Consider the following 57,671-nt stretch of genomic DNA (forward strand, 5'->3'; position numbering starts at 1 on the left):
CATGTTTAGTATTCAAATGCAATGGCAAGGAGCGACGAGTCAGCATTTTTATGGGGAATATATGAGATCAATGAGACTCATGGAATCTTACATACGTAACTTACAAGTTACAGAAAAAGAATTACGGCGTATTGCTCAAAAGTTTCGTCAAGCAGATGAAGAATATCAAAAGAAACAAAATGAAAAATTGAAAGAAACCCATAAAAAAGAAAAGAAACATGAAAAATCATGGTGGGAAAAGGGAATAGAAGGAGCAGCTGAATTCATCGGAGTGAATGATGCAATTCGTGCAGTTACTGGTAAAGACCCTATTACAGGAAAAGAATTATCAACAAAAGAAAGACTCATCGCTGCAGGATGGACACTCCTAAACTTTGTTCCTGTTGGAAAAGTTGCGAGTCTTGCTGGAAAAGGAATAAAGTATGTCGCCTCTAGCTTCGGGAAGACAATTGTAAAAGCAGGAAAAGGACTAGGCGAAGGCATAACGATGGTGGCTGGAAAAGCTGGAAAAGCAGCGGTCGATGGAATAAAAACAGCCACCCACAAAGTAAAAGAGGGTGTAAATTTTGTAGCCTCCACAGCAAAAGGCTTTGCCGACAAAATCGGAAGCTTATGGAACAAAGGTGCCACAACCGTAAAAACAACTTTCTTGCAGGGGAATGAAAAGATTCAGTACGCAGTAAAAACATTACTGGAGTACAAATGGATCCCAGGTTTAGGAAAAGCCTACGTCATGCCTGGAGTAGGAATGGTCCGAGAGATGGGACAGCATTCTCTGAAAGATGCTTATCAGTATATGAAAAGTGTTGGAGAGAAGGGTGTTAAGGGTACGGGTGAAGGTAGTAAGATAGAGAATATATCTAAATTAACTACAGAAGATATCCCGACTGCAAAAAGTGGCAAATTTAATGATTTCTTTAATTCTCTTTCTAGTGCAGAATTGGATGGATTATGGAAAGATAAAAAGATTAGAAAGAAAATTGAACGTCAGCTTAGAGAACCTGGTGGTTTACATGAATGGCATTTAGTATCGAGGGCTCCACAATTCAAGTTTTGGGATATAAGTGCTGAAAAAATTAAAGATTTAAGAACAGCAATATCTGATGTTAAATTTGTAAATCCTAAAGGCGTTCATGGAGGATTAGGTTCTACAAAAGCACATAATGAATTATTGGCAATTATTGATACATCAAATGACTATAACACATTTATTAGAAGACTTAATAATTGGGCTTACTATAGATTAGAGGGTGGAATTTCATCATTGCCAGAAGGATTAAGATTAAAATAGGGGTGTGTTATTTATGGAAAAGCAAGGAATGGTTTCAATATGGTTAGGTAATATTAAAACACAAAACCAGTTAGAGAAATACGTCAATTTAACATACGATGAAGACGGAGAGTCTGTACCTTCTAAATTTTTTGTAGATTTCAATATTGATATGGATGAAACAGATGAGGATTTTATTGAAAAAGCGGTATTAGAAGAAAAGAGTGATAATATCTCTGCTTTATTAGAGGGGTGTTCATATGAGGAAATTATACTACCTAAAATTAGAGGATATGTTAACGTAAATAAGTTATATAACGCTGTTATTTTAATTTACAATTTTGAGTACGAGAACCTAGTTAACTCTTTTGAGGATTTTGATTATATTACTTCTACTAGTTACTTACAATAGTAATTTTTTGATTGAAATTTGAATAAACTGCTGAATAGTGAAGAGCGTTAATCTTATATTAATTTGAAACCTTGATGGGCTATATGCCTCTCAAGGTTTTTATAATTTTATGTTAAAATTAAAAGCTTATAGTAAAAAGAAAAGTGCATGGGATTGGTTACAATGACTTTATAAGTATTGCAACTACACTTACTACTCGATATATACTTTACATAAGAAAATGAAAAAGCTCGTGGTGTTAAAGTTTAAATATACATTAGCACATATACGAATGGAAAATAAAGTACATGTGAAGTGGATAGAAAAAATAATAGGGTGTTTGAGAATACGTACTCCATGATGGTTGTACCATCATGGAGTACTATGTGCAATGATAGAATAGAAAAGGAAGTATGAGCTTAGGCGAGATGACATTTTACATGGCGATGAATATAAACACATGGAATGTATATTAAACTAACGAGCTCGTACAAACTCGTAAGTTTTAACGTAGTAGTTGTCATGACATATAAAAGGTGTCATACTGTTACTACAAAACTTACAAATTTATGCTACTTAAAAACATATGAACTTAAAGTACTTGATTGTCAATTAAAGGCAACAAGTGCTTTTTTGCGTTTTAGCGTAGAAATTTAAAAGAGCACTATAATTTTATAAGTGCATTAAGTGTTAAATTTTTATTGTTGTTTTATAGACTGTAGTGGCTATGTACAGTGTACGACGATAGTAGAGGAAAAAATAAAGGGTTGTGTTATTTTTTGAAGTCATCGTAAAGTACGTTTTAACGGATGGACGTTATGCATACGTTATCCGCAAAAAACGGGTAAACGTTACAGGGACTTTAATTGCTGTAACGGGAAGGTGCTCAATATGGGAGAGAAAGTAGTTGGTTATGTACGAGTTTCAACGGAAGGACAAGTGCGTGAAGGGTATAGCCTAACGTATCAAGTAGAAGAAATTGAACGGTACTGCATCGAAAATAAACTACAACTGCTTCACATATACGAAGATAAAGGAATCAGCGGAGCGACAGTAGATGAAGATGGATTAACAGTTGAACGTGAAGGTCTACAAGAGCTATTGTCGGATATGGCATATCATCAAGTGCGCAAAGTTATTGTACTAAATACATCTCGGTTATGGCGCTCTGATATGGCAAAAGTGTTAATACAACGAGAGCTAAAGAAACACAAGGTAGATGTGAAAGCAATTGAACAACCAAATTATAGTATATACACGCATGACCCAAATGACTTTTTAGTAAATGGTATGTTAGAGCTATTAGATCAATATCAACGTCTTGAGATTGCATTAAAGCTAAGTAGAGGCAGAAAGAAAAAAGCAGAACAAGGTGGATATGCGGGGGGCGGTGTGATGTTTGGTTATAGAGTAAAGAAAGGACAAAAAGTGTTAGAGGTAGATGCGGAGAAAGCGATAGTTGTACGTAGACTATTTGAATTAAGACACTTTTTTAAACATTGGTCGCTAACTCAATTGGCAGAACGACTAAATAGGGAAGGGTATTGTACTGAGAAAGGAAAGTTGTTTACGAAAGTGCAAGTGAAACGTATGTTAGACCGAGAGAACTTTTATCGAGGGGTATATACATACGGGCAAATACAAACAATTGGGAAACATCCGGCAATTATATAATAGTCGTACTTAAAAAAATCACTCATTTTACTATATGTACTTATGAAATTATGAAAATGGATAGGCTTGCGTACCTATGCGCATCGGAAGATGAACGCTCGAACTAAGGTTGCCGACATTTTTATATATGACTAAATCATTGAATAGAGGGATGAGTTATGCATAATAGACAGAACTATTTGTATGTAGGAGTAGATTTACATAAGGAGCATCATACGGCTGTTATTATTAATTGTTGGCAAGAGAAATTAGGAGAAATACAATTTGAGAATAAACCATCTGCATTTTCGAAGTTTTTATTAGAAGTAGAGACATATGTGAGTGATGGTTTATCAGTTGTATTTGGTTTAGAGGATGTTGGCGGTTATGGAAGAGCATTAGCGAAATATTTAGTAGATCATGAACAAGTAGTGAAAGAAGTAAATCCAGCTTTATCATTTTTAGAACGAAAGAGCCAAGTGATGATACAAAAAAATGATAGTTGGGATGCGGAATGCGTAGCCCGTATACTAATAAATAAGTTAAATCAATTACCAGATGTAAAGCCAAACGATTTATTTTGGTCGATACAACAACTAGTGTCAAGAAGGAATGCATTAGTAAAAGCACAAAGTGCGTTAAAGAACCAATTACATATTCAATTAAACCACCATTATCCAAGTTATAAAAAGTTTTTCTCAGAGTTAGATGGAAAAACAGCATTAGCATTTTGGGAGCAATATCCGTCACCCTCTTGTTTAGAGGGGACGAATATAAAGCAATTAACAGCTTTTTTATTAGATGTTAGCAACAATACATGTTCAGTAAAGAAAGCAAGCGACATATTAAAACTTGTAAAAGAAGATGGACATACAATGAAGGAATATCAAGACACACGAGACTTTTTAGTAAGAAGTATTGTACGGGAGATTGAGTTTAAAAAGAAAGAAATGAAATACATCGAAAGAGAATTAAAACAGCTAGTAAATCTACTAGATTATCAATTAGAGACGATGCCGGGAATAGAACTTGTGACGGCATCAGCATTAATAGCTGAGATAGGAGATATAAGACGAGTTCTAAATGCCAATAAATTAGCACGATTTGCGGGGATTGCGCCTGTTTACTTTGGTTCTGGTGGGAAAGGTAAGACACATAAAAGCAAACAAGGAAAAAGGGCGCTACATGCTTTATTTTATAATTTAGCAGTACAGCAAGTGCAAGTAGCAAAAGGAAGTAAGAAGCCACGGAATCCAGTGTTTCATGCGTACTACCAAAAGAAATTAAAAGAAGGAAAAACAAAAGGACAAGCATTGGTATGTATTATGAGAAGGCTTGTAAACATTGTATATGGCATGATGAAATATAAAACAGCTTATGAGTTGCCGGTAGTGGAAGAAAAAGAAGTAGTTTAATAAGGTATACGTGGTTTGTTTTTTTATTGTGAGGGTTTAAGATTACAACATAGGGTACGGGTGAAGCTCTGGGGAATAAAAAAGTAGCAGTAGGAGAAGAGATTATTGCCCAAAGGGTACTGAAAGCAGAACTTGATTTAACACCAAAACTTACACCATACAAATCTTTAAGTAGGGGTCAGCAGAAAAAAATAAAAGAAAAGATTGAAAATCGTACAGTAACAAAAGAAGAATATAAAAGATATCAATGGGATAAAAGATTTTCAAAAAGAAGAGCTGCAGGGGTTAATGAATTTTGGAAGCAAGAAAAGAAAAGAATTTTAGATGGAGAACCTACAACAAGGGATTGGACTAATGAACAGATACAAGAGATTTTAAAAGGAAAAAACCCTCAATACAATGGGAAATCAATAATTGGTCATCATACTTACAATGCTATGAATTATCCACATATATGTAATAGAGGAGAATTAATTTATCCTGTAACTGGCAGGGAACATTTAAAGGGTTGGCATGGCGGAAGCTATAGTAAAAATGCACCTGGTAGACCTGTTAATCCAAACTATTTAGAAGAATTTTAATGGAAAGGAGAATAATAGATGAGTAAAATGGCAATTAAAATAAGCTCTAATGGTTTATTTAGTAAATGTGTAGTACCATTAAGAAAGTACACTGGTTTAGGAATTACAGAGATAAAAAATAAAATTGAAAACAAAGATTTTTTTGCCGAAACAGATGCAAATGATATTGATGATATGGAAAATTTAAAAGGATTAGTTGATAACTTATTGAAGTTAGGTGCGGAAGTGAAAATATTTGATAGCGATGAATACGGTGAAGGAATTTTCGATTACCAAGAAATTTCTTACGACGAATTTATAAATAATATTGACCGGTTAAAAGAAATTATGGAAGAATTACAGGATTACGATGATGCTTTGTCTGACGAAGTTTAATTGGTCTTAATAATTATTATTTTGAAAATATATGTTAAGAGCTTGTGTTAGTAAAGCAACATAAGCGAGTGATAAAGCTCATGGTTCTAAAACCATAAATACAAAAGCACATAAGAAAAATGGATGAAAAAGAATGTATTTTTGAAGTGGATAGAAAAATATATTGTGTTTGAAAATATATACTCCATGATGGTTATACCGTCATGGAGTACTGTGTGCAACGATAGAATAGAAAACGAAGTACGAGCTTAGGCGAGATGACATTTTATATGGCGATGAATATAAACACATGGAATGTATATGAAACTAATGAACTCGTACAAGCTCGTAAGTTTTAATGTAATACTTGTTACGATATATAAAAGGTGTCATACTGTTACAATAAAACTTACAAATTTTATGTTACTTAAATACATATGAACTTAAAGCGCTTGATTGTCTACGAAAGGCAACAAGTGCTTTTTTGTGTTTTAACGTGAAAAATTAAAAGAGCACTATAATTTTATAAGTGCGCTAAGTGTTAAATTTTTATAGATTGTAATGGCTGTGAACAGTGTATGACGATAGTAGAGGAAAAAATAAAGGGTTGTATTATTTTTTGAAGTCATCTTAAATTATGTTTTAATGGATAGACGTTATAGGGATTGTAATCATGTCTACTACATCGATAGATAAAAGCTATTCAGCAAAAAGAAGCAGCGTAACAAAAAGAAGATAAAGACGATTTAGATGATTAATATACAATTGGGTATTGCTGTTAATGTTTTGTCATAAATCTTTTCTTAAACGAAAAAAGAAGGTTTCTTTTTTCGTTTTTTTCTTTAGCCAAAACACTTAATAAAAGCGAGTTATCTATATAATTTACATCTTTGTCTAGTGTGCTTTGCATTCCAGATAACATTATGTATACAGCTAAAATAACTATAGTGAAAAATAAAACAGGTCCGAATGCTACCCAAGGTAATACATTTAAAAATTGATGATTGTGACCAAGTAAAACAAGTGTACCAGCAATGTTAAATGAAATGGTTCGAAATAATGCTAAATGCAGCAATAAAACTAAGGTTTGCAGCATTTGCTGATTAATCCAAATAAAAACCTTTGGCATAAGAAAGGGTTTAAAATGAATCTTACAAATGTGAAAAAAACTACCTCCTAATGTTTTAGAACTTATCACAAATTCATTTTGTAGTAATAAACGAATTTCATTACTGAAAAGTTGTACTAAATTTGGTACGCTAATAAAAATTAAAACCGAAATCATATAAGTAAGCCAGAGACGTTCTTCATCAGGAGATACGAACATTACAGGTGATAGTAAAAATATCGCTAGTAAGGTAGTCGGAACGTATTGGAATGTTTCAAATAAAATATCTAAAAAGCGTACATATCGATAAAAGTATGCATGAAGAACACCGAATATAAGTGAAAAAACAATCCGAAAAAAGCTAATAATTACTGCATAAAATATTGGTGTTTTTGCCTCGTAGAGAGTCCAAATTAATACATCACCCCCATGCTGATCTACTCCGAGGGGATGAGAGAAAGATGGGGGTGCTGGGGCAGTACTAGTTATTTTACCATCGACATATTGATAAGCAGGAACAGGTGTGATTTTTCCTGCGTCTACTTTCTCTTTCGTAATATAACTTGAAATTATGATAGTTACTAAAATTAAATTGTAAAGTAGGTGTTGGTTGTATAGCTAGCGATGTTGATGAACTTGGAGATGTACCAAAAAACAATTGTGGTAAAGAACAAATCCCAATAATACCAAGGATAATGAACAGTGAGCGGATAATAAAAAAACATCCACCCTTTAAAAGTGACGTAACGTATTTTTTCCTTATATTTTTATTTGTAAATATTTTCTATGTGATTTTATAAAAATCCTTTTCGACAAAAAAAAAAATATATCCCTTGACAGTTATAAATATAACCGATATACTTCATATTAATTTCAAAAGAAAATATATTCTAAATATTAAAATGTGTTGAATAGGAGTAGTAAGGTCATGTATTTGTGCAGAGAGCTATGGGTTGGTGCGACATAGTCAAATGACATCCTGAACTCGCCTAGGAGCAGTAAGGTGGAACGGAATCACATTCTTAGTAAATCTTAACGGTTAACCTTCGATATTAGGTTTGTAATCAAACGATTACTACTAAGGTGGATTCATAATGGAATCAATAAGGGTGGTACCGCGTTAAGTAAATGGCTTAGCGTCTCTTTATATAGAGACGTTGGGCCATTTTTTTATTTTATAGAAAAAGAAATGGAGGTTTTATTCAGATTGATCAATAACATTTATTTATTAATATAAAATGATTTTAGCAGGAGGAAAATAGGATGAAACAGACGGAGCAATGGACTTCGAAATTAGGTTTTATAATGGCAGCAGCAGGATCAGCAATTGGACTTGGCGCAATATGGAAGTTCCCTTATATTGCTGGAAAGAGCGGGGGAGGAGCATTCTTTTTAATCTTTATATTATTTACTGTATTAATTGGATTACCGCTACTTATAGCTGAATTTATGATTGGACGCAGTACACAGAAACAAGCAGTTGGAGCATTTAAAAGTATCGCACCAAATACAGGATGGCACTGGATTGGGCGTCTTGGGGTTGGGACTTGTTTTATATTACTTTCATTTTATAGTGTTGTAGGTGGCTGGGTACTAATTTATTTATTCAGAGGAGTAACTGGACAACTTATTACTCCGGGACAAAATTACGGTTCGTTATTTACTGAAACAATTGGAAATCCGGTTTGGGCTATTACTGGACATTTCGCTTTTATGTTCATTACGATATGGGTTGTATCAAAAGGTGTACAAAACGGAATTGAAAAAGCAAGTAAATATATGCTACCAGCATTGTTCGTTTTATTTGTCGCCCTTATTATTCGTTCATTAACACTGGATAATGCAATGCAAGGTGTGAAGTTTTTCTTACAACCAGATTTCTCAAAGATTACTTCAGAAAGTATTTTGTTCGCAATGGGCCAATCATTCTTTGCGATTAGCATAGGGATTTCGATTATGGTTACGTATAGCTCGTATTTAAATAAAAAAGAAAGTTTACCAAAATCAGCAGTTACGATTGTCGGATTGAATTTATTCGTTTCTTTATTTGCAGGTCTTGCTATATTTCCAGCAGTATTTTCATTAGGAATGGAGCCGACAGAGGGGCCGGGCTTACTATTTATTGTATTGCCATCTGTATTTAGCCAAATTCCATTCGGAGGATTGTTCTTGACTGTATTTCTTGCGCTATTTACATTTGCCACATTAACCTCGGCATTTTCTCTACTAGAGACGGTTGTTTCAGCATTAGCAAATGGTGAACAAGAAAGAAGAGCTAAACTATCATGGATCATCGGGTTCTGCATTTTCCTAGCAGGTATACCATCTGCCTTATCATTTGGAGTATGGAGTGATATTACGATTTTTGGGAAGAATATTTTTGATGCAGTAGACTTCTTATCTAGTAATATATTAATGCCGCTGGGAGCATTATTTATTAGTATTTTCGTATCATTCAAGATGGAAAAGAAAGTGTTAGAAGCTGAATTTTTTGTAGGTGGAAATTACGGAAAGATAGTATTTACTATCTGGGCATTTTTACTTCGATTTGTAGCACCACTTGCGATAGTTATCGTATTTTTAAATGTAATAGGGATTATTTAAGTTTAAATGTTATAATATTCAGTAAAAAAGAAGGTAATGATAATAAAAACAAATTTGATTGAAGTTGGGAAATATATGAACATTAGAGGGAAAAAGCTATACGTTGAAACACATGGAAGTCCTAAAAATAAACCAGTATTATTTTTACACGGTGGTCCAGGTGAAAGCTGTTATGATTTTTCATTTCATCAAGCGGAACGATTAAAAGATTCCTTATATGTAATTATGATAGATCAAAGAGGGGTTTGTCGGTCAGAAGTAATTACCGAAGAAGAAACTTTTGGACTATGTGATTTAATTGAAGACTGTGAAGAACTAAGAAAAGTATTACAAATTGAGAAATGGTCTGTAATTGGACATTCTTTCGGTGGATATTTAGCGTTGTTATATGCGTCGATGTATCCAAATTCAATAGAGAAAATAATATTTGAAGGTCCGACTTTCGATTTTGCATTAACAAGTAGGGCCTTACTACAAAAGACAGGAACTTTATTAAAAAAGTATGGAAAAGAATTAGTGGCAGAAGACTGCTTTGCTTATTCATCTAATAATGCTAGTTCAGAAGAGTTGTTAGAAGCTTATATAAGATTAAGTGCTGAATTAGAAGAAAAAAGAATGGAGATTTACAATTATAAAAAAGATGAGACAGACGATAGTTTATATAGTGATGAAGAGTGGGAAGTATTTTCAAATCGCTCCAAAATCCATTTTGATAGATTAAAATCAGAGGGAGCATGTCATACGTCATTATTATCTAAAATAAAAGATATACAAAATCCAATGTTATTAATTGTAGGAAAACATGATGTAGTAACGTGTGAAAAACAAATTGAAACATTTAATAAAGATGCTCAAAATGGGAAGCATATCATATTCGAAGAGAGTGGCCATACACCACATTATGAGGAAGCTGATCGATTTGCTGAAACAGTCATTCATTTTTTGAACTAAAAAAGAAAGAGCGCTTCGTATAATGCGAAGCGCTCTATTTTAAATTTCTGGATAAGTGATTGTAATATTAGGCCATTTACTTTGCCATTTCTTTTGATTAACTCTTTTGTTGTACATATGTATTCGTTCTTTCGTTTCAAGAAAATGAGGTGTAGGTTTCACTTGTAATGAAAGTACATCTTCTATTCCGCATGGGGATGTTAATATGACTTTGTTTTGTTCGTCCAAAGAAACACCAAGAGCGGTTGCTGTTTCAGGAAATTTAGAAATAGCATCAACAGAAGAAGAGTATGGCGGCATTCCATTCACTACATGCATGCGAGTTTGATTTTTTACTGACCAAGGGATAGAGGCATCCATATTCGTCAGCTTCTGTTCTAATGATTGTTCGTACACCTCATCTTTATGTAATGCATCATAATAAATGACATCAACGTCTGGTGTAGCTGTTCTTACTTTGTAGTTATGTAATGCATCCCAAATTTTAGAACGGACAAACCCGGCACAAATCCACCAATCAGGTAGCTCTAGTGATTTTGCCATTTGTAATACATTCATCATCCATTCGTCATTTTCTATTAAGTGAATTAAATCTTGCTCTGTTTTTATATTCATCGATAAATACACCTTCCTAGTAGATTAATGCATCAGCTCAATAATCCATAAAATCCAGTGAGCACCTGGTACAAATAAAAGTTGTGCTAATAAGGTGCCGAGAAGTCTAGAAATCATTAGCCAACCATACATTTTACTCATAGATTCAGCGCCATTTTCTGATTGTAAAGCACGTTCTGTCAAAAGTGCTATACGTGGATCGAGTAACACTGTTAATAAAATTGTAGCAAAACCATTCACAAGGCCAGAAGCTGTACTTGCATTTGTTGCGTAATCTGGATTTAGAAAAGAAGCATAAAGGGCAGAAAGAACACCTGCTGTATAAATTGCAGTAGCAAACATGTTAATAAGCATAATACGCTTTGGGATACCACCGATACGCAATCTATGAATCATTTCAAATCTTGGAAAGCGCACATATTTTTTTGTGTACTTTAATTTTTGAATGTTATTTGTTTTCATCATTCGAATGAAAGAACCATCTGTTTCAAAGTTTTGAATGACATATCCAAATAGTTTTGTCAAAGTTGGATAAAGAATAATCGCAAGTAATGTACCGATGGAAGCAGATAATAGTACAAGTCGTATAGTATGCTCTAAATTAATAGAAGCATCTCGTTTTGCGTCATCGACAATCCCGCCAATTAAAAAGGCTTGTAGTAAATTTGACGTTCTTGAAATAAGTAATACCATTCCTACGACAGATAAGGCAACGACAATCTTTTTTAAACGAACACCAGCTAATCGAATACTATAAGAACTAGTTTCGACTGCGTGGATGACAATTGTGAAAGCCATTATAAAAATTAACGTAATTGACATGTGATTCACCAGTTTCTATTAAATTAAGTATAACTTTTTCACTTTATCATATCTTTTGTGATTTTGTAACTGAAAGTATAAGGGTTAGAAAAAGTAATTTTCTGAAAAGTTAGATGGTGATAGTATAGTAAAGGGATAAGGAGGAGAATGGCCTTAATGGGGTACATATAAAATCAGTGGGGGAATTAAATATGTATACAACATTTCTATTTGATTTAGATGGAACATTAACTGATCCGAAAGAAGGGATAATCAATGCTGTTCTATACGTGTTAGAAAAAATGGGGATTGAAGAAGTGAATATAAGTGAGTTAGATTCATTTATCGGCCCACCAATACAACAATCTTTTGCAGATAGATATAATATGAATGAAATAGAAGTAGAACGAGCGGTGTTTTACTTTCGGGAATATTTAAAGCAAAGTGGTTTATTAGAGAATAAAGTATACGATGGAATTGGAGCCCTATTGCAAGAATTAAAGGATGCTGGCAATCGTTTGTTTGTAGCAACTTCAAAGCCTACTGTATTTGCGAAACAAGTAATAGAGCACTTTCAGTTAACAACTTTTTTTGAAGAGATTGTGGGGAGTAATTTAGATGGGACAAGAATACAAAAGGAAGAAATAATTGCTCATATTTTACAAACAAATGAAGAACTTAAAAAAGAAGAAATGGTGATGATTGGTGATAGAAAGCATGACGTAATCGGTGCGAACAGTAACGGAATTGCTTCAATAGGTGTATTGTATGGATATGGTAATGAGAATGAATTGAGCGATGCTGGGGCGATTCATATAGTGAAAGATGTCGAAGAGTTACAAAGATTTTGTATAGAGAATAGTACGATAAACTATAGAAATAGAACCTAGAAATCCCTTTATAACATATGACGATGAAATCGTTTTTGTTTAAAGGGATTTTACATATGTAATCGAATACTATAATTAGACAATTTTAGCATGAAAAATTTGTAATAAAGTAAAACTTTAATTAGTGGAAGTTTTGTCCATCCGGCACTGATTAACAGCCCCACCAATCGGGCTGTTACGAGCAGTTGAAATCCCGCCTAGCTTCTGCACATTTGCTGAATTTTAAGGTGGGAGTCTTACTGCCCGCAAATAGCGGGATAAAAAGAGGAGGAATGTCATGAAATAAAAGGGTTCGAAATACGAGTAAAAGTTCGTCGTTAAAAGATTGAATTTTCAGTTTAAAAGGAGGGTTATAATTGGAGCTAGTTATTATTTTATTAGCACTTAGTTTACTCATGTTTGTAGCATATAAAGGATTTTCTGTAATATTATTCGCACCGATTTTTGCATTATTTGCGGTATTTTTGACAGAGCCTAGTTTTGTATTACCTTTCTTTTCAAATATTTTCATGGAGAAAATGGTAGGATTTATTAAATTATATTTCCCTGTGTTTTTACTTGGAGCAATATTTGGGAAAGTAGTAGAAATGTCAGGAATCGCTGATTCCATCGCAAAGACCATTGTAGAGTTAGTTGGAGAAAAACGTACAATTTTAGCGATTGTTCTAATGGGAGCTATTTTAACGTATAGCGGTGTTAGCGTATATGTAGTGGTGTTCGCTATATTTCCGTTTGCGGCTAAGTTGTTTCGACAAGCGGATATTCCGAAGCGTCTAATCCCTGGAACGATTGTTCTTGGAGCAGTAACGTTTACAATGGATGCGCTACCTGGATCACCACAAATTCAAAACGTAATACCTACAACCTTTTTTAAAACGGACATTTATGCTGCGCCGATACTTGGTATTGTAGGGGCAATTTTTGTTCTTACATTAGGTTTACTATATTTAGAGAGTAGACGTAAGAAGGCAAAAGAAGCAGGTGAAGGATATTTTGGTTTTAACGATGGGAATTCTGAAATGGCAGCATCTTTGCAATTAGAACAAAAAGATATGCCGATATTAAGCAGTATTGAAATTACAAGAGTACAGCAAGTAATTGCGTTTGTACCACTTATTTTAGTAGGTGTAATGAATAAAGTTTTCACAATCATGATACCAAAGTGGTATCCAGATGGTTTTGATTTCTCAGCTATTGGTATGAAAGCATTTGGAAAAGTTGAATTAAGTGCGGTAGTTGGGATTTGGTCTGTAGAATTGGCACTTATTATAGGGATTTTATCAACGCTTTTATTATATTGGAAACGAGTAGTAACTGGATTTCAAGCTGGATTGAATACAAGTATTGGTGGAGCGCTACTTGCAACAATGAATACAGGCGCGGAGTTTGGATTTGGTGGTGTTATTGCAGCACTTCCAGGCTTTGCAATTATGAGAGATAGCATCTCTGCAACTTTCACGAATCCATTAGTAAATGGGGCAGTAACGACGAATATTTTAGCTGGAATTACAGGTTCAGCATCAGGCGGAATGGGAATTGTGTTAAGTGCGATGGGGGATAAATTTATTGCAGCGGCCAATCAATATGATATTCCATTAGAAGTTATGCACCGCATTGTATCAATGGCATCAGGCGGAATGGATACATTACCACATAATGGTGCAATTATTACTATTCTAACGGTAACAGGATTAACACATAAACAGTCGTATAAAGATATATTCGCTATTACAATTTTGAAAACGATTGCTGTATTTGCAGTCATCGCATTCTATACTTTAACAGGGATCTATTAATACTAGTTAATATACGAAAAGAAAATATTTATTAGATTGATATTTTACATAATAAAATATTTATTGTAACTACTCAGTCACTCTATGAAAAATCGGCAGAAAAGTTTTTTAAGTTGGTCGAGAGGGGACTTGGCTATTTATAGGAGCGGTCAGGGTCTTTCCTGCCACGCGCAAAGTTTTAAAACAAAGAAAGGTAGTAAGGTGTAGGTCCATTTTTATCTTCATGGCAACAATCTATATACTGAAAAATGAAAACAACTTTCTATAGTTAATAAGGGGGCTTATTTTAATTGGAATAATAGACTTTATCAAACTTCTGAATGAAATGCATGGCTGAGTAGTTGCAAATATTTATTATAGATAGAAGGGGTGGAGTACTTGCAAGAAGTTGCTGAGTTTCGTATGCCGAAGTCTGTATTATATGGAAGAAATTCGTTTGAAAAACTAGGGGATCAATCAAGAAAGTTAGGGAAAAGGGCTTTTATTGTCAGTGATACAATTATGGAGAGTTTCGGTTATGTTGAAAGATGTGTGGATCACTTAAATACGAAAGGGATTACTGTTATTACGTACAATGAAGTAAACACTGAGCCTACAAATTTACACGTATTGGAAGCGTTATCTATTTGTAAAGGAGGAAAATGCGATTTTATCATAGGTATTGGAGGAGGAAGCTGTATTGATGCTGCGAAAGCAGTAGCAGTGTTATATACAAATGGTGGAGAAATTGAGGATTACGTCCAAAAGGATATAGAAATAGAATACAATCCACTACCGCTAATCGCAATCCCGACGACTTCTGGTACTGGATCGGAAGTAACAAGTGTAGCAGTAATTACAAATAAAAAAACAGATGTGAAAATGATGATAAAACATCCAAGCTTTATCCCTCATATTGCTATAATAGACCCGATTTTTACAAGTTCGGTACCACCTCATATTACAGCAGCAACGGGAGTAGATGCATTATGCCATGCAATTGAAGCTTATATTTCTAAAGTTTCACAACCTCTTACAGATGTTCTTGCTCTTTCAGCTATTGAAAGCATTATGAAATATTTACGTATCGCATATGAAGATGGAGATAATATGGAAGCAAGGGAAGCAATGATGATTGCTTCATTACAAGCTGGGATTGCTTTTTCAAATGCATCTGTTACATTAGTGCATGGTATGTCCCGTCCAGTGGGAGCATTATTCCATGTACCACATGGAATATCGAATGCAATACTATTACCTACAGTTTTAGAGTTTACAAAAATGAGTGCAATAAAAAGGTTAGCAGAAGTAGGACGTAGCTTAAACAAAGATTTGTATTCTCATTCTGATGAAGAAGTAGCGAACTACACGATTGCTGAAATTAAGAAACTTTGTTTTGATCTTCGTATTCCTAATTTAAGAGAATACGGAATTGACGAAGTTGAATTTGAAAATGCTATTTCTAAAATGGCGAAAGATGCAATTGCAAGTGGTAGCCCAGGAAATAATCCACGAGTTCCTTCTTATGATGAAATCAAACAGTTGTATCGAGATTGTTTTAATTATCAATATGAAGATTCTATAAAAATATCAGGGCTTTAATTTCGGAATATTATAATAAAATTTCCTTGGAAATAGTTAAAACAAGACTTTATATTATAAATTTAAAGTCTTGTTTTATTGTGTATAATATACATAATAAAATATTGTTATTAGTTTTATAAAAATAGTTTAGGTAGGTGTTTTACTATGAAAACGATAGGTCTTATAGGTGGTATGAGTTGGGAATCAACTTCTGAATACTATCGAATTTTAAATGAAGAAATAAAAAGTAGATTAGGTGGATTACATTCAGCAAAATGTCTGATTAATAGTGTGAATTTTGAAGAGATTGAACGATTCCAGTCTAGCGGAGATTGGGAGGGAGCAGGAGAAGTATTAGGGAATACGGCGTATTCATTGCAGAAAGGAGGAGCAGACTTTATAATCATTTGCACAAATACAATGCATAAAGTAGTTGAGAAAATAAAGGAGAATATTAACATTCCAGTATTACATATTGCGGATGCAACTGCAAAAGAAATAAATAGAAAAGGTATTCAATCGGTTGGTCTGCTTGGAACAAAATATACGATGGAGCAAGATTTCTATAAATCACGTATAGAAGAGAATGATATAAAAGTAATAGTACCATTAGGAAAAGATAGAGAAAAAATAAATGAAGTAATATACAAAGAATTATGTTTAGGAAAGATAACATCTCAATCTAGAGAGTATTATAAAAGAGTTATAGAAGAGTTAGTGCAAAAAGGGGCGCAAGGAATAATATTAGGGTGTACAGAAATAGGGTTATTAATAAAGCAGGAAGACATATCAGTTCCGATATTTGATACAACGCATATACATGCGATTGAAGCAGTCAATTTCGCTTTAGATAATAGATTGTAATTATGTTATGTAAACTTAACTCATTTGTCTGGAAAACATTCAGAAAATATTTTATAATGTAAGTGGTTACATTCAAGGGGGAATGCGGATGTTTTCAGTTCAGCCAATCGCATTTGTACATAATGAAAGAAAGGAAATAAAAGATGATGAGTGGGGAGAAGTAAGATCTTATATTACTTTAACTGATATGTATACAGAGGAAAGTATACAAGGGATTGAAGATTTTTCTCATGTTGAAGTTGTCTTTTATTTTCATAAAGTAACTGATGAACAAATTCAATATTTTGCTAGACATCCTAGAAATAATAATGATTATCCTAAAGTAGGCATTTTTGCACAGCGCGGGAAAAATCGTCCGAATCGCATAGGAGCTACAATTGTAAAGGTGATCAAAAGAGAAGGTAAATCAATTATTGTTGAGGGGTTAGATGCTATTGATGGCACCCCTATATTGGATATAAAGCCGATAATGAAAGAGTTTATGCCGAAAGAAGAAATTCTACAGCCTAAATGGGTAACGGATATTATGAAACAATATTGGAAGGGGAATAAAACAAAATGAGAATATATGAGGCAACAATTGCAGATTTAGATGGACTAGCATCTGTTTTTAATAACTATCGCGTATTTTATCGACAAGATTCCGATATTGAAGGAGCAAAAGTGTTTTTACGAAATCGAATCGAGAGAAAAGAATCCATTATTTTCGTGGCAGTTGAAGATGGAGAATATATCGGATTCACGCAACTATATCCATCATTTTCTTCTATTTCGATGAAAGAGTTATGGATTTTAAATGATCTGTTTGTACAAAAGGCGAAGCGCGGAGCCGGAACAGGTAAAAAATTGTTAGAAGCTGCAAAAGAATTTGCCTTAGAAAATGGCGCAAAAGGTGTGAAATTACAAACAGAGATTGATAATTTATCAGCTCAGCGATTATACGCTGAAAATGGATACTTGAGAGATAATCGTTATTTCCATTATGAATTAACTTTTTGAAATATATATAGTTAAATGAGACGTTTTCAATGTGAAGACGTCTCATTTAATTTTTTTATTGATGATTTAAAATCCAATTTGTAGCATCTTCAAAGTTTTCTGCGATGTAGTTTGGTTCAATATGTGCCCATTTATCTCGGAATGTATGTAAAGCATCATATCCAGCGCCAGTTTGAACTAATATAGTCGTTGCATTTACTTTTGCCCCAGCAACAATATCCGTCCAGCGATCACCGATTACAGCGCATTTTGTTAAATCAAGCCCATGTTTTTCCGCTGCTTGCAGGAGCATACCTGTGCTCGGTTTGCGGCATTCACATCCGCCACCATGTTTATGAGGACATAGATAAATATCATCAAAACCAAACCTTTTTAATTCTTGCACAAAATCATTCACAGTTGCTTTTCCATCCGCGATACCTGGTTGATTCGTAAAAGAGAATAGTTTAATATTTTGAGCTTTTAACTTTTGTAAAGATTCCTTTGTAAAAGGAAATAACGTGAAAGAACCTGGATAATGTATTGTAGTATCACCGCCAATTGTTCCGTCACGATCAATGAATATTGCTTCAATGTTTGTCATAGTTATAGTCCTTTCAATTTAAATTAAAATCCACAAACATTAAGTATTCTCTTGAAATATGCTTTTTCCTGCTACTGAAATAAATATGTCGGAAAATGGTATAATAATATATTAAGAGGAATATTTTACTATTTTATTTGGTTGTAATGTAAATGGAAAGAAGGTAAGTATTATGTTAGAGGTGAATATCCGCTCAGCCGGATATGAAATTGGTGAAAAGACAGTTCATGATATTGCATTTGCAATTGAAAAAGGAGAGTTAGTGGCTCTTATTGGTGCAAATGGCGCAGGAAAGAGTACGACAATTAAATCGATACTCGGTTTGCTTGTCAATATGGATGGTGAAATCTCGTTTGGTGAAAAGAAAAATCCATATGCATATGTACCGGAGCATCCCACTTATTATGATTATTTAACTTTATGGGAGCATATTGAATTGTTAATGGCTGCCCGTGGAAATGAAGAGGGACATTGGGAGGACAAAGCAAAGGAATTATTACATACGTTTCGAATGGAAAAACATATACACGAATACATATCAAAATTTTCAAAAGGTATGAAACAAAAATCGATGCTAATATTAGCATTTTTAACAGAGCCAGATTTCTATATTATTGATGAGCCTTTTATCGGTTTAGATCCAGTAGCCACGAAAGACTTTTTGAATTATTTATATAAAGAAAAAGAGCGAGGAGCAGGTATATTACTTTGTACGCACGTGCTGGATACAGCTGAAAGAATTTGTGAAAGATTTTTACTCATTTCGCAAGGTACATTAGTAGCAGATGGGCATTTAGAGGCGATCCAATCGTTAGCAAAAATGCCAGGACGTACACTGTTAGATTGTTTCGATGCAATTGTAAGGCGGGAACAAAATGATTAAACAACAGTTTAATAAAAGGTTACGCCATGAATTGCAAAGAAAATGGAAAGCGATTCGTTCTGTAACAGATTGGACAGTAGCATTATATATTATTATTCCAGCACTTATATTTGCGGGGATCTATTATCGTTCACTATGGATGAAAGAATTATCGATGGAAGAGAACATTTATTTTGGGTTAGGTTTACTTGCGTTTTATTTTGTCACATTTTCAAGAGGAGTTCGCTCATTTTTTGAACAAGCAGATAGTTTATTTTTAATTTCGTACCCAAATCATATGCGAAAATTAATGAAGCTTGGCATTATATATACGTTAATTCGGATTGCAATAACGAACGCAATTGTAGTATTCATTATGCTGCCTATATTGATGAAAAGTATGGGAGCGACAATTATACAAATCGTACTGTTCTGGATGTTCTTTACTGTTTTTCGATTTATGCTATCGTTGTTGACGAGATTCATAAATGTACGTGTGGGGAAACGATGGGTTTTATTGATTATAAAAGATGTTATATTTTCTTTAAGTTTAGTCTATTTTGGAATCAGTGTATTTTTCATTTTTAAAAATCCATTGTATTTCATATTATTTACCGGCCTAGTAGCTGTACTTACTGTAGTCTTAGTAAAAGAAAAGATGAATTATAAAAATTTCTTTTTTAAAGAAGTTGAGAAAGAAAAAGAAGAAAGTATGCGCTGGACTGTAGGGATTATGCAAGTTGGTGGTCATGCAGCTAAACCAAGTAGTTCGAATAAAAAACCGTGGATGTTCCCTCGGTCTAAAAAGATATTAGGAAAAAATTCTGATTCGCGTATTGTAGAAGCTTTTTTAAAAGAATTTTTGCGTACAAGTAGTGCTTTAATATTTTATGTTCAAATTGTATGTATAAGTACTGTAAGTATTATCGTGACTCCGCAGTGGATAACAGCTATTATTCTTGTATTTGCTATAGTTGCTATTTCTCGCTATGCGCGTGATTATTGGAATGAATTTACGAAGAAAATGTTTCTACATTTATATTGTGATGAAGGAGAATTACTATTATTAAGGTGGAAGGCGGATCGTTATTTGCTCCTTCCAGTCGTATTCATATACGGGATGGTCATCCTTTCTCAGTTTTATTTATTACCAGCAGTAATTATTGGAGTTATTTTTATAGTATTCATTGGTTGGATTGTATTTTTACCATAGAAAAAGAGCCGGAAGCGGCTCTTTTTCTAGTCTGTAACACACTGGTAAATAAAATATACTAAAAGGAGTATGCTTGCGGCGGAGTACACGACATCTAAAGTCATCTGATTGCCCCCTCATTGTTGTTGTATTTATAGTGTATGAAATCTTACAATTTCATATTCAAGTGAAAAATATGTGAACGTTAACAAAATTGTAAAGTGCAAAAATTACAATCATTTTGTATAATAGAAGAAACAACCGTTATATAAAATATAATGAGTGAAAGGGGAGGGAACATAAATGCCAAATTGGTTTAGAAAAACCTTAGTCGCATTAATTACCGTATTTACGTTTGGTTTAGTGACGCCTCCTTCCATATTACTTGATAATGCCAAAGCTGCGGACAAGCCTACGAGCACAGCTGGGCAACAAAATTTGGAGAGTACGTCCTATACATATGAAGAAACAAATGATAGGTTAACCACCGATACTTTTGTTAACTATGCGATGCAAGAAGCAGAGAAGCAATCTATGCAAAAATTCGGCTCTAAAATTGGGCCTGTAATTGAAGATGAATTTAAAGATGTTGTATTACCTAAAATTGAAGAGGCAATTGCGGAACTTGCAAATGATGTGCCAGAAGAATCTTTGCAATCATTAGCGATTTCTCAAAGACCGGCTGGTGGAAATAATGAAAAGATTTTTCATGTTTATGACACGAAATCAGGAAATGACTTACTGCGATTTCATGTGAGGAGAGATCATCCACCGCAAGATGGATATTATTTTAATTTCCACTATCATCGTTTTGATGATGGATATTCAGGACACCATGAGTTAGGAAATATTTATTGGAATACGAATGTACCGCCGAAATGGTTGTCTTAAAAAGAACGAGAGAAAATCTTGTTCTTTTTTTATGTGTATGAAAGGGTAAGACATTTATGTTGTTGAATAACATAGGTTTAGGAAAAAAGAAAAGGGAGTATGGGGATGCAAAAATATATCGTTTTTGACTTTGATGGCACATTAGTAGATTCACAAAATATATTTGTACCAATTTATAATCAACTTGCTGAAAAGCATGGATATAAGACAGTTAGTGAGGAAGAAATTGAGCCTTTACGAAAATTGACTATTTCTGAAAGATGTAAAAAACTCGATGTACCACTTTATAAACTTCCTATATTGGCGTTAGAGTTTTATAAATTATATCAACCTGCCATAAAAGATCTCGTTTTATTCCATGGGATGAAGGATGTATTAGATGAATTACATAAAAAAGGCTACGGGATTGCGGTTATATCTTCGAACTCAGAAGAGCATATTAGGGCATTTTTACATAGTAATGGCATAGAAAATATTCAAGAAGTGTATTGTTCTAAAAATTTATTTGGTAAAGATAAAATGATTAAAAGATTTTTAAAGTCGAAAAAGCTAACAGAACAAGATATGTTGTATGTCGGTGATGAACAACGTGATATTGTAGCTTGTAAAAAAGCTGGTGTGAATGTCATTTGGGTTTCTTGGGGGTATGATGTAATTGAGACAGTAAAAGGAGACGCGCCAGATTATATGGTTAATACGCCAGGGGAAATTGTGCAAGTAGTACAGGCGGCACATTCTCAATATAAATAAACTTCGAGCAGTTATTTATCATATTGAATTTTGGGTAGCAAAGTTTCTTACTGGCAATAAGGTGAAGGTTATACATGGTCCAATTGAAATGAATTATTATTCGGATGTTACTATACAATAGACTTTTATGAACCGAAGGGCTTTATTGTAGAGGTTGCGTATACAGCGAATACAGAAATGTAAGGAGAATAGACATGAAGATAATTACAACGTGGAAAAACGATATACAAATAGTAAAAGATGCTGCAAATATTGAAGAAATCTCTAAAGGTTTCTCTCCTGATAAAAAATATATTATTACGACTACTGATGATGAAAAATATTTATTACGGACAGGTGATATAAAAGAGTATGATAGGAAAAAAATAGAGTTTCAAATTTTAAATGAAATGGTAAAACGTAACGTGCAGGCTCAAAGACCAATTGAACTCGGTATATTGGAGGAAGAAGATTTATGTTATAGTATTTTTTCATATTTAGAAGGAGAAGATGCTAAGAAGCTATTGCCTACATATACGCCAAGAGAACAATATGATATTGGTATAGCAGCAGGAAAAGACTTAGCAAAAATGCATACACATGAAGCTCCTAAGGATATACTCCCATGGTATGAAAGAGCAATGAAAAAACATCGAAAATATGTAGAGGCATATAAAACATGCGGAATACAAATTAAAAATGATGATAAAATCATAAAGTTTATAGATGAAAATGAAAAATATTTAAAGAACCGCCCAAATCGATTTCAACACGATGATTTTCATTTAGAAAATATAATTGTACGTGATGCGAAATATGTAGGTGTTGTTGATTTTAATGGCTACGACTGGGGCGACCCACTTCATGATTTCGTAAAAATAGCATTATTTGCAAGAGACATTAGTATCCCGTATTCAATCGGACAAATAGAAGGATACTTTAATGGGAGAATACCAGAGGAGTTTTGGAAATTATATGCGGTTTACGTTGGCATGACGGTTTTTTCTTCAGTTGTCTGGAGTTTACGAGCAGCACCGCATATGTTAGATGATACGTTAGAACGTCTTACTATAGTTTTAGAGGATCATAAAAACTTTGAATTATCAAGGCCAATCTGGTTTGATAGTGAAATGATGAATAAAAAATAAGGATAGCAGGTGGGAAATCTCACACCTGCTATTTGTAAATAACTCATGAGACGGTCTCTTTACATACTATGTATGTAGTTTTTTTATGAAGGAATGAAAACCTTGACGTCTACTTTATAATATAAAAAGGGGGTGGGAAATTGAAAATCAGGCAAGGAAAATATGAAGAAATAAAAGTACGCGATAGAATTCCAGGAATGGTTGAATATATAGAGGATACGATGTTACCTACTGGTTTTCACTATTATATTCCTCCTCACTGGCATAGAAGTATTGAAATTAGCCTAGTCGTATATGGAGAGGTTTTCTTGTATGTGAATGGGCAAAAAAAGAAAGTATCCGCTGGCGAATTTATTTTTGTGAATAGTGGCGATGTTCATGAATTCGAAAAAGTTGAAAATACAAGTTGTGCAGTAATGATGTTAATTATTTCTTATGAATTTCTTAAAGAGGTAAATGGAGATTTTGATAAATATAGATTTAATATAAAAGAATCAGTTGTTCAGAAAACTAACCTCCAGCAAATATTTTATGAATTAAAGGAGTTAGTCACAAATTCTGATGATTTAAGTTACATAAAAATTAATAGTTTAATTTATGAAATTGTTTATATTCTATTGCGATATTGCAAAGAAGGAGAGAGTATAGACAATAATTATCAACTTGGAAATAAACAGAAAGAAATGATTACGTATATTTATAAAAATTATGATGAAGAACTTAAACTGAAAGATGTAGCTAAACATTTTTTTGTAAGTGAAGAACATTTTTCCCGTATGTTCAAAAAATCGTTCGGATCAAATTTTACCACTTTTTTAACGAGATACAGGCTCTATAAAGCGTATGAAGATATTATTAATAGTACAAATTCTATACAAGATATAGCAGTGAAACACGGATTTCCAAATGTAAAATCATTTATTTCACAGTTTAAAGAAAAATACGGATATACACCATTACAGTATAGGAAAAATATCATATCAAAAAATGACAATAATCGAATCAAATATGAACAACAATAAAAAAACGTTTCATGTTACATTTTGTACATGGAACGTTTTTTATTTAGTAATAGTAAATGAAGTGAGATTCAATAGAGATTTATCTAATCTGAAGAAATGAAAGCGTTTAAAACAAGGGAGGATGAATACTAGATGACTAGAAAATATGACTTAGACTTATTAGAAAAAATGCAAGAAAAACAAGAAACCATCAATGTACAGGGGGCGAAAGTTTTAGTAAAAAACATACCAGATTGTGATGAAAAAGGAGCGATGGATCCACGTCTTTACAAGGACACGAAGGTTCAAATGAATGTAATGAGGTTTATGCCTAAAAATATGATGAAAATGGACGCTTCTGAAAAATCAGTAAGGAATATGCGAAAACAATTTAATGGAATTAAGAGTGTTCCAATTGTCACTAAAGACGTTAATATTACGCATAAAACAGTGAAAGCGGAAGATGGATATGATATTCCGATAAGAATTTATAACAGTGTTTCTAAGCGAGAGAATGCGCCAGTTTTATACTTTATTCATGGTGGTGGATTTATGGCAGGATCACCAGATGTAGTAGAAGAACTTGTGAAATTGATCGTAGAAAAAACAGATATACTAGCCGTTTCTGTGGATTATCGATTAGCTCCGGAAAATCCTTTTCCAACTGGGCATACAGATTGCTACACTACTTTAAAGTGGATTTATGAAAATGCTGAAATACTAGGCGGTGATAAGAATAATATCTTTGTGGCAGGTGATAGTGCAGGAGGGAACTTAACACAGTATTGTACAACTAAAGATATGGAAGATGGTAGGAAGTACGTGAAGGGACAGTTGCTTCTGTATCCTACACTTAATATGTGTGACTATGAAGATGAATTTTATTCTTGGAGTATAGATAAATATGAAATTGCTCCTAAGTATAAAAAAGGATTAGAAAAAATGCTTAATATAATGCATTCAATGGTTGGAGGTATGTCAGAAGTACTTGGTACGAAAGAAATTCATTCGAAGTATTTAAGTCCATATGTTGATGTATCCCCAGACTATCCAAGTACATTTATTACGGTAGGAGAGCATGATTTTTTAATGATTGAATGTTTAGCGTATGCAGCTAAATTGACTAAAAAAGGAGTGGATACTGAAACGGTCCTTTATCGTGGTTTAGGGCACGCTTATGGAGATAATGTAGGGGTTTATCCTCAAAGTGAAGATTTAGCAATTGAGATGGGGAATTTTATATTAAAGCATAGTGGAAAGTAGGAGAAATGATGGGAAATAGAAAAGTGATATTAATTTCCAGCTTCGCTATTTTACTATGTATCTTTGCATTTACAGACTTACAAATATCCAATAGTTTATATGAACCAACTAATAAGATACTAGTACCAATGAGTCGTATTGTGGTAGGAGCCCATTTTGCTTCAGATGTTACAGTTGGAGTCGCTATTTCAGTTACTGTTTTTATGTGTTTGAAAAAATTTATATGGAAAGATAAGAAAAATAAACGCACAAATAATAATGATGTTCTTCCACATTCATTGAATCGGTAATAAGAAAGTCTTTTCCTTTGAGGGAATATAATAATTAATGCATGGCTTGTTCATTAAGCTGTTTTGTTGAACTACTCACCACTTAACATTCTCACGGACTGTTTGAAGTGGGAGTTTCCGAAGTACAGAAACCTAACGGTTTCTAATTCATTAGTAGGCTATCCCCGTAGTTCCTACGGTTAAGAGACGAATTGCTTCATTTCTAAGATTGAGTGCTGCATTTCGATCTCTATCGTGATGTGCGCCACAAGAAGGGCAATCCCACTCACGAATGGTTAGATTTTTAACGTCTTTGTTTTTGTATTCACAATTGGAGCATAATTGACTAGAAGCAAATGTTTTAGATACTATAACAACTTGTTTGCCATACCATTTTGCTTTATATTCCAACATAGTCCGAAATTGTGACCAAGATACTTCACTAATCGCTTTTGCAAGCTTTCTATTTTTGAGCATGTTACTGACTTGTAAGTCTTCCATACCGATAACATCGTGGTTTTTGATGATTTCAGTAGAAAGTTTATGTAAGTAATCAGCTCTTGCATTTGCAATATGTTCATGGATTCGTGCAACGTTCACACGTTGTTTATTCCAGTTCGAAGAACCTTTTGTTCTTCTAGAAAGGATACGTTGTGCTTTCGCTAACTTCTCTTCTAATGTACGGAAGAATTTAGGGTTCTTGTATGTTGTGCCATCAGAAAGAATGGCAAAATCTTTTAATCCAACATCAATTCCACAAGTGGAATCAGTTTTAGGCATTTCTTGTACGCTTGTTTGAACAAAGATAGATACAAAGTATTTACCACTTGGGTTACGACGAATCGTTGCATGCAAGATACGCCCTTCTACTTCACGACTTTTAGCAAAGCGAACAAGGCCAAGTTTCGGTAATTTTATTGTGTTGCCTACAATTCCAATATTTCCGTTTGTTTGCTTAGTTGTGTAGGATTGAACTGTATTCTTTTTAGACTTGAATCGAGGCATATCATTCTGTTTCTTGAAAAAACGTGAAAAAGCATCTGCGAGGTTTTTTAATGTGGATTGAAGAGCGATACTATCTACTTCTTTTAACCAAATCGTATCCTGTTGCTTCTTTAATTGAGTAAGCTTGGCAGAGCAAGAAAAGTAGGTTAACCCTTTTCTTGCTTCTTTATACGTATCATTCCAAAGAGCAAGGAAATAGTTAAATACAAAGCGACTGCAACCGATTGTTTTAGCAATTAATATTTCTTGTTTCTTATTCGGGTAGATACGAAATTTATATGCTTTATTTACTAACATAGGTTGCACCTCACTTTTTCATCGTATATCTACAGTATACAAAAAACGTAGGCTTACGCCTACTGACATTCATCTCCCACCTAAAATTGGTGTTTCACACCTTCACATTTTTGAGGAAGGAGTCTTCTGTCAGAAAACGATAAATAATTTAGCATTTGGGTTATCCTCATTTCATTTATTAAATTCAATAATAGGATTGGTTGCAAGGTGAATTTCTAATTCCGAAATAATAGAGGGAAGAGTAATCTTCCCTCTATTTAATTTGTTATTTAATTTTCGTAAATGTAAGAGGCTGAGTACTTAAAGTTGCAGGTACGTGTAATTGAAGAGTCGGGAATTCACCATTTACATTCATATCATAAGCGAATAAAAGCCCCATTTTCATTTGGAACAAACTAATTGATGCTGAGAAGATGTTGTAATGATGATGTTTTAGCTGAAATTCCATATCCATAAATTGTACATGTAGGAAATCATCTTGTTTGTATACTTTCAGTGTTCCATAAGCGGGATGCTCAAAAGTTCCAGTGTAGTCATCTAATGCATGAGAAGGGGTAGTCCCTTTTATTGGTTCGGGAAGTGATGTAGTTGCCTCTTTCATCATTTCTTTCATTTTTTCACTATCTTCTACAGCGCGTTCATGCCAGTCGATATATTCTAGTCCGAGAAGTTCGTCGTAAATATGTTTTGTAATATAAGTAGGGAGTACAGTTTGCCCTGAATTTGTTAATACGATAATACCGATATTTTCGTTGGGCATAAATGACGCAAGTGCAGAAAATCCATCAATATTACCACCATGATGAATAAGTTTATAACCGCGGTAAGCACTAATAAACCAACCTAGTCCATAGCTATTTAATGGTGATTCACTCGTTGATAACATTGGCTGATCCGGGATTGGAGTGTGTGGTGTATACATTTCTTGGAGTAGTTCAGTAGAAATCAAATCATGATTTTCTGTTTTTCCTTCGTTTAAATGAAGCAAAACCCATTTTGCCATATCTTCAATGGTAGAATTAATACATCCAGCCGCTCCAACTGTATCAATATTTCGGAATGGAATTTCTTTCATTTCACCATTATCTTCAGTGTAAGGTAATGCGTAATCATCTGTATTTTGTGAGTCTGTAACAGATAAGTTTGTATGCCTCATATTTAAAGGTTCTAAAATATGTTCTGCAACGTATTGCTCCCACGTTTGATTCGTAACGTTTTCTACAATATAACTAATTGTCGCATACATTAAGTTGTTATAAAGAAATGCTGTGCGGAACGGTGCATCAAGTGATAAATGTTTTATTTTTTCAACAAGATCTTTTCGAGTTAAGGAAGAACTGTACCAAAGAGCATCGTGACGACTTACCCCAGTACGATGAGAAGCTAAATCTCGTCCTGTAACTTGCGAGTTAGCGAGCATATCGGATAGAGAGAAGTTAGGTACGTAAGTTTGGACAGGAGTATCCCAATTAAACTTTTTTTGCTGTGCTAATAAGCTTAATGAAAGCGTACCGAATGCTTTCGTCGCAGAACCGATTGCGAATCGTGTCCGCGGAGTAACAGCCTCTTTTTTCTCTATGTTACGATAGCCGAAACCTTCTGAAATAATGACCTCACCATCTTTTATAACAGCTACAGCCGCTCCAGGAACGTGTAAATCCTTCATCATCTTCTCAACCTTATGTTGTAACGTACTTAAAACAGGAGTTTTGATTTTAGACATGCTTCCAACCTCCAAATATAATTTTTATGTTCCGCACTATACTTTCTGTAATAGAAAAGTGAAAACCTTTTTTAATATTGAAAGTTAATAATTTTGTAAGAAATATTGAAAGAATTTTTATTAATTTGGATTATTAAATTCGCTGTTTTTCATGTTATGATAAATCTCATATACGATTGAAAGAAGGTTTTTCTACATATGAAACATGCTGAATATGAATACTTAAATTTATGCCGTCATGTAATGGAGCACGGTACGAAGAAAGAAGATCGTACAGGGACAGGTACTGTATCTGTATTTGGATATCAAATGCGTTTCGATCTAAGTAAAGGATTTCCTTTATTAACGACAAAGAGAGTGCCATTTCGCCTAGTAGCAAGTGAACTGCTTTGGTTTATGAAAGGTGATACAAACATTCGCTATTTATTGCAACAACATAATAATATTTGGAATGAATGGGCGTTTAAGAGCTGGGTAGAAAGCGATGAGTATACTGGCCCTGATATGACAGATTTCGGTCTTCGCTCACAACAAGATGAGGAATTTAAAGTGCAGTACGATGAGCAAATGGAATTGTTTAAAAAGAACGTTTTAGAAGATGATGATTTCTCGAATAAATATGGTTATTTAGGAGATGTATACGGAAAGCAGTGGCGTGCCTGGAAAACGACAGCTGGTGAGACGCTTGATCAATTAAAAGATGTAATTGAAATGATTAAAAAAACGCCAGACTCCCGTCGCTTAATTGTTTCTGCCTGGAATCCTGAAGATGTACCAAGTATGGCATTACCACCTTGTCATACGCTATTCCAGTTTTATGTAGCGGATGGCAAACTTTCTTGTCAGTTATATCAAAGAAGTGGTGACATATTCCTTGGAATTCCATTTAACATTGCAAGTTACTCATTACTAACACATTTAATCGCACATGAATGTGGTCTTGAAGTGGGAGAATTTGTTCATACAATTGGAGATGCACACATTTATACGAATCATTTTGAACAAGTAGAAAAGCAATTGGCACGTGAACCACGTCCATTCCCGAAACTTACATTAAATCCAGATGTGAAATCTGTGTTTGATTTTGAAATGGAAGATTTAACGATTGAAGGATATGATCCACACCCAGCAATTAAAGCACCGGTTGCAGTATAATTGTAGAGGAGATGAAAAAATGATTGTTTCATTTATGGTCGCAATGGACGAGAATAGAGTAATTGGCAAAGATAATAATTTACCTTGGCGTTTACCAAGTGAATTGCAGTATGTAAAGAAAACAACGATGGGCCATTCACTTATTATGGGGAGAAAGAACTACGAAGCGATTGGTAGACCACTGCCTGGAAGACGTAATATTATTGTAACACGTAATGAAGGGTATCATGTTGAAGGTTGTGAAGTAGCACATTCTGTAGAAGAAGTGTTTGAACTATGCAAAAATGAAGAGGAAATCTTTATTTTCGGCGGAGCACAAATTTATGATCTCTTTTTACCTTACGTAGACAAGTTATATATAACAAAAATCCATCATGCATTTGAAGGAGATACATTCTTCCCAGAAATGGATATGACAAATTGGAAAGAAGTTTTTGTTGAAAAAGGTTTAACGGATGAAAAGAATCCGTATACGTACTATTATCATGTATATGAGAAGCAACAATAATAAGAAGGATTGATGTGAAATTCACATCAATCTTTTTATTTGTATTCGTTAATATAAGTTTATAGATGATATTCAATAGTGCTATAATGAAATCTAGCATGTAAAAATGCTAAAATTTTCAAAAGTATTCATATAGAAAGAGGAGGAGAATCGATTGAAAAAGATATGGGGGATTCTTTTTCTTTGCTTAACGTTCATGTTAGTTGGATGCGGTAAAGAAGAAAAACCACAAGAAGCGTTTGATACATATACAAAAGCATGGAATAAACAAAAATTTGCAGAAATGTATGATCAATTATCAGAAAAGGCAAAAAAAGATATTTCAAAGAAAGAGTTCACTGAGAAATATGAAAAAATTTATTCTGGCATTGAAGTGAAAAACTTAAAAGTAGAAGCAGGAGAAGTAAAAGAAGATAAAAAAGATGAAGGTCCTGTTCCTTTTAAAGTAAGTATGGATACAGTTGGTGGTAATATCTCTTTTGGCCATGAAGCAAAAATGGTGAAAGAAAAAGATGGAGATAAAGAATCTTGGAAAATAGATTGGACTCCTGATTTCATTTTCCCTGGCATGACAAAAGATAGTAAAGTGCGTATGCAGGCAACACAACCAAAACGTGGTGAAGTTTACGATCGTAATGGAAAAGGTCTTGCGACGAATGGGAAAGCTTCTGAGATTGGAATTATTCCAGAAAAATTAGATGAAACTGCTCCGCAAACGAAAGAAGCAGTGGCGAAGTTGTTAAATATGTCTGTAGAAGAGATTGATCAAAAACTAGCTGCGAAATGGGTAAAACCAGGGTATCTCGTACCAATTGGAATTTTGCCTGAGGGAGCAACGCAAAATACGTACATCGATTTACCTGGTGTTGCAGCAAAACCTGTAAATGTTCGTACATATCCGTTAGGGGAAGCAGCAGCGCATCTTACTGGTTATATCGGAAAAGTAAATGCAGAAGATTTAAAAACGCTTCAAAAGAAAGGCTATCAAGCCGATGATCCAGTTGGTAAAGCTGGATTAGAGCAAGTATTGGAAGAACAGCTACGCGGGAAAAAAGGTGGCCGTGTCTTCATGGAGGATGCACAAGGAAAAGAAATTAAAAATTTAGCGAAAACAGATGCTGTTGATGGAGAAAATGTAACTTTAACTATCGATAGTGTTGTTCAAGAAAAAACGTATAATGAAATGAAAGGAGAAGCTGGTTCAAGTGCGGCAATTAATCCGAAAAGTGGAGAAACAATTGCTCTTGTAAGTAGTCCAGCTTATAATCCTAATTTAATTGCACGAGGAACATCAAAAGCACAGCGCGAGGCTTGGAATAATGACCCGAAAAAACCGATGACGAATCGATTTACACAATTATCGGTACCAGGTTCTGTATTTAAGCCAATTACAGGTGCAATTGGTCTTGAAACAAAAACAATCGATCCAAAAGAAGAATTGAAAATTGAAGGACTGAAATGGACGAAAGATTCTTCTTGGGGCAATTATTACGTAACACGTGTAAAAGATGCAAATCCGATTGATTTTGATAAGGCAATGAAATACTCGGATAATATTTATTTCGCACAAGAAGCTTTGAAAATTGGAAAAGATAAATTTATGGCTGGGGCGAAAAAATTCGGATTTGATGAGAAATTACCAATTGAATACGGATTCCCAGCTTCTAAAATCGCAAATGATGGCATAAAAAATGATATTCAAATGGCAGATACAGGATATGGACAAGGACAAGTCTTAATGACTCCTCTTCATTTAGCTTTAACGTATGCACCGATTGTAAATGATGGAACGATTCCATCGCCATATCTTATTAAAACAGATAAACAACCAAAAGCTTGGAAAGAGAACGTGATTTCTAAAGAAAATCAAGATATATTGAAAACGGCTTTAACGAAAGTAATTAACGATCCAGATGGTACGGGGAAAATTGCGAAAATTGATGGTATGACCCTTGCTGGTAAAACAGGAACAGCAGAATTAAAAGTATCAAAAGAGGCAGAAGGAAAAGAACTAGGTTGGTTCGCTGCGTTTGATTTAAATTCACCTGATATGGTTATTACAATGATGATTGAAGATGTAAAAGGTAGAGGTGGAAGTAATATTCCAGCTGAAAAAGTGAAACATGTTTTTCAAAAGTAGTAATTGAAGAAGACTATCTCCATGAAATATGGAGATAGTTTTTTATTTGATTAAAACCTTAATATTTATATACAAAAACTAACTGAAATAATATAGCTTATTAACTTACGAAAAAAAGTAGCTATTTTTATTGACATCCATTAAAACTTTTTGTATTATACTTACATAAGGTAAGTTATTTACTATAAAATAATAAATCTCGAATTAAAGATAAATTAGAAAAAGGGAGATAATACAATGACAAAAGTACTATTTATTACAGCAAATCCAAATTCAGCAGAAGGTTCTTTCGGTATGGCAGTAGGGGAAGCTTTCATCGAAGCATATAAAAACGAACATCCACAAGACGAAGTTGTAACAATTGATTTATTCAATACAACTGTACCAGCAATCGATGCAGACGTATTCGCTGCTTGGGGTAAATTTGCAGCAGGCGAAGGATTCGAAGCTTTAAGTGAAAATCAGCAACAAAAAGTTGCAGCAATGAACAATAACTTAGAAACATTTATGCATGCAGATCGTTATGTATTCGTGACTCCAATGTGGAACTTCAGCTACCCAGCAGTAGTGAAAGCATACTTAGATAACTTATCAATCGCAGGTAAAACATTTAAATATACTGAAAATGGTCCAGTTGGCTTACTAGAAGGAAAAAAAGCACTTCATATTCAAGCTACAGGCGGCGTTTACTCTGAAGGAGCATACGCATCTATGGACTTCGGTCGCAATCATTTAAATGCAGTATTAGGATTCATGGGTGTATCAGACACTGAATATATTGCAGTTGAAGGAATGAATGCAAATCCTGAAAAAGCACAAGACATTAAAGAAGCAGCAATTGCAAGTGCACGCGAATTAGCAAAACGTTTCTAATATAGAAAACTTCAAAATGTCCAAACACTTGTTGTTTGGACATTTTTTCTTCTTTTTCCTTCGTTTGTCTAGTATAATGAAGGTCGGAATGATAATAGGTGGGGGTTCTGTATGATTCAAACGTTTTTTAAAATCTTTTATTTAATTTTAATCGTAATTGCGATTACACCAAGGTTGTGGCGTATAAAAAGAAAAGCAAATGCGATGTCACCGCAAGAAAAAGATAGTGTTGTGTATAAAACAACAAACTGGTTTGGTAAGAAAATGGTGCGTGTAACTGGATCGACTGTAGAAGTAAAGGGACTTGAAAATGTTCCGAAAGACAAGCCAGTGCTAGTTGTAAGTAATCATCAAAGTAATATGGATATTCCTGTGTTACTAGGTTACTTAAATAAGCCAATTGGATTCGTTTCAAAAGCGGAAATTAAAAAGTTTCCGGTTGTGCCAACATGGATGGAACTAATGAATTGTGTGTTTATGGACCGCAGTGATCGTCGTCAATCTCTTAAGGCAATTAAAGATGGAATTGAACTGTTAAAGAGCGGGCATTCTATCGTGATTTTTCCAGAGGGAACGAGAAGTAAGGGTGGCGAAATCGGTGAGTTTAAAGCAGGGAGTTTTCACCTTGCTGTAAAATCTGGCGTATCTATATTACCAGTAACTTTAGATGGTACATATAAGATGTTTGAGGCTAATGGAAATCGTATGAAACCAGCTCATGCAACATTAACAATTTCTAAGCCAATTACACCTGAAGAATATGCAAGTATGGATGCTAAAGAGTTAACCCAGCATACAAAAGATATTATTGCATCTCAATCACATAAGTAATAAAAAAAGTTTCAGCTTAAACAAGCTGAAACTTTTTTTATGCTGCGGGTAAGACATAAAACAGTACGCAGAAAAACATCATTGTACTACCGCCTAGTACGAAGAGATGCCAAATGGCATGATTGAACGGAAGCTTTTCCCAAAGGAAGAATATAGCTCCGACAGAATACAAAATGCCGCCTATTAATAGTAGTGAGAAGCCGTGACCGGTTAAATTTTCATAAAGGGGTTTAATGGCAACGATGATGAGCCAACCCATAATGATATAACATAATGTTGATGTTTTAATAAAGCGACGAACAAAGAAGATTTTGAAAATAATGCCACCAATCGCAAGGGTCCAAATAATTGCGAGTAAAGTCCAACCGAGCGGGCCACGCAGTGTAATGAGTAGAAATGGTGTATACGTGCCGGCAATTAATAAATATATGGCGGAGTGATCTAAAATGGTAAATAACTTTTCTACTTTTGGATGATGGATGCTATGTAGCAGTGTAGAAAATAAGTATAGTAAGAACATGCTTACGCCATAAACGGTAAAGCCAACAACAGCAGATGCTGTGCCATGTTTGGAAGCATGAATAATTAATATGATTAAGGCAGGGATGCTTAAAATGGCACCGATACCATGGGTAATTGCATTCGCAATTTCTTCTTTTACAAATTGGGTCATTCTTTTAATTTTTTGCGTCATAATGTTAATCCCTTTCACTGTATTGAGATAAGTTATATTTTCCTTAACCATATCATATACAAAAGGAATAGAAAATGATATTTAATTGATTATATTTTTGAATTTTTTTGACAAAAGACAACGGATACATTGACGTTTACGAAATTTTTTGACAAAATGAACTTATGGAATAGTAGGACAAGGAATCTACTTATGAAGGGGATGGGGAAATGTTTTCAAATATCGGCTTTCCAGGGTTAATTTTAATTTTAGTAGCAGTGTTAATTTTATTTGGCCCAAAAAAGTTACCGGAAATTGGGAAAGCTTTAGGGGAAACGTTAAAAGAATTTAAAAAATCAACAAAAGAATTGACTGATGAGGCATTTCAAGAGAAAGAAAAAAATAAATAAAAGAATATGCTGAAGTTTTTCTCGGAATGGATAAATAAAGTGTGGTGAACGAGATGGAAGATCGGGAAATGAGCGTAGTAGAACATATTGTTGAGCTTCGCAAACGAGTAATATATACAGTATTATCCTTTGTATTATTTTTAATTATTGGATTTACTTTTACGAAGGATATTTATTTTTGGCTTGTAAAAGATTTACCAATGAAATTAACTGTTCTCGGTCCAAGTGATGTGTTGTGGATTTTTTTCTCGATTGCTACAGTATTTGCTATCGTTTGTACAATTCCTTTTGCTGCGATACAAATTTGGTTATTTGTAAAACCAGGTTTACATCCCAATGAACAAAAAATGACATTAATGTATATACCGGTATTGTCTATATTATTTATAGCAGGCCTATCTTTCGGTTATTTTATCGTCATGCCATTTTTATTTCATTTCCTAACTACAATTGGTAATGAGATGTTTAATACGATGTTTACAACGGAAAAATATTTTCATTTCGTATTAAATTTAACAGTTCCGTTTGCTGTTATATTTGAATTACCTGTAGTTGTTATGTTTTTAACGAGTATAGGTCTTCTAACGGCAGAATTTCTTCAGAAAATAAGAAGATATGCTTATGTCGTGTTGATTATAATTGCATCATGTATATCGCCGCCAGATTTTTTATCACATAGTTTAGTAGCGGTACCGCTTATTTGTATTTATGAAATTAGTATCGCTTTATCAAAGATAGTTAGTAAACGAAAACAGAAAAGAGAAGAAGAAATACAGTCGAAAAGTGCCTCGTTATAAAGGCACTTTTTAATTTATTTGTTATACTCTAGCTATAATTGTATACAATATATAGAAGGAAAAAATTATAGAATCTCCAAAATTTAGACAAACTTTTCATTTTTATAAGTTTATACTGAAGTTATCAAGCTATATATGGGTAATAAGACTCCCGTCTCAAAGGATATATAGGACAGGGTTCGAATTAGGTGGATATAAATGAAGTATTAACTTCTAAATGGGGCAGCTTAAGGATATTTTAGTATTCATAGGAAACCTACACTAAAAAACGTGTTAAAGAATAAAGTGGAGGAAGTTCAAAAATCCAACGAAAAAGAGGATTGATATTGTGATTACGAAAAGTTTTTATTTCACTCATGCAACAGGGAATTGTATTAAAATATTTGAAATCCCTGTCCTACAAACACAGCATCCATTAGCGTTTCTAATTCAGTCTCGTCTTCAATTATTTATTGCGAAAATTCAAAAACATAAAAACCCAAGATTCTCGTACTCTTTCCGTGAATATTTACAAAGTTGTTTGAAGTGGAATGATTATTCAAATGTATATAAGACAAATACTCTTGAAAAGAATGCATAATACACAGCAGGGACAGAGTTAGATAGGCTCTGTCTTTTTCATTTTAGGTATAAAAATATAATTAATTTGGTGAAATTCATTCGAAATTGTTGAAAGCCTCGGGAATGCTAGTATAATAACAGGGAGAGCGTATTGGAAAGGGAAGAATATAATATGCAAAAAATTAAAATTGTAACAGATTCAACGGCAGATTTATCAAAAGATATACTTGAGAAGTATGATATTCATGTTTTACCATTATCTATTTCTGTAAATGGACAAACATACTTAGATCGTGTAGATTTGCAACCGGATGAATTTATTGAAGAAATGATTAAATCAGATGAATTACCAAAAACATCACAACCGGCTATGGGTACATTTGTAGAAATGTATGACAAGCTAGGCGAAGATGGAAGTGAAGTACTTTCCATTCATATGACAGGTGGAATGAGCGGTACTGTCGCAACAGCGAATAGCGCTGCATCAATGACAGATACAAAAGTAACAGTTGTTGATTCTCAATTTATTACACATGCTTTAGCATATCAAGTAATTGAAGCGGCAAAAATGGCAAAAGAAGAATGCTCACTAGAAGATATTTTAAAACGTATTGATGAAGTAAGAAAGAATACTCGTTTATATGTTGTCGTAGATACATTAGAAAACTTAGTAAAAGGTGGACGCATCGGTAAAGGTAAGGCACTTATTGGTTCTTTACTTAATATTAAACCAATTGCAAGTTTAGAAGGCGGCGTATATAATCCGGTAACGAAAGTACGTAGCCAAGGGCAGATTGTAAAAACGTTGGCTAAACTATTCGAGGAAGATACTGCTGGAAAAGTGGTGAAAGCTGTTGCGATTCCACATGCTAAAGCAATTCCTTTAGCAGAAAGTGTAAAAGCTGCTGTTGAAAAAGTGAATGGATTCACTCAATCAGAGATTTTCTATACAACACCAGTTATCAGTACTCATACAGGACCAGGAGCAATTGGTTTTATGTATTTAGCAGAGTAATAAAAAAGCTACTTGAAATGAATTTTCAAGTAGCTTTTTTATTATTTCAGGACAGAAAATAAGAAATGAGAAGGGCAATACAGGCGCTACCGCTAATTATATAGCGAGTCTGTAAATAATCTTTCATGGAAAACACCCTTTTCAATTTTTTAAAGTATATGATAAATTACTCGCAAAAATTAGTACTATTATACATGAGAAGTTTCTGTGATTTTTACTGGTTCTTTAACGGGGACAATAGGGCTATAAGTGAAAGTTTGACCTAAAAAGAGAACATGTAGCTGTTCCCACGGTAGCATTCGTAAATTCCAGTTATTTCGTAGTCGTGTTACTGCTTCCCTTGGTGTTTCATCTGCTAAAGCAAAAGTACCGTAGTGCATGGGAATGAAATGTGTAGCTTTTATATCTAGATAGGCTTGCACAGCTTCTTCTGGTGAAACGTGAGACACTTTCATAAACCATTCTGGTTCATAGGCACCAATTGGCATAAGTGCAATATCGATTGAAAAACGTTTGCCGATCTCTTTAAATCCTTGGAAATAACCACTATCACCACAAAAATAAATGGTTTCTGAAGAAGTCATATTATCAATGATCCACCCTCCCCAGTGAGAGGTGTTCATATCAAATAATGTTCTTCTCGTCCAGTGCTGGGCAGGTACGAAGTGAAAAGAGACTTCATCAATTGTTGTACTTTCCCACCAGTTGTATTCTTCTACATTGGTGAATTTTTTACGAGTAAATAATTTTTTTAGCCCAATAGGAACAAGGTATAAGGCATCATCATTTAGTTGACGAAGAGATGAAAAGTCTAAATGATCGTAATGACCGTGTGAAATAAGAACGATATCGATTTTAGGTAGTTCTTTTATAGTGAGCCCTGGCTCAGTAAGTCGTGGAACTAACTTTAATTTATTTGCCCATACTGGATCTGTTAAAATATTTAAGCCGTTCGTTTGAATGAGAAAAGTTGAATGACCAATCCATGTGACAGTCGTTTTTTCAAAGTTATTTAGTAGAAATTTACTTTGTTTAACAGGTGATTGTTCTACTAGAAAAGAAAAGTCTTTTTTGTTTTGCTTTCTCTCTTTACGCCAACGTAAGAAGGAGCGAATTGATTTTTTTGTACTTGCATTATCCATATTTTCATAGCGCTTTGCCATGAACATCACCTCATTTAAAATCGTTGTAGTTGTATTGTACCGAAATGTTGTTAAGGAATACAGTGTTTAACATGGATTAATGTTTAAGTAATTGTAAAAAAATAGGGGGATTTATTTACAAATTTAACAATGAACTTCGTTTCGCAAATAATGGTTAGAGAAATAATAGTAGTAAAATATATTTTGTCTAGTAATTCGCTTGAAATAAAGAAGTAACATACGTAAATTCGTACGATTTCGTGAACAAATGATGTAAACAATTTTCTCATAGTGTTTACTTTTGTTATGATATACATAACTTACATAAATTAAGGATAGAGAAAAGAGGTTTAATAATGAAGCGTTATCAAAAGTTAATTGGCCTTATGGTTGTATTTTGTCTCTTTGTACTTGCAGGTTGTAGCAGTTCAGGGGCAAAACTCCGTAAACCGTTAAACTGGGATTTGGAAACTTTCCAATTTACAAATCAAGAAGGAAAGCCGTTTGGTACAAAAGATTTAAAAGGGAAAGTTTGGGTAGCTGATTTCATGTTTACAAACTGTCAAACAGTTTGTCCGCCAATGACTGCTAATATGGCGAAATTACAGAAAATGGCTAAGGAAGAGAAATTAGACGTTCAGTTTGTTTCGTTTAGTGTAGACCCTGAACTTGATAAACCAGAAAATTTGAAAGCATTCATTCAAAAGTTTACAGAGGATACAAGTAACTGGAACTTGTTAACTGGTTATTCACTGGAGGATATTACAAAGTTTTCAAAAGATAACTTCCAGTCGCTTGTAGATAAACCAGAGAATGGGCAAGTAATACACGGTACATCATTTTTCTTAGTCGATCAAAATGGAAAAGTAATGAAAAAATATAGTGGCATTAGCAATACGCCATACGAAGATATTATACGTGATATGAAGCGATTAGCTGATTAAAAAGAAGGGTGCTAAGCACCCTTCTTTTATTAGTATTCAGTCTATGGATAATATGTCATGCTGTTGTGGTAATTTCGGTGCGCGAATTTCTAATACACCGTTTTGATAAGAAGCTTTCGTTGCTTTTTTATTAATTAAATATGGTAACTTAATAATTCTTGACGCTTCTGAAATGGAACGTTCTCGGCGATAATAGTTATGAGATGTTTGTTCTCCTTCCGTCTCTTCAAGTATATCTTCTTTTACAGAGACTTTTAAGTATTCGCTTTGTATTTCAATTTGAATTTGTTCTTTTTGTATACCTGGTAGTTCGGCTGTAACGACGAGTTCGTCACCAACTTCGTATAAATCTACTGGGAATGTTAATAAACGGTTTCCTTTTTGGAAAAAATGATTTAAATCAGCAATTACGCCACGAAGAGGCGTTTGTTCGAAAAAATCATCAATTTGTTTTAAATAATTACGAACTGGTGGGCGAGAAGAATCTTTTTTTTCTTCACTCATGGTATTACCTCCTAGAAATCAATTTGCAATATCATATGACAAAAGCGGAGAAAGGTGAGTGCCTAGTTTTCATGTTTTCATAAAAAAATGTTAAAAATGTGAAATGGAGTGAGTTTTTTATAGTTTTTGGTCGCCATATTCAGTTGATTATGCTAGTATAAATAGGGTTGATATAGTAGTATTGAGACAGAATGAAAACTGAAAGAGGGTAAGAAGTATGTGTGGTTTTGTAGGATGTTTATGTGAAAACCCTAGAGAGTTTTCAGAAACAGAAAAACATCAATTTGAAAATATGAACACGATGATTTTCCACCGCGGTCCAGATGACGAAGGATATTTTCGTGATGAACATGTACAATTTGGCTTCCGCCGTTTAAGCATCATTGACTTAGAGGCAGGACATCAGCCGTTAACTTATGAAAATGATCGATATGTAATTATTTTTAATGGTGAAATTTACAATTATGTAGAACTACGTGAAATGTTACTTGAAAAAGGTGCAACTTTTGCTACACAATCTGATACAGAAGTTATCATTGCATTGTATGCACATATGAAAGAAAAATGTGTAGACTACCTTCGTGGTATGTTCGCATTTATGATTTGGGATCGTGAAGAAAAGACACTTTTCGGTGCACGTGACCACTTCGGTATTAAGCCTTTATACATCGCACAACAAGGTGATACTACATTCTTTGCATCTGAGAAGAAAAGTATTATGCATGTAATGGAAGACAAAGGGGTAAACCCAAAGTCACTACAACACTACTTTACGTACCAATATGGTCCAGAGCCAGAAACATTAACAATTGATGTTAACAAAATTGAGCCTGGTCATTACTTCGTAAAAGAAATCGGTAAAGAGATGGAAATCCATCGCTACTGGAATCCTTATTTCAACGCTTCAAGCGCAACGAAAGAAGAGCATATCCAAGCAATTCGTGATGTATTATACGATTCTGTAAAAGTACATATGCGTAGTGATGTACCAGTAGGTTCTTTCTTATCTGGTGGTATCGATTCATCTATTATTGCTTCTATCGCAAGAGAAATGAATCCAAATCTATTAACATTCTCTATTGGTTTCGAACAACGCGGTTTCAGTGAAGTTGATGTTGCGAAAGAAACTGCTGAGAAATTAGGAGTTAAAAACCATAACGTATTCATTACAGCGCAAGAATTTATGGATGAGTTCCCAAAAATCATTTGGCATATGGATGATCCTTTAGCGGATCCAGCAGCTGTACCATTGTATTTCGTTGCGAAAGAAGCGCGTAAACATGTAACGGTTGTTCTTTCTGGTGAAGGTGCAGACGAGCTATTTGGTGGATATAACATTTATCGTGAGCCAAACTCGTTAAAAATGTTCTCTTACATTCCTAGCCCAGGAAAGAGTGTTCTAAAGGCATTAAGTGGTGCTCTTAAAGAAGGGTTTAAAGGAAAAAGCTTCTTAGAGCGTGGATGTACGCCAATTGAAGAGCGTTACTATGGAAATGCGAAAATCTTCCGTGAAGAAGAGAAAGCTGAATTAATGAAGTATTACGATGAAAGTGTTAACTATATGGATATCACGAAACCATTGTATAACGAAATTAAAGATTATGATGATGTAAGTAAAATGCAGTACATTGATATGTTCACATGGTTACGCGGCGATATTTTATTAAAAGCTGATAAAATGACGATGGCAAATTCATTAGAACTTCGTGTACCGTTCTTAGATAAAGAAGTATTTGACGTTGCATCTAAAATTCCGACAGAATTTAAAATTGCAAACGGAACAACGAAAGCTATATTACGTGAAGCTGCTCGTGGAATTGTTCCGGATCACGTGTTAGATCGTAAAAAGCTTGGATTCCCAGTACCAATTCGTCACTGGTTAAAAGATGAAATGCACGATTGGGCTGTAAATATTATTAAAGAAAGCAAAACTGAGCATTTAATCGAAAAACAGTATGTATTAAACTTACTGGAAGCACATTGTGCAGATAAAGGCGATTATAGCCGTAAAATTTGGACTGTACTTGCGTTTATGGTATGGCATCAAATTTATGTTGAGCATAAATACGATACGAATAAGTTCCACGAAGAAACAAAGCGTGCGTATAGCTTAGTTTAATAAAAAACCTTAAGGTCGCATTCGATCTTAAGGTTTTTTTCATAAATTGCATTTATTATTGATACAATAATAGTAAAAGGATGGGCAACATATGATTACGTTTGAGAAAGTAAATACAGAAAATGAAAGCGCGGTAAAAGAAATGTTTCACTCACACAGCTTAGATGAGAAAAAGGTTCAGTATTGTGTAAAGGCTGATGATACATATATTGGTGTAATAGATTATAGCGTTCAAGAAGAGAGTGCTATTTTGTCACAGTTAATTATTCATTTTGATTATCAAGGTTATGGATACGGGACAAATACGTATTTTACATTTGAAGAAATGATGAAACAGAGAAATGTGAAAGAAATAAAAGTATTGCAAGAGATGTTTACGGAACAAGCTAAATCTTTCATAGAGGGATCTGGTTTTATTGAGGAAAATGGAATATATGTAAAGAAAATATAGTGAATATTGATTAGGTGATGATATGAATATAAGGTAGGTGGACGTATGACGATAACTTCTGGTCTTGTATTAGTTGGAGGTTGTTTTATAGTAGCAGAACTATGCCAGACTTTTATTCGGAAAAGAATGTATAAGAAGAGAAGACCATATGAATTACAATATATACCCGTGTTTGTAATTTTGTTTTGTATGCTATTTGTATTGCAAAACATAACGTATTTCCCACCTCTTTTGAACATCTTTTTGAAGTTTGGGTTGCTATATAGCGGCGGTGGGATATTTCTTTTATTTCTTTTATTTTGCATACGTTACATCCATTATCAATCGTATATATTCATTTTAAATTGGCTAAAGCAAAGCGATAGAAACCGCCTTACATAAGGGGGTTTTTTTATTTGTACTTGTAACGGAACTTGTACAATTAACATAAAATAGGACGAGTAGAAATGAAAGCTTATTACAATAAAGAAAGGAACGAAAAAGACATATGAAACTTGTTATAGACGCAGGGCATGGTGGATATGATTCTGGTGCTGTTGGTAATGGATTAGTGGAAAAAGAGTTAACACTTCAAATTGCTAGACGTGTACGAGATATTTTATCTGCAAATTATCCAATCAATATTAAAATGACACGTGATAGTGATGTGTTTATCTCTTTATCAGAACGTGCTAATATTGCTAATTCATTTGGTGCAGATTATTTTATCTCATTTCACATTAATAGTGGCGGTGGCACTGGATTTGAAAGTTATATTTACAATGCGCTATCTAATAGTAGTTCCGCATATGAAAAGCAACAAAAAATGCATGCAGCAGTCAATCCTGTATTAACAAAATATGGTCTTCGTGATCGAGGGGCAAAAAAAGCAAATTATGCGGTACTAAGGGAGACTGCAATGGATGCAATTTTAACTGAGACTGCTTTTATTGATACAACATTTGATGCTAATTTATTGAAAAACCCACAATTTATTGAAGATTTAAGTCAAGCATATGCAAACGGAATAGCAGCTATTTTTGGAGTAGCTCCAAATCCGAATCCTCCAAATCCACAACCTCCAAATCCTCAGCCAACACCACAAACGAAGGGGATTGCTTATATCCTTGGGAAAAATGTGAATTTAAGAAGTGGCCCATCAACGTCTTCTTCAGTTATTCGTCAACTAAACGCCCCAGAATCGTATGTCGTATATCAGGAAAGTAACGGATGGTTAGACTTAGGAAATGGACAATGGGTGTATAATGACCCTTCGTACATTAATTTTGTAAAGACGAGCAATAGTGATGGAAGTCCAATTGGTGCCGCTTATATAAAAGGAACGAATGTGAACTTAAGAAGTGGTCCATCAACATCTTCTTCAGTTATTCGTAAATTAAATAATCCTGAATCGTATTTAGTGTATATTAATCAAAACGGTTGGTTGAACCTTGGTGGAAATCAATGGGTGTATAATGATCCATCATATATTAAATATAATCAATATTAGGAAATGAGTTTATAATGTAATATGAATGCGTATTTATGTATAACGTAGATACGCATTTTAAGAACGTTTATTATTTTCATACTTATACACTTTATTTTAAAAATAAACATTTGAATAGCGGATAGAATCTAAAATGTATATATTGAAAAAGTTTTCTGATATACATTGACAATGTATGTAATATACATTAATCTTTAATTGTTAATGATAATCGATTTCATCTAGGGAGGACATATGGTACATAGTAAAAAAATATTTATGTTCTGCATTATGATACTTATGGTAATAATCGCAGGGTGTAGCAAAGAAGAGAAAAAAGAAAATGATACATCGGCTAAAGCAAAAGATTCGTATACTGTAAAGCATACAATGGGTGAAACAACAGTAAATGGTACACCTAAAAAAGTAGTTGTTTTAACAAATGAGGGTGCGGAGGCGCTTTTAGCTGTCGGAGTAACACCAGTTGGAACTACAAAACCACGTGCTGGTGATGAATGGTATCCTCATTTAGCGAAAGATTTAAAAGATACGAAAGTTGTAGGTACTGAGCGTGATATTAATTTAGAGGCAGTTATGAAGCTTAAGCCAGATTTAATTATCGGTAATAAAATGCGTCATGAAAAAATATATGAGCAATTGAACGAAATAGCGCCAACTGTGTACGCTGAAACATTGCGCGGGGATTGGAAAGAAAACTTTACACTCTATACAAAAGCTGTAAATAAAGAAAAAGAAGGGCAAAAGGCTCTTGAAGATTATAAAAAACGTATTGAAGGAATGAAAGAGAAGTTAGGAGATAAATTGAATTCTAAAGTTTCTATTATTCGCTTCGTACCAGGTGACGTTCGTATTTATCAGAAAAACTCATTCTCAGGTGCTGTTTTAAATGATATTGGATTTAAGCGACCACCACTACAAGATAAAGATGAGTTTGCGATAAAAGGAATTACAAAAGAGCAAATTCCGAATATGGATGGAGACTACATATTCTACTTCACATCTGATAAAGATGCAGATAAGAATAACGAAGGAACCACGTTAGCAAAAGAATGGACAGAAGACCCACTCTTTAAGCAGCTGCAGGCTTCTAAAGATAATAAAGTATTCCAAGTGGATGAAGTAATTTGGAATACAGCAGGCGGTATTAAAGCTGCAAACTTAATGCTAGATGATATTGAAAAATATTTTTTGAAATAAATGAATGGTTGAGTGCATCACTTTAAATAGGTGATGTACTTTTTTTGTTTAGTTAAATACAGAAAATTCCTTCTTTTAAGTGTGGATAAGTTGTACAATAAAATCAATTATGGAATAAAGGAGTGGGAAGGAATGAAAGCTACTCATAAAGATTGGATTTTATTTAACGGAAGAATTGTGAATACGAAGGAAGAACAGCCGATGGTCCCATTAGAGGAGAGGGGCTTTCAATTTGGTGATGGTATATATGAGGTGTTTAGGTTATATGATGGGAAGCCACATTTATTGGATTTACATTTGGAACGATTTTTTAATTCTATGGAAGAAATAAAACTAATTCCATCGTTTACTAAAGAAGAGTTAGTGGAAGAGTTACATCAAATGATTGAAAAAAATCAATTTCAAGAAGATGGGAATGTGTATCTTCAAATATCACGTGGTGCTCAAGCTCGAAATCATGTGTATGAAAAAGATTTACAACCAACATATTTTGCGAATATTGTTTCGTTTCCAAGACCTACTACTACTATGGAACAAGGAATAAAGGTTACTGTAGAAGAGGATATACGCTGGAAGTTCTGTCATATAAAATCTTTAAACCTTCTACCTAATATCATGATTAAAAATAAAATAAACGAGCAAGGGTATCAAGAAGCGATATTAGTACGAGATGGAGTTGTAACAGAAGGGTGTCATTCGAATTTCTTTATGGTGAAAAATAATAAATTAATTACACATCCGGCCGATAATTTCATTCTACACGGCATTACCCGTCACTACGTTATTACATTAGCGAAAGCTTTACATATTGAAGTAGAAGAGCGTGAATTCTCATTGCAAGAAGTATACGAGGCTGACGAATGTTTCTTTACAGCGACACCACTTGAAATGTTCCCTGTTGTTCAAATTGGTGATGAGAAGTTTGGAAGTGGCGAAAGAGGACCCATTACGAAAAAACTACAAGCTGCATATGAAGAAAGTATTAGTTTGTTTAAAGTGACAAATTAATAATAAGGGAAAAAGCTGGTATTCCCCCAGCTTTTTTTCATGATATAATTCAACCATAGGACAAGTTTTGAAAACGCTGTAAAAAGGGGATTTAATATATGAATTATGAAGATTTTAAAGAAGTAATTCACGGTAGACGAAGTGTTAGAAAGTTTACAGAACAAGAAGTATCCACTAGTGATATAAAAGAAATTATTGATTGTGCTCGTTATGCACCGAGTGATACGAACTCACAAACGTGGGAGTTCTTGGTCATTATGAACCGAGAGAAAATTAAAGAAATTGAACAAATGACATGGGATGCATTACATAAACTTGCAGCAAAAGCAGCAGAAAATGGAGAAGAGAAAGCAGGGAAATTACTTACACGTTCTTTCGGTCCATATGCGACAGCTTTCTCTGAGGCGCCAGTATTAATCGTATGTTTGGCAACACCATATGAATCAAAGTTTCGTGAAAAGATATTTGATCCAATTGCCTTCGTTCCTGATTCAGTATGGGAAGAGGAAGGAATTAAGAGTAGCTGTTTAGCAGCACAAAACTTAATGTTGGCTGCACATGCGAGAGGACTGGGTACTTGTCCAATGACAGGACCTGTATTATTAGCTCAAGATGAACTGCGACAATATTTACAAATTGAGCCTCAAAAACAAATTAATATGGTAATTTCACTCGGGTTTCCGAAAGATAAGCCGAAGAAACTTTCTCGAAAAGAAGTTGATGAGATTACAACATTTATTTTCTAAATGTTATGTAGAAAAGACATTGAAATGACAATGTCTTTTTATTTTGAATGGATATTTTTTTAGTAAATTGGGCTAAAATGATGAATAGATTGGAATTACTATTTATTTCTTTAAAAAAATTAATGTTCTTAAAATGAAAGTATGGTACAGTAATCGTGAGCAAGCTAATATTTGTTCATGAAAGTGTTAAAAACTAGTTTTAAAATCAAGAAGTTATTTTTGTATAATAAATTATAATGAAATAACAGGGGGAATGAATTTTGAAGAAATTCATAATCGCTGGATTGTCTGTATTGTTATTAGTAGGCTGTGGTACTCCAAAGGAAAAAGAGGATGCACAGTCAAACCAGGAAGAACAAGTTGTAAATGCAAGTGATGAGAATATGGTCGTATTTCCTGAAGGAGCAGTGCCAATCGGAGAAGGGAAAGTAAAAGTAACTACTCCAGATGGTACTTCTGAAAATGGCAATATACCAACTGTATTCATAAAAAAGGATACTTTAATTCAGCAAGTCGAATTAGAACTTTCCAATTTTCAAAACGATAAAGAAACATTTGTATTTGTAGATCAAATATTTGCAGATAAACATCAAGTAACTAGTACAACACAGACAACAGTACAATTAAAAGAAAAGACGCTTGAGACAGGTAGTCATACGATTACCGCAGCTCAGTTTGAAAACAATGATCCAAAAGGAAAAGTCATTAGCTTGAATCAAGCGACGTTTGAAACGAAACCTGCGTCTTAATATGGAAAAAAGTACATTACTCAAAAGTAGTGTACTTTTTAGTTTGGATTGAATTATGTCATTGAGAATAATTTGTTTCACTTTCTAGTACGAATGAATAGAAAGAACTTATTCTTTACTATCATGTAAGAGGAAGGAATTGAAAGTTTGAAACGAGTTATTCGTATTTTCTTATTTATTATAATGTTTTCGGTCATTTGGTTTACTTTACAAGAGGCGGTTGAAGTTACGCTCAATTATCACATTCATGACTTGTTAATTGGAGCTGTATGTTTTGTCATTGTGTATCGGTTTTATCAAGCCTTAACGGACAATAAGAACCCCACTTGAAAATTCGGCACATGCGAGGAAGTTAGGTGGGAGATCAACTTGCCCGTAAAAGCCCGATTGGTGAAGGATAATACCCCTATGATTAAAGTTTCGCTTTATGATAAACTCGGATTAAGGTAAGTATTGAGTTGGAAATGTAGGGATCTCATTTGAAATGTCGAATAGTACATACGATGTCGTAATAACAAATTTTCTATTGTTTACTGTGAAACAGAAGAAGGAGAGATTGTAGTTATGAAAAGAGCTCTTATAAATATTGATTATACATATGATTTTGTAGCTGAAAAAGGTGCTTTAACATGCGGGAAACCAGGTCAAGAAATTGAGAAGGAACTTGTAAGTGTAACGAAACAATTTATTGAAAAAGGTGATTACGTAGTATTTGCGATCGATAAACATGAAGACAATGATGTATATCATCCAGAAGCGAAATTGTTTCCACCTCATAATATAGCAGGTACAAATGGAAGAGACTTATTTGGTGAATTACAAGATGTATGCGAGAAATATAAAAATGCAGAGAATGTATATTACATGGACAAAACACGATACAGTGCATTTGCCGGAACAGATTTAGAGATGAAGTTAAGAGAACGAGGAATAGAAGAAGTTCATCTTGTAGGTGTTTGTACCGACATCTGTGTTCTTCATACAGCAGTAGATGCTTATAATAAAGGATTTAAAATTGTCGTTTATGAAAAGGCGGTTGCATCTTTTAATGCGCAAGGACATGAATATGCACTTGGACATTTTAAATCTTGTTTAAATGCAGAAGTGAAGTAAAAAAAGAGGCCTTCGAAAAGGCCTCTTTTTTACATTTATATAGAAACGACTTGTTTTTGAATTAACTTTTTAATGAACGGACTAATCTTTTCTGGTAGTCGGTTTAAATCGAAAAATTGTACATGCAATGATTCAACTCCATCTGCTTTTAACAAGCCACATGTAAATTCTGTAATATTTATCCTTGTTCATTGAAAACAGCTACTCCAGCTAAATTGAGTGGTCTTGATCCAATAACTTCTCTTAGTTCTTCGATATAGCCCATTGTTAGTAACCTTCGCGAGTCAAAATATTTTCAAATGAACTATTCGGTGTCATGTGAATGTTTTCCTGTTATTAAGATGAGTAGTGCAGTCTTAAAATAAAGTCATTTAAAAAATTTTCAATTGTCAGCTCCCTTTAGATAATGAAAAAGGTTATATTTATAGAAGAATGTATAACAAGTTTGAAGGGAACCAAAAAGTAATACAATAAATCAGTTTTGCATGAAATTTTCATTAGTAAGGAAGTGGATGGATGAGTTTATTAACGTATACTGAAGAGTTTTTTAATTATGTAAGGGAGTTTTTACTTTTAAGGTTTTTACTATTTGCTTTAGTTCTTATCATTATTTCTTTTGTTATAAATCGCATTATTGATTGGTTTTTTAGGAAATCAAGCTTTTTTGATGAAGAGGTAGAGCAGACGATTCAAAGTGTTATTCGATCTATTTTTAGATATATCATTATCATCAGTCTGATCATATATTTAATTAGTCAATTTGTAGATATAAAAAGTATTATTGCAGGTGCAGGGATAGCGGGAGTCGTCATCGGTTTTGCTGCACAACAGATGCTAAAAGATGTCATATTAGGCTTCGCAAGATTAGCGGACAAAGAGTTTCGAGTTGGCGATTTTGTAACTTTTAACGGAACAAATTCAGGAACTATTGAGGAAATTAGTATTCGTTTTATGCAAATTCGTGAATGGTCAGGGAAACTCCTTACCATACCACACGGAGAGATTAGAACGATACAGAATTTTAATAAAGGATGGATGCGAGTTATTGAACGCATCACGGTAAGTTATCAGGAAGATCCTACAAGAGTTAAAGAATTGTTAGAAGAAGTATGTGTTATTTGTAATGAAAAATTGGAGCAAAATCTTTATAGAGTAGATGATGAAGCTGTTGAGCCATTTAAATATGTTGGAGTTACAGACTTAAATCCTAACCTTAAATATGTTGGATATGAATTTTGTATTACAGGTTTGATTAAACCGGAAGATTATTTTGAAACTTCTAGACAAGTAAGATTTGAATTAATGTCTATGTTCCATAAAAATCAAGTGCAAATGCCAGCAGCGAATATGTTCGTTAACACTGAAAGTTTACAGCATATTCATGGGGGACAATCTTTATCAGACAGTTAAAGAAAATTAGCTAATTTCTGTTTTTATTTAGGATTTGGATTTGAATGAACTGTATGGGATATCTCCGAAAAAAGAGCTGAAGGAATTCGGTTCTTTTTTGTTTGTAGTATTTTGAAATTTCTTAATGTTATAATGGTAGTTGGTGATGAGAATGAACATAGATGAAAAAGAGATGCATCGTTTAGAGGCATTAAAAGAAATTGCTGAGTTACTAAATGAAGCAACAAACTTACAGGAAATGTTAGGGAAAGTGTTACATACATTGTTACAAGTTATGAATTTACAAACAGGGTGGATATTCTTTATTGATGAAAGTGGAAAGCATCGTATGCTTGTAGACCAAAACTTACCCCCAGCTCTTACGTGGCAGGAAAAGAAGCCGATGTGTGAAGGAGATTGTTGGTGTGTAGAACGTTTTGTGAATGGAAGATTGGAAAAAGCGACAAATATTATTGAATGTAAACGAATAGAGGATGCGATTGAATGTAATTGGGGCGAGACAGAAGATGTTACACATCATGCGACAATCCCGCTAAGATCTGGATCAGAGAAATTTGGTCTATTAAATGTAGCCTCGCCTCATAAAACACATTTTTCTGAGGAGGAGTTAGCGTTATTAGAAGCGATTGCATTTCAAATTGGAACGACAATACAACGTATTCAATTAGTTGAGAAAGAACGAAAATATGTAGTTGTAGCTGAAAGAAATCGATTGGCTCGTGATTTACATGATTCTGTTAAACAATTGTTATTTTCAATTATGCTAACAGCGAAAGGGACTCTAAATATGACGAAGGATAGAGACTTGCAAGAGATGTTAAGTTATATTGGAGAATTATCACAGGAAGCATTACAAGAGATGACACTTTTGATTTGGCAATTAAGGCCTGAAGGATTAGAGAAAGGTTTAGCAGAAGCGATTCAAAATTACGGAAAACTGTTAGGGATTCAAGTGGAAGTTCGAATTGATGGAATGGTTTTAATTGAAGATGAAATAGAAGAAGTTTTATGGCGTATAAGCCAAGAGGCATTACATAATTGTAAAAAACATGCCTCATGTGAAAAAGTATGTGTTCATTTAAGGATAGAAAATAATAAGTTGCATTTTTACATAGAAGATAACGGAATAGGATTTATACAGGATCAAGTAAGAGAGTCAGCACTTGGTTTGAAAAGTATGAAAGAACGAATTGAATTAATGAGGGGAATTTTTCGAATAAAAGCAGAACCGGAAAAGGGGACAAAGATAGAAATTCAATTACCGGTTTGAGAGGGAGAACGTCAGTGAAAATTAAATTATTACTTGTAGAAGATCATCATATCGTTCGAAGGGGACTCGTATTCTTTTTGAAGACGAGAGAAGAATTTGAAATTATTGGGGAAGCAGCAAATGGTGAAGAAGCATTAACATTCGTCCAAACAGAAAGGCCAGATGTAGTATTAATGGATTTATCAATGCCGAAAATGGATGGTATTGAAGCGACAAAACGTATAAAACAATACGATGAGACAATAAAAATTCTTATGCTCAGTAGTTTTTCAGAACAAGATTACGTTTTACCAGCATTAGAAGCTGGGGCAGATGGTTATCAATTAAAAGAAGTGCAGCCAGATCAACTTGTTGCGTCAATCGTTGCGGTATATCAAGGAAACGCAAATTTTCACCCGAAAGTAACACCAGCACTATTAGGACGATCAGCAGTCAAGAAAGAAAAAGAGAATCCTTTTTCTATGTTAACAAAAAGGGAGCAAGAAGTACTTCGTGAAATTGCGAAAGGAAGAAGCAATAAGGAGATTGCAGTAGAACTTCATATTACAGAACAAACTGTGAAAACACACGTTTCTAACGTATTGGCTAAATTGGAAGTAGATGATCGTACACAAGCTGCCTTATACGCAGTAAAGCATGGGGAAAACTAGAAATAAGTATGAATAATTGTGTCATATGCTACGGAAGAATACATATGAGAAATTAAAATGTATAGAGATGCCGAATAAAGGTTTTTCTTCTTTCAATAATTAGGTACAATAAAGTGAAACTTTAATCAGTGGGGGGGCCATCCCCACTGATTATTAGTTGAACCAATCGGGTTTTTACGGGCAGTTGATCTCCCACCTAACTCCCTTGCATTCATCGAATTTTGAGGTGGGAGTCTTACTGCCCGTTAATACGGGATAAAGCTACTATGGAAGGGGAAGATACGCTATGCCTGGTACAAAAAGTGGGATTGGAAAGATTCAGGCTTCGTTAAATGGTTTATCACCGAAATTACGAAGTATTGCCGAACATATTTTGAAACATCCACAAGATGTTGTACATAAATCGATTACGGAATTAGCGGAAGTTACGAATAGTTCCGAAGCAACGATATTCCGCTTATGCAAACACTTAGGTTTTCAAGGGTTCCAAGACTTGAAAATTACATTAGCTCGTGAGATTGTACATACCCCGATGCAAAATATTCATGAGGAAGTATCGGTAGAAGATAATATTGTCACTGTTGCTAAAAAAGTTTTTCATTCACATATTACAGGACTGCAAGATACATTACATTTGTTAAACGATAACGCGTTGGAACAGGCAGTAAGTGCGCTGAATGAAGCGAAACGAATTGAGTTTTATGGAAATGGTGGTTCAGGTATTATTGCGATGGATGCTTATCATAAATTTATGAGAACGGGTATTTCTTGTATTGCTCATACGGATTCACATTTTCAAATTATGGGAGCTGGCTTGCTGACAAAAGAAGCAGTGGTCATTGCAATTTCTCATTCGGGCAGTAATAAAGGTTTACTTGAAGCGTTAGAAGTAGCGAAAGCAAGAGGGGCCAAAATTATTGCGATTACGAGCTATCAAAAATCGGCATTAAGCCAACTTGCTCATATAACATTATATACTTCGACGCGTGAGACGGAATTTCGTACAGAAGCAAGTTCGTCACGATTAGCGCAGCTTAGTTTATTAGATACTTTGTATGTGGGATTGTCATTGCAGCGACAAGAGGAAACACTACAAAATTTACAAAGTATACGTGAAACTATTTCGATGAAGCGAATATAAAAAGCTCTTCAAATGAAGAGCTTTTTATATTGGCGAGTAGTCTGTTGATATACCCTCTAGATCCACTTGTTCTAAGTGTCTATAGAAATATGCCAATTACCTATAATAATAATAATAATCTCTCATCTTTTAGACCCTTCATTTTTTAAACCTCGATATTTTGCATATGAAATTTAACAAGTAGCTTGATACATCAAAATACGTATTGGGTAATAATTCAAATATTGTTCAATATTTTACAATAAGCTTATGAAATTCCATGTTATGATGAACCTGTAATGATGATTGAACACTTAAATTTGGTACAATAATTAGCCAAAATAGTGAGGACAGTAGTTGTGAGATAAACTCATTAAAACTCTAAAACACTAAAGGGGAGATCACATATGAAAGCAGTAGTAGTTAATAAAAACAGCAAAGCAAATATTGAAGTTATTGAAAAAGAATTACGTCCGTTACACTCGGGTGAAGCGCTAGTAGATGTAGAGTATTGTGGAGTTTGCCACACTGATTTACACGTTGCGAATCATGATTTTGGAAACACCGATGGCCGCATCCTTGGTCATGAGGGTGTAGGTATTGTTACTAAAATTGCTGATGATGTTACTTCACTAAAGATAGGTGACCGTGTAAGTATTGCATGGATGTTCCAATCTTGTGGACGTTGTGAATATTGCGTAACGGGGAGAGAAACATTCTGCCGTGAAGTGAAAAATGCTGGTTATTCAGTAGATGGTGGTATGGCTGAACAATGTATTGTTACAGCTGATTATGCGGTGAAGGTACCAGAAGGATTAGATCCTGCTCAAGCATCATCAATCACATGTGCGGGCGTAACTACATATAAAGCTATAAAAGTATCAGACATTAAACCTGGTCAACCTATCGTAATCTATGGTTGTGGTGGATTAGGTAACCTAGCTATTCAATATGCTAAAAACGTATTTGGTGCAAAGGTAATTGCAGTAGATATCAATGACGACAAATTAGCCTTAGCAAAAGAAGTTGGTGCTGATATGACTATCAATCCGATTTCTCAAGGTCCTGCTGATAAAATTGTTCAAGAGGAGTTTGATGGTGCTTATGCTGCTGTAGTAACAGCAGTTTCTAAAGTAGCATTCAACTCAGCAGTTGATGCAGTACGTGCTTGCGGTAAAGTAGTTGCGGTAGGTTTACCAGTAGAAACTATGGATTTAAACATTCCACGACTTGTATTAGACGGAATTGAAGTAGTTGGTTCTCTAGTTGGTACTCGTAAGGATCTGGAGGAGGCATTTATGTTCGGCGCAGAAGGAAAAGTAGTGCCGGTTGTTCAAACGTGTTCTCTAGATAAAGTACAAAATGTATTCGAAGAAATGGAACAAGGTAGAATTCAAGGGCGTATGGTAATCGATTTTAAACAGCATAATTGTGAGTGTAAATAATTCATTTTAAATATAAAAAGCATGAGTCTAGCAAAGGACATTTAAAAAAGTTAGACGGCATAAAAAAGATGATCCCTCGTATTCAATAGAGATCATCTTTTTTATATTCTACTAATATCAATGCCAATTAATACTTGATTGATGAGACATGATTAAAGGTTCACTTTATCTACAAACGAAAAAGAATCTTTACTTTTAACAAATTTTTCATGATTTGGAACGGTTTGAATTGCTACAACTTGCGAATCTCTTGCTTTCAGTGCATCTTGAATCCCGATTGTCATAAGCTTAATAAATAGAATCGTAATAAAGAATGAAACGAGAGTATACAAAATAATCCACCATGAAATATTCATTTCATAACGATTTAATCCAATAAGGCCTGCCCAATCATTCGATAGAGAAACAGGTTTGAGTACTCCGTCATAGAGTTCACGCATTTGTATCCCACCAATTACAATATCAAGCAACGCTAAATGGATAACGAGTATGAGTGTTTGGACGATATGTTCCATAAATAACACAAATAAGCGATCAAGTAATAAGACTCGTAAGTGTTTTTTGATAATATGAAAACGGCTAGCACCCAGTAATTGTGAACTTAAAATGTAATCTCGTTTCATAAATTCATCAACCTCTGAGGAGATATATAAAGAAAGTGTAGGTAGAGCGACGAAAATAAGTACGAGAACTTGATAAAACGCAAATGAAATATTTGGATCTAATCTATCAGCATTTGATATGATTACAATATTAACGGGCGTGATGAGTATAAATGCGATAAATAAAGTAGGAATATAGTAAAAAACTTCTGAGCATGCCTGGAAAAATCTCTTGAATCTTGGAGCGTATAAACTTAAGAGGATTCCTATACATGTTCCGAATAAAATTCGAAAGAAGCTAATTGCCACGGCTAATAAAATGGTGAATTTTGCTCCTTCTACAATTTGTAAGAAAACAGACTCTCCAAAACGATCAGATCCAAAAGGCGGCATTAACAATGGCGAAAAGGGGGCCTTTCCAAGTAATTCGTTATTGTCATTGTAAAGTAACTGAGGAGGTTTTGGGATGTTATCTTTAAAGAACCAACTATAAATAAAACTAGCTGAAACAAGTATGAATAGATAAGTAAAGCCGATTAAAAATCGTTTTGATTTCCAAATAGATTTCATAATGCTGCTCCTTTCAATTGCTTTTTCCATCTATTCATCATGAATGAGATTATTTGAAAAATGGCATAAAACGGTAAAATAATCATAACAAGTATGATAAATGCAGCTGGAGGTGAAATAAACGCCTTCTTAAATAAAAATTGAATAATGCCTTCCATATTAAAAACAAATTCTAAAATGAATAAGTTAGAAAGTAAGAAAACAAAAATCGTTTTTAAATGATGAAAGAAGTGGATAGATATATTTTTGAATAAATGAATGCATAGTATATAACTTGATGAAAGTCCTTTTCCATATGCAACCTCTACGTAATGTTTTTCATGTTCTTCTTTTATGTATAACACCATCATCCGAAACATTTGTAATGTAGGTAAGACTGCTAAAGATAAAATAGGGAGTAAATAAGCTCGATTTTCATTAAAAGAAATAATGGTGACAGGAGATTCCCCGAATTTCTGAAGTACCCATATGAAAAATATTTGCAAACAAATCATCATCATCATATCAGGGACAGCTTCTAATATGAACACAATTCGGTTTATCCATTTTTTTATATAATCTTTTGCTAAAAAATAAAAAAATGCCATACTAGATGATAGAAAGAGTGCAAGCAAAAAGGCTATAAATAATACAGTAAATGAATATAGGTAAGGTTCTAAAACAGTTGGAAATAATGGTGTCTTTTTGAAATGACCAAATTTCGGGTCTGATCCCATAACTACTAATGATTCAGGGGAGAAAACCTGTTTTAACATAGTAACGATCTGATTAAAAAAATGAATTGGTTGAAAAGTGAATCCCTGTTGAGTGATAAATAAATAAGGTAAATTTAGTAATAGTAAGAGTGATAAAAGAATTGATGAAAGTTTTATTGTGAATTGAGATATTTTATATAACATTAAATCCCTCCGACATCTTTTTACAACATTATACAATAAAGTTCATATTTTGTTTTGATTTTTCAGAAAAATATAAATACTATTAGATTTTATAGTATGGAACATATATTTACAAGGTAAAAAAGTGATAGTAGGCAGCCACGCCCTATGTCCATCAAACTAAGAAAACGAGAACTTATATATTATTATCTTTAGGTGGAGGGGAAAGAATGTTTGATAAATTAAAAAGGTTATTTAAAAAAGATAAAGAGAATGATTTAGAAGATGAGAGGTACATTTTGATTTCTGAAAGTGAGATAAATGAAGAATTAAAAAGAAAGATAGTTGAATTAGAAAGGTTAGGATCAGAATATAGTAAAGTTCTTCAAAAAAAATATATAAATGAATTTGAGAGAAAAGGAAAACGAAACCTAAAAATATGGGTTAATAGGGATATTGACGGAGATGAAATAGAAGACTTAA

59 protein-coding genes, 2 pseudogenes and 1 other annotated feature (2 of these 62 cut by a window edge) are annotated in these 57,671 nt (G+C 33.9%); of the genes and pseudogenes, 49 read left to right on the forward strand and 12 right to left on the reverse strand.

Translation table 11 applies throughout. The features are described from left to right. The 6 genes from JFU54_RS26800 to JFU54_RS26825 form a co-directional block, all read left to right on the forward strand. Positions 1-1,291: the 3' portion of a WXG100 family type VII secretion target gene (locus tag JFU54_RS26800; RefSeq protein ID WP_201067121.1), read on the forward strand. 101 nt of this gene lie to the left of the window's left edge; 1,291 of the gene's 1,392 nt are visible here — the last part of the coding sequence; the start codon falls outside the window, past its left edge; the stop codon is at positions 1,289-1,291. A 13-nt stretch (positions 1,292-1,304) separates the two neighbouring features. After that, positions 1,305-1,682, forward strand: a complete 378-nt coding sequence (locus JFU54_RS26805; RefSeq protein ID WP_000414798.1) for an immunity 22 family protein — start codon at positions 1,305-1,307, stop codon at positions 1,680-1,682. Positions 1,683-2,552: 870 nt separating this feature from the next. After that, positions 2,553-3,335: a recombinase family protein gene (locus tag JFU54_RS26810; protein WP_201067123.1), complete on the forward strand. Its 783-nt coding sequence runs from the start codon at positions 2,553-2,555 to the stop codon at positions 3,333-3,335. 158 nt (positions 3,336-3,493) lie between these two features. Next, positions 3,494-4,729 carry an IS110 family RNA-guided transposase gene (locus tag JFU54_RS26815; protein WP_201067125.1) on the forward strand — a complete coding sequence of 412 codons (1,236 nt, stop codon included), beginning with the start codon at positions 3,494-3,496 and terminating at the stop codon, positions 4,727-4,729. A 203-nt stretch (positions 4,730-4,932) separates the two neighbouring features. Continuing rightward, a complete protein-coding gene (locus JFU54_RS29935; RefSeq protein ID WP_307838322.1) occupies positions 4,933-5,310 on the forward strand; it encodes a hypothetical protein in 378 nt (125 codons plus the stop codon). 18 nt (positions 5,311-5,328) lie between these two features. Next, positions 5,329-5,685, forward strand: coding sequence for a hypothetical protein (locus JFU54_RS26825; RefSeq protein WP_201067132.1), 357 nt, complete (start codon positions 5,329-5,331; stop codon positions 5,683-5,685). Positions 5,686-6,442: 757 nt separating this feature from the next. Here the strand turns inward: JFU54_RS26825 and JFU54_RS29500 are convergent. Beyond that, complete coding sequence (locus tag JFU54_RS29500; RefSeq protein WP_242489453.1) at positions 6,443-6,949, reverse strand: hypothetical protein; 507 nt, start codon at positions 6,947-6,949, stop codon at positions 6,443-6,445. A gap of 721 nt (positions 6,950-7,670) precedes the next feature. Beyond that, positions 7,671-7,919 (forward strand) — a binding site (T-box leader). Between the two features lie 116 nt (positions 7,920-8,035). Between JFU54_RS29500 and JFU54_RS26835 the strand changes: the two genes are divergently transcribed. Continuing rightward, positions 8,036-9,376 carry a sodium-dependent transporter gene (locus tag JFU54_RS26835; RefSeq protein WP_201067134.1) on the forward strand — a complete coding sequence of 447 codons (1,341 nt, stop codon included), beginning with the start codon at positions 8,036-8,038 and terminating at the stop codon, positions 9,374-9,376. Between the two features lie 36 nt (positions 9,377-9,412). Then, positions 9,413-10,327: an alpha/beta fold hydrolase gene (locus tag JFU54_RS26840; protein ID WP_003188949.1), complete on the forward strand. Its 915-nt coding sequence runs from the start codon at positions 9,413-9,415 to the stop codon at positions 10,325-10,327. Between the two features lie 39 nt (positions 10,328-10,366). On the opposite strand, the gene JFU54_RS26845 is transcribed toward JFU54_RS26840, so the two are convergent. Together JFU54_RS26845 and JFU54_RS26850 are read right to left on the reverse strand one after the other, a co-directional pair. Then, positions 10,367-10,942: a nucleotidyltransferase family protein gene (locus tag JFU54_RS26845; protein ID WP_088292690.1), complete on the reverse strand. Its 576-nt coding sequence runs from the start codon at positions 10,940-10,942 to the stop codon at positions 10,367-10,369. Positions 10,943-10,966: 24 nt separating this feature from the next. Continuing rightward, positions 10,967-11,764 carry a lipid II flippase family protein gene (locus tag JFU54_RS26850; RefSeq protein WP_002141610.1) on the reverse strand — a complete coding sequence of 266 codons (798 nt, stop codon included), beginning with the start codon at positions 11,762-11,764 and terminating at the stop codon, positions 10,967-10,969. A gap of 191 nt (positions 11,765-11,955) precedes the next feature. Between JFU54_RS26850 and JFU54_RS26855 the strand changes: the two genes are divergently transcribed. From JFU54_RS26855 to JFU54_RS26880, 6 genes are all read left to right on the forward strand, one after another. Continuing rightward, positions 11,956-12,633 (forward strand): HAD family hydrolase, encoded by a 678-nt coding sequence (locus JFU54_RS26855; protein WP_201067136.1) that lies wholly within the window; start codon positions 11,956-11,958, stop codon positions 12,631-12,633. A 356-nt stretch (positions 12,634-12,989) separates the two neighbouring features. Continuing rightward, positions 12,990-14,429, forward strand: coding sequence for a GntP family permease (locus JFU54_RS26860; protein ID WP_201067137.1), 1,440 nt, complete (start codon positions 12,990-12,992; stop codon positions 14,427-14,429). 378 nt (positions 14,430-14,807) lie between these two features. Then, positions 14,808-16,010 (forward strand): iron-containing alcohol dehydrogenase, encoded by a 1,203-nt coding sequence (locus JFU54_RS26865; RefSeq protein ID WP_201067139.1) that lies wholly within the window; start codon positions 14,808-14,810, stop codon positions 16,008-16,010. A gap of 147 nt (positions 16,011-16,157) precedes the next feature. Next, positions 16,158-16,856 (forward strand): aspartate/glutamate racemase family protein, encoded by a 699-nt coding sequence (locus JFU54_RS26870; protein WP_002012596.1) that lies wholly within the window; start codon positions 16,158-16,160, stop codon positions 16,854-16,856. Positions 16,857-16,944: 88 nt separating this feature from the next. Then, entirely contained in the window at positions 16,945-17,418 is a 474-nt protein-coding gene (locus JFU54_RS26875; RefSeq protein WP_002189477.1) for an SAM-dependent methyltransferase, read from the forward strand. Beyond that, on the forward strand, positions 17,415-17,855 hold the full coding sequence (locus tag JFU54_RS26880; protein ID WP_002085894.1) for a GNAT family N-acetyltransferase: 441 nt from the start codon (positions 17,415-17,417) through the stop codon (positions 17,853-17,855). Before JFU54_RS26875 ends, JFU54_RS26880 begins: the two co-directional genes overlap by 4 nt. Positions 17,856-17,910: 55 nt before the next feature. Here JFU54_RS26880 and JFU54_RS26885 read toward each other — a convergent pair whose 3' ends face one another. Then, the gene (locus JFU54_RS26885; protein ID WP_012260856.1) at positions 17,911-18,438 is read right to left on the reverse strand and encodes an HAD-IIIA family hydrolase; all 528 of its coding nucleotides are present in this window, start codon (positions 18,436-18,438) and stop codon (positions 17,911-17,913) included. Positions 18,439-18,610: 172 nt separating this feature from the next. Between JFU54_RS26885 and JFU54_RS26890 the strand changes: the two genes are divergently transcribed. From JFU54_RS26890 to JFU54_RS26925, 9 genes and pseudogenes are all read left to right on the forward strand, one after another. Beyond that, positions 18,611-19,321 (forward strand): ABC transporter ATP-binding protein, encoded by a 711-nt coding sequence (locus tag JFU54_RS26890; protein WP_201067141.1) that lies wholly within the window; start codon positions 18,611-18,613, stop codon positions 19,319-19,321. Further along, on the forward strand, positions 19,314-20,513 hold the full coding sequence (locus JFU54_RS26895; RefSeq protein WP_201067143.1) for an ABC transporter permease: 1,200 nt from the start codon (positions 19,314-19,316) through the stop codon (positions 20,511-20,513). Before JFU54_RS26890 ends, JFU54_RS26895 begins: the two co-directional genes overlap by 8 nt. A 282-nt stretch (positions 20,514-20,795) precedes the next feature. Beyond that, entirely contained in the window at positions 20,796-21,383 is a 588-nt protein-coding gene (locus JFU54_RS26900) for a YpjP family protein (protein WP_002031682.1), read from the forward strand. Positions 21,384-21,488: 105 nt separating this feature from the next. Further along, positions 21,489-22,133, forward strand: a complete 645-nt coding sequence (locus JFU54_RS26905) for an HAD family hydrolase (protein ID WP_201067145.1) — start codon at positions 21,489-21,491, stop codon at positions 22,131-22,133. A 34-nt stretch (positions 22,134-22,167) separates the two neighbouring features. Further along, positions 22,168-22,316, forward strand: a pseudogene (locus JFU54_RS30495) (VOC family protein); the annotation flags it as partial. A gap of 11 nt (positions 22,317-22,327) precedes the next feature. Then, positions 22,328-23,260: an aminoglycoside phosphotransferase family protein gene (locus JFU54_RS26910; protein WP_201067153.1), complete on the forward strand. Its 933-nt coding sequence runs from the start codon at positions 22,328-22,330 to the stop codon at positions 23,258-23,260. Between the two features lie 140 nt (positions 23,261-23,400). Beyond that, positions 23,401-24,282, forward strand: coding sequence for an AraC family transcriptional regulator (locus JFU54_RS26915; RefSeq protein WP_201067154.1), 882 nt, complete (start codon positions 23,401-23,403; stop codon positions 24,280-24,282). 132 nt (positions 24,283-24,414) lie between these two features. Further along, on the forward strand, positions 24,415-25,524 hold the full coding sequence (locus JFU54_RS26920) for an alpha/beta hydrolase (RefSeq protein ID WP_002141621.1): 1,110 nt from the start codon (positions 24,415-24,417) through the stop codon (positions 25,522-25,524). An 8-nt stretch (positions 25,525-25,532) separates the two neighbouring features. Continuing rightward, on the forward strand, positions 25,533-25,814 hold the full coding sequence (locus tag JFU54_RS26925) for a phosphatase PAP2 family protein (RefSeq protein ID WP_002085886.1): 282 nt from the start codon (positions 25,533-25,535) through the stop codon (positions 25,812-25,814). A 150-nt stretch (positions 25,815-25,964) separates the two neighbouring features. On the opposite strand, the gene tnpB is transcribed toward JFU54_RS26925, so the two are convergent. Together tnpB and JFU54_RS26935 are read right to left on the reverse strand one after the other, a co-directional pair. Continuing rightward, positions 25,965-27,095 (reverse strand): IS200/IS605 family element RNA-guided endonuclease TnpB, encoded by a 1,131-nt coding sequence (tnpB, locus tag JFU54_RS26930; RefSeq protein ID WP_201067326.1) that lies wholly within the window; start codon positions 27,093-27,095, stop codon positions 25,965-25,967. 265 nt (positions 27,096-27,360) lie between these two features. Then, positions 27,361-28,818, reverse strand: coding sequence for a serine hydrolase (locus tag JFU54_RS26935; RefSeq protein WP_201067156.1), 1,458 nt, complete (start codon positions 28,816-28,818; stop codon positions 27,361-27,363). Between the two features lie 198 nt (positions 28,819-29,016). On the opposite strand from JFU54_RS26935, the gene JFU54_RS26940 reads away from it, so the two are divergent. The 5 genes from JFU54_RS26940 (at position 29,017) to JFU54_RS26960 (ending at position 34,325) form a co-directional block, all read left to right on the forward strand. After that, a complete protein-coding gene (locus tag JFU54_RS26940) occupies positions 29,017-29,973 on the forward strand; it encodes a thymidylate synthase (protein WP_201067158.1) in 957 nt (318 codons plus the stop codon). Between the two features lie 19 nt (positions 29,974-29,992). Further along, positions 29,993-30,481, forward strand: coding sequence for a dihydrofolate reductase (locus JFU54_RS26945; RefSeq protein ID WP_000637214.1), 489 nt, complete (start codon positions 29,993-29,995; stop codon positions 30,479-30,481). Positions 30,482-30,635: 154 nt separating this feature from the next. Further along, positions 30,636-32,621 carry a penicillin-binding protein 3 gene (gene pbpC / locus JFU54_RS26950; protein ID WP_061673896.1) on the forward strand — a complete coding sequence of 662 codons (1,986 nt, stop codon included), beginning with the start codon at positions 30,636-30,638 and terminating at the stop codon, positions 32,619-32,621. A 237-nt stretch (positions 32,622-32,858) separates the two neighbouring features. After that, on the forward strand, positions 32,859-33,494 hold the full coding sequence (locus JFU54_RS26955; protein ID WP_012260865.1) for an FMN-dependent NADH-azoreductase: 636 nt from the start codon (positions 32,859-32,861) through the stop codon (positions 33,492-33,494). A 111-nt stretch (positions 33,495-33,605) separates the two neighbouring features. Further along, positions 33,606-34,325, forward strand: coding sequence for a lysophospholipid acyltransferase family protein (locus JFU54_RS26960; protein ID WP_201067160.1), 720 nt, complete (start codon positions 33,606-33,608; stop codon positions 34,323-34,325). Between the two features lie 37 nt (positions 34,326-34,362). Here the strand turns inward: JFU54_RS26960 and trhA are convergent, their stop codons facing one another. Beyond that, positions 34,363-35,019 (reverse strand): PAQR family membrane homeostasis protein TrhA, encoded by a 657-nt coding sequence (gene trhA / locus JFU54_RS26965; protein ID WP_002085872.1) that lies wholly within the window; start codon positions 35,017-35,019, stop codon positions 34,363-34,365. Between the two features lie 209 nt (positions 35,020-35,228). Between trhA and JFU54_RS26970 the strand changes: the two genes are divergently transcribed. The 4 genes from JFU54_RS26970 (at position 35,229) to JFU54_RS26985 (ending at position 37,781) form a co-directional block, all read left to right on the forward strand. Continuing rightward, positions 35,229-35,408, forward strand: a complete 180-nt coding sequence (locus JFU54_RS26970) for a twin-arginine translocase TatA/TatE family subunit (RefSeq protein WP_002012719.1) — start codon at positions 35,229-35,231, stop codon at positions 35,406-35,408. Between the two features lie 53 nt (positions 35,409-35,461). Next, on the forward strand, positions 35,462-36,205 hold the full coding sequence (gene tatC, locus JFU54_RS26975; RefSeq protein ID WP_012260868.1) for a twin-arginine translocase subunit TatC: 744 nt from the start codon (positions 35,462-35,464) through the stop codon (positions 36,203-36,205). A gap of 328 nt (positions 36,206-36,533) precedes the next feature. Further along, a complete protein-coding gene (locus JFU54_RS26980) occupies positions 36,534-36,785 on the forward strand; it encodes a DUF2535 family protein (RefSeq protein ID WP_002012715.1) in 252 nt (83 codons plus the stop codon). Between the two features lie 153 nt (positions 36,786-36,938). Next, a complete protein-coding gene (locus JFU54_RS26985; RefSeq protein WP_201067162.1) occupies positions 36,939-37,781 on the forward strand; it encodes a DegV family protein in 843 nt (280 codons plus the stop codon). 188 nt (positions 37,782-37,969) lie between these two features. On the opposite strand, the gene JFU54_RS26990 is transcribed toward JFU54_RS26985, so the two are convergent. Continuing rightward, positions 37,970-38,944, reverse strand: a complete 975-nt coding sequence (locus tag JFU54_RS26990) for an MBL fold metallo-hydrolase (RefSeq protein WP_002065197.1) — start codon at positions 38,942-38,944, stop codon at positions 37,970-37,972. A gap of 335 nt (positions 38,945-39,279) precedes the next feature. Here JFU54_RS26990 and JFU54_RS26995 point away from each other — a divergent pair, with 335 nt between their 5' ends. Beyond that, a complete protein-coding gene (locus JFU54_RS26995; RefSeq protein WP_002141632.1) occupies positions 39,280-39,867 on the forward strand; it encodes an SCO family protein in 588 nt (195 codons plus the stop codon). Positions 39,868-39,903: 36 nt separating this feature from the next. Here JFU54_RS26995 and JFU54_RS27000 read toward each other — a convergent pair whose 3' ends face one another. Beyond that, positions 39,904-40,371, reverse strand: a complete 468-nt coding sequence (locus tag JFU54_RS27000) for an Hsp20/alpha crystallin family protein (protein WP_201067163.1) — start codon at positions 40,369-40,371, stop codon at positions 39,904-39,906. A gap of 217 nt (positions 40,372-40,588) precedes the next feature. On the opposite strand from JFU54_RS27000, the gene asnB reads away from it, so the two are divergent. The 10 genes from asnB (at position 40,589) to JFU54_RS27045 (ending at position 49,243) form a co-directional block, all read left to right on the forward strand. Then, entirely contained in the window at positions 40,589-42,490 is a 1,902-nt protein-coding gene (asnB, locus tag JFU54_RS27005; RefSeq protein WP_002012706.1) for an asparagine synthase (glutamine-hydrolyzing), read from the forward strand. 91 nt (positions 42,491-42,581) lie between these two features. Beyond that, positions 42,582-42,941 (forward strand): GNAT family N-acetyltransferase, encoded by a 360-nt coding sequence (locus JFU54_RS27010; protein WP_113768884.1) that lies wholly within the window; start codon positions 42,582-42,584, stop codon positions 42,939-42,941. Positions 42,942-42,986: 45 nt separating this feature from the next. Next, complete coding sequence (locus JFU54_RS27015; RefSeq protein WP_078176649.1) at positions 42,987-43,322, forward strand: hypothetical protein; 336 nt, start codon at positions 42,987-42,989, stop codon at positions 43,320-43,322. A 106-nt stretch (positions 43,323-43,428) separates the two neighbouring features. Further along, the gene (locus JFU54_RS27020) at positions 43,429-44,430 is read left to right on the forward strand and encodes an N-acetylmuramoyl-L-alanine amidase (RefSeq protein WP_201067165.1); all 1,002 of its coding nucleotides are present in this window, start codon (positions 43,429-43,431) and stop codon (positions 44,428-44,430) included. 234 nt (positions 44,431-44,664) lie between these two features. Then, entirely contained in the window at positions 44,665-45,627 is a 963-nt protein-coding gene (locus JFU54_RS27025; RefSeq protein WP_201067167.1) for an ABC transporter substrate-binding protein, read from the forward strand. A gap of 132 nt (positions 45,628-45,759) precedes the next feature. Further along, entirely contained in the window at positions 45,760-46,635 is an 876-nt protein-coding gene (gene dat / locus JFU54_RS27030; RefSeq protein WP_002141635.1) for a D-amino-acid transaminase, read from the forward strand. A gap of 98 nt (positions 46,636-46,733) precedes the next feature. Further along, a complete protein-coding gene (locus tag JFU54_RS27035) occupies positions 46,734-47,381 on the forward strand; it encodes a nitroreductase family protein (RefSeq protein ID WP_002012699.1) in 648 nt (215 codons plus the stop codon). Between the two features lie 260 nt (positions 47,382-47,641). After that, positions 47,642-48,130 (forward strand): putative periplasmic lipoprotein, encoded by a 489-nt coding sequence (locus JFU54_RS27040; protein WP_002065200.1) that lies wholly within the window; start codon positions 47,642-47,644, stop codon positions 48,128-48,130. Between the two features lie 147 nt (positions 48,131-48,277). Then, the gene (locus JFU54_RS29510) at positions 48,278-48,460 is read left to right on the forward strand and encodes a hypothetical protein (RefSeq protein ID WP_012260876.1); all 183 of its coding nucleotides are present in this window, start codon (positions 48,278-48,280) and stop codon (positions 48,458-48,460) included. A 234-nt stretch (positions 48,461-48,694) separates the two neighbouring features. After that, on the forward strand, positions 48,695-49,243 hold the full coding sequence (locus tag JFU54_RS27045) for a cysteine hydrolase family protein (protein ID WP_088039318.1): 549 nt from the start codon (positions 48,695-48,697) through the stop codon (positions 49,241-49,243). A 35-nt stretch (positions 49,244-49,278) separates the two neighbouring features. Here JFU54_RS27045 and JFU54_RS29945 read toward each other — a convergent pair. Next, positions 49,279-49,508: pseudogene (locus tag JFU54_RS29945) on the reverse strand (hypothetical protein). Positions 49,509-49,759: 251 nt separating this feature from the next. Between JFU54_RS29945 and JFU54_RS27055 the strand changes: the two are divergent. From JFU54_RS27055 to adhP, 5 genes are all read left to right on the forward strand, one after another. Further along, positions 49,760-50,653 (forward strand): mechanosensitive ion channel family protein, encoded by an 894-nt coding sequence (locus JFU54_RS27055; protein ID WP_061673901.1) that lies wholly within the window; start codon positions 49,760-49,762, stop codon positions 50,651-50,653. Positions 50,654-50,804: 151 nt separating this feature from the next. Beyond that, on the forward strand, positions 50,805-51,923 hold the full coding sequence (locus JFU54_RS27060) for a GAF domain-containing sensor histidine kinase (RefSeq protein WP_002031724.1): 1,119 nt from the start codon (positions 50,805-50,807) through the stop codon (positions 51,921-51,923). Between the two features lie 14 nt (positions 51,924-51,937). Continuing rightward, on the forward strand, positions 51,938-52,573 hold the full coding sequence (locus JFU54_RS27065) for a response regulator (protein WP_088039319.1): 636 nt from the start codon (positions 51,938-51,940) through the stop codon (positions 52,571-52,573). A 286-nt stretch (positions 52,574-52,859) separates the two neighbouring features. After that, on the forward strand, positions 52,860-53,714 hold the full coding sequence (locus JFU54_RS27070) for a MurR/RpiR family transcriptional regulator (protein WP_002012688.1): 855 nt from the start codon (positions 52,860-52,862) through the stop codon (positions 53,712-53,714). A gap of 386 nt (positions 53,715-54,100) precedes the next feature. Further along, complete coding sequence (adhP, locus tag JFU54_RS27075; protein WP_002031819.1) at positions 54,101-55,138, forward strand: alcohol dehydrogenase AdhP; 1,038 nt, start codon at positions 54,101-54,103, stop codon at positions 55,136-55,138. 152 nt (positions 55,139-55,290) lie between these two features. Here adhP and JFU54_RS27080 read toward each other — a convergent pair whose 3' ends face one another. Together JFU54_RS27080 and JFU54_RS27085 are read right to left on the reverse strand one after the other, a co-directional pair. Next, positions 55,291-56,310 carry an ABC transporter permease gene (locus JFU54_RS27080; protein ID WP_201067169.1) on the reverse strand — a complete coding sequence of 340 codons (1,020 nt, stop codon included), beginning with the start codon at positions 56,308-56,310 and terminating at the stop codon, positions 55,291-55,293. Next, positions 56,307-57,209 carry an ABC transporter permease subunit gene (locus tag JFU54_RS27085; RefSeq protein WP_002012684.1) on the reverse strand — a complete coding sequence of 301 codons (903 nt, stop codon included), beginning with the start codon at positions 57,207-57,209 and terminating at the stop codon, positions 56,307-56,309. The genes JFU54_RS27080 and JFU54_RS27085 overlap by 4 nt, the downstream gene beginning before the upstream one ends. A gap of 209 nt (positions 57,210-57,418) precedes the next feature. Between JFU54_RS27085 and JFU54_RS27090 the strand changes: the two genes are divergently transcribed. Continuing rightward, positions 57,419-57,671, forward strand: the 5' portion of a protein-coding gene (locus JFU54_RS27090; RefSeq protein ID WP_002189504.1) for a hypothetical protein. 209 nt of this gene lie beyond the right edge of the window; only the first 253 of its 462 coding nucleotides appear in the window; it begins with the start codon at positions 57,419-57,421; the stop codon falls past the right edge of the window.

Source organism: Bacillus sp. TH19, assembly GCF_016651075.1.
GTDB classification, from domain to species: domain Bacteria; phylum Bacillota; class Bacilli; order Bacillales; family Bacillaceae_G; genus Bacillus_A; species Bacillus_A mycoides.

Bases quoted from the DNA above. Each gene is read 5' to 3' on its own strand.
- JFU54_RS26805 (WP_000414798.1), top strand. From the start codon at position 1,305: ATGGAAAAGCAAGGAATGGTTTCAATATGGTTAGGTAATATTAAAACA.
- JFU54_RS26810 (WP_201067123.1), top strand. From the start codon at position 2,553: ATGGGAGAGAAAGTAGTTGGTTATGTACGAGTTTCAACGGAAGGACAA.
- JFU54_RS26815 (WP_201067125.1), top strand. From the start codon at position 3,494: ATGCATAATAGACAGAACTATTTGTATGTAGGAGTAGATTTACATAAG.
- JFU54_RS26825 (WP_201067132.1), top strand. From the start codon at position 5,329: ATGAGTAAAATGGCAATTAAAATAAGCTCTAATGGTTTATTTAGTAAA.
- JFU54_RS29500 (WP_242489453.1), bottom strand. From the start codon at position 6,949: ATGATTTCGGTTTTAATTTTTATTAGCGTACCAAATTTAGTACAACTT.
- JFU54_RS26835 (WP_201067134.1), top strand. From the start codon at position 8,036: ATGAAACAGACGGAGCAATGGACTTCGAAATTAGGTTTTATAATGGCA.
- JFU54_RS26840 (WP_003188949.1), top strand. From the start codon at position 9,413: ATGATAATAAAAACAAATTTGATTGAAGTTGGGAAATATATGAACATT.
- JFU54_RS26845 (WP_088292690.1), bottom strand. From the start codon at position 10,942: ATGAATATAAAAACAGAGCAAGATTTAATTCACTTAATAGAAAATGAC.
- JFU54_RS26850 (WP_002141610.1), bottom strand. From the start codon at position 11,764: ATGTCAATTACGTTAATTTTTATAATGGCTTTCACAATTGTCATCCAC.
- JFU54_RS26855 (WP_201067136.1), top strand. From the start codon at position 11,956: ATGTATACAACATTTCTATTTGATTTAGATGGAACATTAACTGATCCG.
- JFU54_RS26870 (WP_002012596.1), top strand. From the start codon at position 16,158: ATGAAAACGATAGGTCTTATAGGTGGTATGAGTTGGGAATCAACTTCT.
- JFU54_RS26875 (WP_002189477.1), top strand. From the start codon at position 16,945: ATGTTTTCAGTTCAGCCAATCGCATTTGTACATAATGAAAGAAAGGAA.
- JFU54_RS26880 (WP_002085894.1), top strand. From the start codon at position 17,415: ATGAGAATATATGAGGCAACAATTGCAGATTTAGATGGACTAGCATCT.
- JFU54_RS26885 (WP_012260856.1), bottom strand. From the start codon at position 18,438: ATGACAAACATTGAAGCAATATTCATTGATCGTGACGGAACAATTGGC.
- JFU54_RS26890 (WP_201067141.1), top strand. From the start codon at position 18,611: ATGTTAGAGGTGAATATCCGCTCAGCCGGATATGAAATTGGTGAAAAG.
- JFU54_RS26895 (WP_201067143.1), top strand. From the start codon at position 19,314: ATGATTAAACAACAGTTTAATAAAAGGTTACGCCATGAATTGCAAAGA.
- JFU54_RS26900 (WP_002031682.1), top strand. From the start codon at position 20,796: ATGCCAAATTGGTTTAGAAAAACCTTAGTCGCATTAATTACCGTATTT.
- JFU54_RS26905 (WP_201067145.1), top strand. From the start codon at position 21,489: ATGCAAAAATATATCGTTTTTGACTTTGATGGCACATTAGTAGATTCA.
- JFU54_RS26910 (WP_201067153.1), top strand. From the start codon at position 22,328: ATGAAGATAATTACAACGTGGAAAAACGATATACAAATAGTAAAAGAT.
- JFU54_RS26920 (WP_002141621.1), top strand. From the start codon at position 24,415: ATGACTAGAAAATATGACTTAGACTTATTAGAAAAAATGCAAGAAAAA.
- JFU54_RS26925 (WP_002085886.1), top strand. From the start codon at position 25,533: ATGGGAAATAGAAAAGTGATATTAATTTCCAGCTTCGCTATTTTACTA.
- tnpB (WP_201067326.1), bottom strand. From the start codon at position 27,095: ATGTTAGTAAATAAAGCATATAAATTTCGTATCTACCCGAATAAGAAA.
- JFU54_RS26935 (WP_201067156.1), bottom strand. From the start codon at position 28,818: ATGTCTAAAATCAAAACTCCTGTTTTAAGTACGTTACAACATAAGGTT.
- JFU54_RS26940 (WP_201067158.1), top strand. From the start codon at position 29,017: ATGAAACATGCTGAATATGAATACTTAAATTTATGCCGTCATGTAATG.
- JFU54_RS26945 (WP_000637214.1), top strand. From the start codon at position 29,993: ATGATTGTTTCATTTATGGTCGCAATGGACGAGAATAGAGTAATTGGC.
- JFU54_RS26955 (WP_012260865.1), top strand. From the start codon at position 32,859: ATGACAAAAGTACTATTTATTACAGCAAATCCAAATTCAGCAGAAGGT.
- JFU54_RS26960 (WP_201067160.1), top strand. From the start codon at position 33,606: ATGATTCAAACGTTTTTTAAAATCTTTTATTTAATTTTAATCGTAATT.
- trhA (WP_002085872.1), bottom strand. From the start codon at position 35,019: ATGACGCAAAAAATTAAAAGAATGACCCAATTTGTAAAAGAAGAAATT.
- JFU54_RS26970 (WP_002012719.1), top strand. From the start codon at position 35,229: ATGTTTTCAAATATCGGCTTTCCAGGGTTAATTTTAATTTTAGTAGCA.
- tatC (WP_012260868.1), top strand. From the start codon at position 35,462: ATGGAAGATCGGGAAATGAGCGTAGTAGAACATATTGTTGAGCTTCGC.
- JFU54_RS26985 (WP_201067162.1), top strand. From the start codon at position 36,939: ATGCAAAAAATTAAAATTGTAACAGATTCAACGGCAGATTTATCAAAA.
- JFU54_RS26990 (WP_002065197.1), bottom strand. From the start codon at position 38,944: ATGGCAAAGCGCTATGAAAATATGGATAATGCAAGTACAAAAAAATCA.
- JFU54_RS26995 (WP_002141632.1), top strand. From the start codon at position 39,280: ATGAAGCGTTATCAAAAGTTAATTGGCCTTATGGTTGTATTTTGTCTC.
- JFU54_RS27000 (WP_201067163.1), bottom strand. From the start codon at position 40,371: ATGAGTGAAGAAAAAAAAGATTCTTCTCGCCCACCAGTTCGTAATTAT.
- asnB (WP_002012706.1), top strand. From the start codon at position 40,589: ATGTGTGGTTTTGTAGGATGTTTATGTGAAAACCCTAGAGAGTTTTCA.
- JFU54_RS27010 (WP_113768884.1), top strand. From the start codon at position 42,582: ATGATTACGTTTGAGAAAGTAAATACAGAAAATGAAAGCGCGGTAAAA.
- JFU54_RS27015 (WP_078176649.1), top strand. From the start codon at position 42,987: ATGACGATAACTTCTGGTCTTGTATTAGTTGGAGGTTGTTTTATAGTA.
- JFU54_RS27020 (WP_201067165.1), top strand. From the start codon at position 43,429: ATGAAACTTGTTATAGACGCAGGGCATGGTGGATATGATTCTGGTGCT.
- JFU54_RS27025 (WP_201067167.1), top strand. From the start codon at position 44,665: ATGGTACATAGTAAAAAAATATTTATGTTCTGCATTATGATACTTATG.
- dat (WP_002141635.1), top strand. From the start codon at position 45,760: ATGAAAGCTACTCATAAAGATTGGATTTTATTTAACGGAAGAATTGTG.
- JFU54_RS27035 (WP_002012699.1), top strand. From the start codon at position 46,734: ATGAATTATGAAGATTTTAAAGAAGTAATTCACGGTAGACGAAGTGTT.
- JFU54_RS27045 (WP_088039318.1), top strand. From the start codon at position 48,695: ATGAAAAGAGCTCTTATAAATATTGATTATACATATGATTTTGTAGCT.
- JFU54_RS27055 (WP_061673901.1), top strand. From the start codon at position 49,760: ATGAGTTTATTAACGTATACTGAAGAGTTTTTTAATTATGTAAGGGAG.
- JFU54_RS27060 (WP_002031724.1), top strand. From the start codon at position 50,805: ATGAACATAGATGAAAAAGAGATGCATCGTTTAGAGGCATTAAAAGAA.
- JFU54_RS27070 (WP_002012688.1), top strand. From the start codon at position 52,860: ATGCCTGGTACAAAAAGTGGGATTGGAAAGATTCAGGCTTCGTTAAAT.
- adhP (WP_002031819.1), top strand. From the start codon at position 54,101: ATGAAAGCAGTAGTAGTTAATAAAAACAGCAAAGCAAATATTGAAGTT.
- JFU54_RS27080 (WP_201067169.1), bottom strand. From the start codon at position 56,310: ATGAAATCTATTTGGAAATCAAAACGATTTTTAATCGGCTTTACTTAT.
- JFU54_RS27085 (WP_002012684.1), bottom strand. From the start codon at position 57,209: ATGTTATATAAAATATCTCAATTCACAATAAAACTTTCATCAATTCTT.